The 56986-nt window shown below is 67.2% G+C and carries 52 protein-coding genes (2 of these 52 only partly in view); 29 read left to right on the top strand and 23 right to left on the bottom strand.

Annotation, left to right across the window (positions count from 1 at the left end; genetic code table 11):
* Together J2X01_RS10640 and J2X01_RS10635 are read left to right on the top strand one after the other, a co-directional pair.
* On the top strand, nt 1–503 hold the 3' portion of the coding sequence (locus tag J2X01_RS10640) for an IMPACT family protein (RefSeq protein ID WP_310056611.1). 199 nt of this gene lie to the left of the window's left edge; only the last 503 of its 702 coding nucleotides appear in the window; the start codon falls outside the window, past its left edge; the stop codon is at nt 501–503.
* Nucleotides 487–1011, top strand: coding sequence for a GNAT family N-acetyltransferase (locus J2X01_RS10635; RefSeq protein ID WP_310056608.1), 525 nt, complete (start codon nt 487–489; stop codon nt 1009–1011). Before J2X01_RS10640 ends, J2X01_RS10635 begins: the two co-directional genes overlap by 17 nt.
* A 798-nt stretch (nt 1012–1809) precedes the next feature.
* On the opposite strand, the gene rpsA is transcribed toward J2X01_RS10635, so the two are convergent.
* From rpsA to polA, 3 genes are all read right to left on the bottom strand, one after another.
* Nucleotides 1810–3291, bottom strand: coding sequence for a 30S ribosomal protein S1 (gene rpsA, locus J2X01_RS10630; RefSeq protein ID WP_024367487.1), 1482 nt, complete (start codon nt 3289–3291; stop codon nt 1810–1812).
* 199 nt (nt 3292–3490) lie between these two features.
* Complete coding sequence (locus J2X01_RS10625) at nt 3491–4780, bottom strand: GNAT family N-acetyltransferase (RefSeq protein WP_310056606.1); 1290 nt, start codon at nt 4778–4780, stop codon at nt 3491–3493.
* 48 nt (nt 4781–4828) lie between these two features.
* Entirely contained in the window at nt 4829–7693 is a 2865-nt protein-coding gene (gene polA / locus J2X01_RS10620; protein WP_374724955.1) for a DNA polymerase I, read from the bottom strand.
* Between polA and J2X01_RS10615 the strand changes: the two genes are divergently transcribed.
* Complete coding sequence (locus J2X01_RS10615) at nt 7692–8156, top strand: hotdog fold thioesterase (protein WP_310056602.1); 465 nt, start codon at nt 7692–7694, stop codon at nt 8154–8156. The two genes, polA and J2X01_RS10615, sit on opposite strands and share 2 nt — an antisense overlap.
* Before the next feature lie 28 nt (nt 8157–8184).
* On the opposite strand, the gene J2X01_RS10610 is transcribed toward J2X01_RS10615, so the two are convergent.
* The 5 genes from J2X01_RS10610 to J2X01_RS10590 all read right to left on the bottom strand — a co-directional run bounded on the left by J2X01_RS10610 (nt 8185) and on the right by J2X01_RS10590 (nt 13006).
* Nucleotides 8185–8742 (bottom strand): dihydrofolate reductase family protein, encoded by a 558-nt coding sequence (locus J2X01_RS10610; protein ID WP_310056600.1) that lies wholly within the window; start codon nt 8740–8742, stop codon nt 8185–8187.
* 53 nt (nt 8743–8795) lie between these two features.
* Nucleotides 8796–9017, bottom strand: coding sequence for a hypothetical protein (locus J2X01_RS10605; protein ID WP_310056599.1), 222 nt, complete (start codon nt 9015–9017; stop codon nt 8796–8798).
* Nucleotides 9014–10231, bottom strand: a complete 1218-nt coding sequence (locus J2X01_RS10600) for an inorganic phosphate transporter (RefSeq protein ID WP_310056598.1) — start codon at nt 10229–10231, stop codon at nt 9014–9016. The genes J2X01_RS10605 and J2X01_RS10600 overlap by 4 nt, the downstream gene beginning before the upstream one ends.
* A 218-nt stretch (nt 10232–10449) precedes the next feature.
* A complete protein-coding gene (locus J2X01_RS10595) occupies nt 10450–11700 on the bottom strand; it encodes an FAD-dependent oxidoreductase (protein ID WP_310056596.1) in 1251 nt (416 codons plus the stop codon).
* Entirely contained in the window at nt 11693–13006 is a 1314-nt protein-coding gene (locus tag J2X01_RS10590) for an MFS transporter (protein ID WP_374724954.1), read from the bottom strand. The genes J2X01_RS10595 and J2X01_RS10590 overlap by 8 nt, the downstream gene beginning before the upstream one ends.
* Nucleotides 13007–13078: 72 nt before the next feature.
* Between J2X01_RS10590 and J2X01_RS10585 the strand changes: the two genes are divergently transcribed.
* The 4 genes from J2X01_RS10585 (at nt 13079) to J2X01_RS10570 (ending at nt 16735) form a co-directional block, all read left to right on the top strand.
* Nucleotides 13079–13912: an IclR family transcriptional regulator gene (locus J2X01_RS10585; protein ID WP_310056592.1), complete on the top strand. Its 834-nt coding sequence runs from the start codon at nt 13079–13081 to the stop codon at nt 13910–13912.
* 119 nt (nt 13913–14031) lie between these two features.
* Nucleotides 14032–15165, top strand: a complete 1134-nt coding sequence (locus J2X01_RS10580) for a cupin domain-containing protein (protein ID WP_310056590.1) — start codon at nt 14032–14034, stop codon at nt 15163–15165.
* Complete coding sequence (locus tag J2X01_RS10575) at nt 15162–15983, top strand: fumarylacetoacetate hydrolase family protein (RefSeq protein ID WP_310056588.1); 822 nt, start codon at nt 15162–15164, stop codon at nt 15981–15983. The genes J2X01_RS10580 and J2X01_RS10575 overlap by 4 nt, the downstream gene beginning before the upstream one ends.
* Nucleotides 15983–16735, top strand: a complete 753-nt coding sequence (locus J2X01_RS10570; protein ID WP_310056586.1) for a maleylpyruvate isomerase family mycothiol-dependent enzyme — start codon at nt 15983–15985, stop codon at nt 16733–16735. Before J2X01_RS10575 ends, J2X01_RS10570 begins: the two co-directional genes overlap by 1 nt.
* A gap of 91 nt (nt 16736–16826) precedes the next feature.
* On the opposite strand, the gene J2X01_RS10565 is transcribed toward J2X01_RS10570, so the two are convergent.
* Together J2X01_RS10565 and J2X01_RS10560 are read right to left on the bottom strand one after the other, a co-directional pair.
* A complete protein-coding gene (locus J2X01_RS10565) occupies nt 16827–17510 on the bottom strand; it encodes a hypothetical protein (RefSeq protein ID WP_310056585.1) in 684 nt (227 codons plus the stop codon).
* 101 nt (nt 17511–17611) lie between these two features.
* Nucleotides 17612–18481: a universal stress protein gene (locus J2X01_RS10560; RefSeq protein WP_310056584.1), complete on the bottom strand. Its 870-nt coding sequence runs from the start codon at nt 18479–18481 to the stop codon at nt 17612–17614.
* 174 nt (nt 18482–18655) lie between these two features.
* Here J2X01_RS10560 and J2X01_RS10555 point away from each other — a divergent pair, with 174 nt between their 5' ends.
* Nucleotides 18656–19357 (top strand): hypothetical protein, encoded by a 702-nt coding sequence (locus J2X01_RS10555; RefSeq protein WP_310056582.1) that lies wholly within the window; start codon nt 18656–18658, stop codon nt 19355–19357.
* A gap of 11 nt (nt 19358–19368) precedes the next feature.
* Here the strand turns inward: J2X01_RS10555 and J2X01_RS10550 are convergent, their stop codons facing one another.
* Together J2X01_RS10550 and J2X01_RS10545 are read right to left on the bottom strand one after the other, a co-directional pair.
* Nucleotides 19369–20682, bottom strand: coding sequence for an erythromycin esterase family protein (locus J2X01_RS10550; protein WP_310056581.1), 1314 nt, complete (start codon nt 20680–20682; stop codon nt 19369–19371).
* Entirely contained in the window at nt 20679–21950 is a 1272-nt protein-coding gene (locus J2X01_RS10545) for an MBL fold metallo-hydrolase RNA specificity domain-containing protein (protein ID WP_310056579.1), read from the bottom strand. Before J2X01_RS10545 ends, J2X01_RS10550 begins: the two co-directional genes overlap by 4 nt.
* 282 nt (nt 21951–22232) lie before the next feature.
* On the opposite strand from J2X01_RS10545, the gene J2X01_RS10540 reads away from it, so the two are divergent.
* Both J2X01_RS10540 and J2X01_RS10535 read left to right on the top strand, forming a co-directional pair.
* Nucleotides 22233–24020 (top strand): long-chain-fatty-acid--CoA ligase, encoded by a 1788-nt coding sequence (locus J2X01_RS10540; protein WP_310056577.1) that lies wholly within the window; start codon nt 22233–22235, stop codon nt 24018–24020.
* A gap of 131 nt (nt 24021–24151) precedes the next feature.
* Entirely contained in the window at nt 24152–26503 is a 2352-nt protein-coding gene (locus tag J2X01_RS10535; RefSeq protein WP_310056575.1) for an FdhF/YdeP family oxidoreductase, read from the top strand.
* A gap of 402 nt (nt 26504–26905) precedes the next feature.
* Here the strand turns inward: J2X01_RS10535 and J2X01_RS10530 are convergent, their stop codons facing one another.
* Together J2X01_RS10530 and J2X01_RS10525 are read right to left on the bottom strand one after the other, a co-directional pair.
* Complete coding sequence (locus J2X01_RS10530) at nt 26906–27223, bottom strand: DUF6457 domain-containing protein (protein WP_310056574.1); 318 nt, start codon at nt 27221–27223, stop codon at nt 26906–26908.
* A 127-nt stretch (nt 27224–27350) separates the two neighbouring features.
* Nucleotides 27351–28325 carry a LysR family transcriptional regulator gene (locus J2X01_RS10525; RefSeq protein WP_310056712.1) on the bottom strand — a complete coding sequence of 325 codons (975 nt, stop codon included), beginning with the start codon at nt 28323–28325 and terminating at the stop codon, nt 27351–27353.
* Between the two features lie 119 nt (nt 28326–28444).
* Here J2X01_RS10525 and J2X01_RS10520 point away from each other — a divergent pair, with 119 nt between their 5' ends.
* Genes J2X01_RS10520 through J2X01_RS10480 form a run of 9 tightly spaced genes read left to right on the top strand, consistent with a single transcriptional unit; the run spans nt 28445 to nt 38049 of the window.
* On the top strand, nt 28445–29323 hold the full coding sequence (locus tag J2X01_RS10520; RefSeq protein ID WP_310056573.1) for an FAD binding domain-containing protein: 879 nt from the start codon (nt 28445–28447) through the stop codon (nt 29321–29323).
* A 5-nt stretch (nt 29324–29328) separates the two neighbouring features.
* Nucleotides 29329–29889: a (2Fe-2S)-binding protein gene (locus J2X01_RS10515; protein WP_310056571.1), complete on the top strand. Its 561-nt coding sequence runs from the start codon at nt 29329–29331 to the stop codon at nt 29887–29889.
* Complete coding sequence (locus J2X01_RS10510; RefSeq protein ID WP_310056570.1) at nt 29886–32279, top strand: aerobic carbon-monoxide dehydrogenase large subunit; 2394 nt, start codon at nt 29886–29888, stop codon at nt 32277–32279. The genes J2X01_RS10515 and J2X01_RS10510 overlap by 4 nt, the downstream gene beginning before the upstream one ends.
* 1 nt (nt 32280) lies before the next feature.
* Nucleotides 32281–33204 (top strand): XdhC family protein, encoded by a 924-nt coding sequence (locus J2X01_RS10505; RefSeq protein ID WP_310056568.1) that lies wholly within the window; start codon nt 32281–32283, stop codon nt 33202–33204.
* On the top strand, nt 33188–33835 hold the full coding sequence (locus tag J2X01_RS10500) for a nucleotidyltransferase family protein (RefSeq protein WP_310056566.1): 648 nt from the start codon (nt 33188–33190) through the stop codon (nt 33833–33835). The genes J2X01_RS10505 and J2X01_RS10500 overlap by 17 nt, the downstream gene beginning before the upstream one ends.
* A complete protein-coding gene (locus tag J2X01_RS10495) occupies nt 33832–34755 on the top strand; it encodes an AAA family ATPase (protein WP_310056565.1) in 924 nt (307 codons plus the stop codon). Before J2X01_RS10500 ends, J2X01_RS10495 begins: the two co-directional genes overlap by 4 nt.
* 27 nt (nt 34756–34782) lie before the next feature.
* Nucleotides 34783–36033 (top strand): vWA domain-containing protein, encoded by a 1251-nt coding sequence (locus J2X01_RS10490; protein ID WP_310056563.1) that lies wholly within the window; start codon nt 34783–34785, stop codon nt 36031–36033.
* Entirely contained in the window at nt 36033–36929 is an 897-nt protein-coding gene (locus J2X01_RS10485) for an SRPBCC family protein (RefSeq protein ID WP_310056561.1), read from the top strand. The genes J2X01_RS10490 and J2X01_RS10485 overlap by 1 nt, the downstream gene beginning before the upstream one ends.
* Entirely contained in the window at nt 36922–38049 is a 1128-nt protein-coding gene (locus J2X01_RS10480; protein WP_310056559.1) for an XdhC family protein, read from the top strand. The genes J2X01_RS10485 and J2X01_RS10480 overlap by 8 nt, the downstream gene beginning before the upstream one ends.
* Before the next feature lie 106 nt (nt 38050–38155).
* Here the strand turns inward: J2X01_RS10480 and J2X01_RS10475 are convergent, their stop codons facing one another.
* Nucleotides 38156–39148 carry an AraC-like ligand-binding domain-containing protein gene (locus J2X01_RS10475; protein WP_310056557.1) on the bottom strand — a complete coding sequence of 331 codons (993 nt, stop codon included), beginning with the start codon at nt 39146–39148 and terminating at the stop codon, nt 38156–38158.
* Nucleotides 39149–39300: 152 nt separating this feature from the next.
* On the opposite strand from J2X01_RS10475, the gene J2X01_RS10470 reads away from it, so the two are divergent.
* The 7 genes from J2X01_RS10470 (at nt 39301) to J2X01_RS10440 (ending at nt 46977) form a co-directional block, all read left to right on the top strand.
* On the top strand, nt 39301–40545 hold the full coding sequence (locus J2X01_RS10470; RefSeq protein ID WP_310056555.1) for an acyl-CoA dehydrogenase family protein: 1245 nt from the start codon (nt 39301–39303) through the stop codon (nt 40543–40545).
* Nucleotides 40542–41117, top strand: coding sequence for a flavin reductase family protein (locus tag J2X01_RS10465; RefSeq protein ID WP_310056554.1), 576 nt, complete (start codon nt 40542–40544; stop codon nt 41115–41117). The genes J2X01_RS10470 and J2X01_RS10465 overlap by 4 nt, the downstream gene beginning before the upstream one ends.
* 60 nt (nt 41118–41177) lie before the next feature.
* On the top strand, nt 41178–42137 hold the full coding sequence (locus J2X01_RS10460; RefSeq protein WP_310056552.1) for an alpha/beta hydrolase: 960 nt from the start codon (nt 41178–41180) through the stop codon (nt 42135–42137).
* Between the two features lie 257 nt (nt 42138–42394).
* Nucleotides 42395–44197 carry an FAD-dependent oxidoreductase gene (locus tag J2X01_RS10455; RefSeq protein WP_310056550.1) on the top strand — a complete coding sequence of 601 codons (1803 nt, stop codon included), beginning with the start codon at nt 42395–42397 and terminating at the stop codon, nt 44195–44197.
* Nucleotides 44194–45270 carry a maleylacetate reductase gene (locus J2X01_RS10450; protein WP_310056548.1) on the top strand — a complete coding sequence of 359 codons (1077 nt, stop codon included), beginning with the start codon at nt 44194–44196 and terminating at the stop codon, nt 45268–45270. The genes J2X01_RS10455 and J2X01_RS10450 overlap by 4 nt, the downstream gene beginning before the upstream one ends.
* 39 nt (nt 45271–45309) lie before the next feature.
* Nucleotides 45310–46260: a hydroxyquinol 1,2-dioxygenase gene (locus J2X01_RS10445; RefSeq protein WP_310056546.1), complete on the top strand. Its 951-nt coding sequence runs from the start codon at nt 45310–45312 to the stop codon at nt 46258–46260.
* A gap of 9 nt (nt 46261–46269) precedes the next feature.
* Nucleotides 46270–46977, top strand: a complete 708-nt coding sequence (locus J2X01_RS10440; protein WP_310056544.1) for a molybdate ABC transporter substrate-binding protein — start codon at nt 46270–46272, stop codon at nt 46975–46977.
* Here the strand turns inward: J2X01_RS10440 and J2X01_RS10435 are convergent.
* The 4 genes from J2X01_RS10435 to J2X01_RS10420 are packed head-to-tail and all read right to left on the bottom strand — an operon-like array spanning nt 46974 to nt 50792.
* Complete coding sequence (locus tag J2X01_RS10435) at nt 46974–48020, bottom strand: glycine betaine ABC transporter substrate-binding protein (protein WP_310056542.1); 1047 nt, start codon at nt 48018–48020, stop codon at nt 46974–46976. The two genes, J2X01_RS10440 and J2X01_RS10435, sit on opposite strands and share 4 nt — an antisense overlap.
* Nucleotides 48021–48878, bottom strand: coding sequence for an ABC transporter permease (locus tag J2X01_RS10430; RefSeq protein WP_310056541.1), 858 nt, complete (start codon nt 48876–48878; stop codon nt 48021–48023).
* Nucleotides 48875–50158 (bottom strand): ATP-binding cassette domain-containing protein, encoded by a 1284-nt coding sequence (locus tag J2X01_RS10425; protein ID WP_310056539.1) that lies wholly within the window; start codon nt 50156–50158, stop codon nt 48875–48877. Before J2X01_RS10425 ends, J2X01_RS10430 begins: the two co-directional genes overlap by 4 nt.
* Complete coding sequence (locus J2X01_RS10420; protein WP_310056709.1) at nt 50151–50792, bottom strand: ABC transporter permease; 642 nt, start codon at nt 50790–50792, stop codon at nt 50151–50153. Before J2X01_RS10420 ends, J2X01_RS10425 begins: the two co-directional genes overlap by 8 nt.
* 362 nt (nt 50793–51154) lie before the next feature.
* Between J2X01_RS10420 and J2X01_RS10415 the strand changes: the two genes are divergently transcribed.
* Entirely contained in the window at nt 51155–51775 is a 621-nt protein-coding gene (locus J2X01_RS10415; protein ID WP_310056537.1) for an L-threonylcarbamoyladenylate synthase, read from the top strand.
* A 15-nt stretch (nt 51776–51790) separates the two neighbouring features.
* Here the strand turns inward: J2X01_RS10415 and J2X01_RS10410 are convergent, their stop codons facing one another.
* Together J2X01_RS10410 and J2X01_RS10405 are read right to left on the bottom strand one after the other, a co-directional pair.
* The gene (locus J2X01_RS10410) at nt 51791–52072 is read right to left on the bottom strand and encodes a hypothetical protein (RefSeq protein ID WP_310056535.1); all 282 of its coding nucleotides are present in this window, start codon (nt 52070–52072) and stop codon (nt 51791–51793) included.
* 41 nt (nt 52073–52113) lie between these two features.
* Nucleotides 52114–52326 (bottom strand): dihydrofolate reductase family protein, encoded by a 213-nt coding sequence (locus J2X01_RS10405; RefSeq protein WP_310056534.1) that lies wholly within the window; start codon nt 52324–52326, stop codon nt 52114–52116.
* Between the two features lie 440 nt (nt 52327–52766).
* Here J2X01_RS10405 and J2X01_RS10400 point away from each other — a divergent pair, with 440 nt between their 5' ends.
* Nucleotides 52767–53312 (top strand): dihydrofolate reductase family protein, encoded by a 546-nt coding sequence (locus tag J2X01_RS10400; RefSeq protein ID WP_310056532.1) that lies wholly within the window; start codon nt 52767–52769, stop codon nt 53310–53312.
* Nucleotides 53313–53649: 337 nt separating this feature from the next.
* Entirely contained in the window at nt 53650–55011 is a 1362-nt protein-coding gene (locus tag J2X01_RS10395) for a lipocalin-like domain-containing protein (RefSeq protein WP_310056531.1), read from the top strand.
* A gap of 243 nt (nt 55012–55254) precedes the next feature.
* Here the strand turns inward: J2X01_RS10395 and J2X01_RS10390 are convergent, their stop codons facing one another.
* Nucleotides 55255–56097, bottom strand: a complete 843-nt coding sequence (locus tag J2X01_RS10390; protein ID WP_310056707.1) for an AfsR/SARP family transcriptional regulator — start codon at nt 56095–56097, stop codon at nt 55255–55257.
* A gap of 474 nt (nt 56098–56571) precedes the next feature.
* Nucleotides 56572–56986, bottom strand: partial view of a S1C family serine protease gene (locus tag J2X01_RS10385; protein WP_310056529.1) — the final stretch only. The gene runs 566 nt beyond the window's last position; 415 of the gene's 981 nt are visible here — the last part of the coding sequence; its start codon lies off the right edge, out of view; it ends in the stop codon at nt 56572–56574.

The following is a 56986-nucleotide window of genomic DNA, read 5'->3' as shown; positions in this document are numbered from 1 at the left end:
CCGCCTTCGTGCTTGGCCCGGACCGCGATGTGCAGCGTTCCAATGACGACGGCGAGCCGTCCGGCACGGCGGGGCTCCCGATGCTCGATGCGCTGTTGAAACGCGAAACCGCGCCCGGCCTGACGGACCTGAGCGATGTGACCGCCGTCGTGGTCCGCTACTTCGGCGGGATCCTGCTTGGGGCCGGCGGTCTGGTCCGGGCGTACTCCGAGTCCGTGTCCGCCGCCTTGGACCGGGCCCCGCTGGTGCACCGCCGCCGGCTGCGGATCTGCGCCGTGCCCGTCCCGCACACCGCGGCCGGGCGGCTGGAGAACGAGTTGCGCGCCGCGGGATACGTGATGGCGGAAACCAGTTACGAGGCGCAGACAACTGTTCTGCGCCTGGCCCTGCCGGATGACCCCGCGGGCCTGGCCCGGGCGGCTGAACGGCTCGCTGCCCTGTCGGCCGGAACAGCGGAACTGCTGCCGGAAGAATCGGAGTGGATCGATGTCCCCTTCGGCTGAGCAGTCCCCTGCCGCTATCCGGCTCCTCGACGTCTCCGGCGCGGTGCTGGAGCAGCTCCTGACCTTGGCGATCCAGGACGCCGACGCAGACGAGGTGACCCCTCCGCTGGGCAGCGCCGCCGGCTGGAATTCGGAACGGATCAGCTGGTTCCGCGAATTCCACCACGCCGCGGCGGGGCTCGACGGGCCGGCACAGCAGAAGAGCTGGGCGATCAGCTCCGACGGGAAGCTGGCGGGATCCATCAGGCTCAAGCGCACCGGGCCGGACTCGCTGGAAACGGGGATCTGGCTGGGCCGCAGCTTCCGTGGCCACGGAATCGCCCGGGAGGCCCTTCGTCTGGTGATCGACCGGGCGGCTGCGTCCGGGTCCGCCGTGCTGGAGGCCGACACGACAGCCGGGAATACCGCGGCGCTGGTCCTCCTCCGCTCCGCCGGGGCCCGGCTTGAGGAGGGCGAAGCCATCGGGGCCGCCACGGTTCCGGTCAAGGCCCGGATCCCGCTGCACTGAGGGCCCCCGCGGACATGCCCAACGCTCAGCTCCCCGCCACGGGACATGCCCCACCCTGGCCGCAACCGCTGGACATAATCCCATTGTGCCCATCCGCAGCCGCCACAACTGGACATGTCCCATCTTCACCACCACGGCAACCACCGGACATGCCCCACCCTGGCCGCCGCCGCTGGACATAATCCCATTGTGCCCATCCGCCGCCGCCACAACTGGACATGTCCCATCTTCACCACCACGGCAACCACCGGACATGCCCCACCCTGGCCGCCGCCGCTGGACATAATCCCATTGTGCCCATCCGCAGCCGCCACAACTGGACATGTCCCATCTTCACCACCACGGCAACCACCGGACATGCCCCACCCGGTCCATGCTGTCGCCGCCGCAGCTCTGGGACGTGAGTGCGTTGCTCGCGGAACGGGCCAGACGGCGCGGCGCGGGGTTCCCATCTAGGCAAAATATACGACCCCACGGATATGCATGAGCCAACTCGAACCCTAGGCATCCACTGGGGTCGCGGGAATGATCGGGGGCGTGGTGGACTGCGGCTACCACGGTGACAGCGGGCGCCTCAGGGCATGACCAGCGGCCGGGCCCAGGACCGGACATAGTGCCACTATGTCCGGTGGTCGCGCTGAGGACTGGGCATGTCCCCAAGGCCACGCGCCAAGGACTGGGCGTGTCCCAAAACGAAAAGTGGCCGCCCCCGCAGGGACGGCCACCTTCATGGTGCTACTTCAAGCTACGAACTGCCAAACCCCCCCGGGGAGCGGACTCCCCGGGGACCAGGGGCAATTAGTTGCCGGTCAGCTTCTCGCGCAGTGCTGCCAGAGCCTCGTCGGATGCGAGCGTGCCGCCACCGGTGTTGGACTCGGCTGCAGCCGGCTCGGAGGAGTAGCTGGTGGTGCCGGAGTCGCTCTCGCCGGACGTTGCAGCTGCAGCGTCGTCGGCAGCGTGCTGGGCAACCTGCTTCTTGTGGGCTTCCCAGCGGGTCTGGGCGTCAGCGTACTGCTGCTCCCAGGCGGCGCGCTGCGTCTCGTAGCCTTCAAGCCACTCGTTGGACTCCGGATCGAAGCCCTCCGGGTACTTGTAGTTGCCCTCTTCGTCGTACTCAGCGGCCATGCCGTAGAGAGCCGGATCGAATTCGGTGGACTCGGCGTCGACACCCTCGTTGGCCTGCTTGAGGGACAGCGAGATGCGGCGGCGCTCGAGGTCGATGTCGATGACCTTGACGAACAGCTCGTCACCAACGGAGACAACCTGCTCGGCCAGCTCAACGTGGCGCACGGCGAGCTCGGAGATGTGGACCAGGCCTTCGATGCCGTCTTCAACGCGAACGAACGCGCCGAACGGAACCAGCTTGGTGACCTTACCCGGTACAACCTGCCCGAGGGCGTGGGTGCGGGCGAAGGTCTGCCACGGATCTTCCTGCGTTGCCTTGAGCGACAGGGACACACGCTCGCGGTCCAGGTCGACCTCGAGAACCTCGACGGTGACTTCCTGGCCAACTTCGACAACCTCGGACGGGTGGTCGATGTGCTTCCAGGACAGCTCGGATACGTGAACCAGGCCGTCTACGCCGCCCAGGTCCACGAAGGCACCGAAGTTGACGATGGAGGAAACGACGCCGGGACGAACCTGGCCCTTTTCCAGCTTGTTGAGGAACGTGGAGCGGACCTCGGACTGGGTCTGCTCGAGCCAGGCACGGCGGGACAGCACAACGTTGTTGCGGTTCTTGTCCAGCTCGATGATCTTGGCTTCGATCTTCTGACCGATGTACGGAGCAAGGTCGCGCACACGGCGCATCTCGACGAGCGATGCGGGCAGGAAGCCGCGCAGGCCGATGTCGAGGATAAGACCACCCTTGACAACCTCGATGACGGTACCGGTGACGACACCGTCCTCTTCCTTGACCTTCTCGATGTCGCCCCAGGCACGCTCGTACTGAGCGCGCTTCTTGGAGAGGATCAGGCGGCCTTCTTTGTCTTCCTTGGTGAGCACCAGGGCTTCGACGAGATCGCCTACGGAGACGACGTCTCCGGGATCAACATCGTGCTTGATGGACAGCTCGCGGGAGGGAATGACACCTTCGGTCTTGTAACCGATGTCGAGCAGGACTTCGTCGCGGTCGACCTTGACGACGGTACCTTCGACGAGGTCTCCGTCGTTGAAGTACTTGATGGTGGCGTCGACTGCTGCGAGGAAGTCCTCAGCGGTACCGATGTCGTTAATCGCGACTACGGGGGTACCGGGCTTCTCGGTGGAGGTGATGGTCATGTAGTAGGGGCTCCGTTGTGGATAGTTAGTCGGTCAGGCAAACCGCTGCGCCCGCGTCGGCGACACGGGCACAGAACACGGCATGTCGCCGGGTCATCCTGATTTGTGGATTGTAGATGCGCGCACGTAGTACGCGCCCGTTTAGTCTAGTCGTATACGGGAACGCCGGTCAAAGCGCAACGGGTGAGTTCGGACCGGCCTAGAAATGCGTCAGGCAGTGCGGTGCGCGCTCGACGGCGAACATCAGTCGCGCCGTCAGCGCCGCCCCGGGTGCGTGTTCCGAAATCCGCCCGGCGGCCGCCAGGGTCACCGGGCAGACAGCGCCGAGATAGATGGATCCAAGTTCCGCGACGTCGAGGGAAAGCTCCGGTGCGGCGCTGTCCGAAGCAACCGCAACCCGTGCCTCGCCGCCGGTGACGGTCAGCGTGAACGTTCCGCCGGCGAGGCCCAAGGTGTCGGTGACGCGCAGGACCAGGGCGCCGTCGGAGGAGTAGCGCCTCGCGCCAAGGGCCTGGGCGGTGTCGAGAATCCGGAGCCACAGCATGTCGCGGTTCACCGAGGACTCAATGCAGCGCGGGTCCTCCAGGGCCCACGTCAGCGGATCGTCCGCCGGCGCTTCGGCCCAGGTGACCCGCTGGATCAGGTCGAGGCTGCCAAGGAACTGCCACAGCTCCAGGTAGCCGGAATCGGTGGCCGCCACAAGGTCGATGACTTCCATGGTGTGGGGCTTGGTGTCCCAGCCGGCGAACTTGTAGGCGACATAGCCGTCCACGGCCCCGTCGGCGTCGTAGTGCAGGGCACACCGGATCGAGTCGTCCTCCGCACCGTCCTGGCCGAGGGTTCCGGAGCTGCGCTGCCGGTACGCATCCTGCCGCACGATCGAGCCCGGGGTGTGGCGGTGGACGCGGTCGAACACCCGTGGAGCCAGGTCCAGCAGGACTTTCCGGTCGGCGATTTCCACGGTGCCGGCCGGCGTGTGCCTCAGCCGGAACCGCGGCCCGGTGTCCACCTTGATGCTGCGTTCGAAGGTTGCGACGCCGAAGCCGAACCGGCCGTAGATGGAGGCTTCCGAGGCCGTCAGCGCAGCGATGGCCAGGCCATCAGCCTTGGACGCGGCGAGGTCTTCGGTCATCATCCGGCGCAGCAGCCCCTGCCGGCGGTGGGTTCCGCGGACGGTCACTGCGGTGATCAGTTGCGCGGGCAGCTGCCGGCCGTAGCCGATGTTGAGGTCCTTGCGCAGCGTTGCGAAGGTGGCGACCGGGATCTCCGCCGCCAGGGAACGGGCGGCCACGGTGCCGGTCTGGTAGACCCCCGTCAGCTCGCGGTTGTCCACGCGGTACATGGCCATGACCTTGTCGACGAACTCTTCTTTGTGCCGCTCGTCGTAGAACCCGACGCCGACGCCGCGCAGCCAGTCAGCCCCCGGCAGGTAGCCAGGTTCGCCCTTTTCGGCCGCGCGGAACCGCCGGATTTCGTATTTGTCTGCCACGTGGTTCTCCCCCTAGGAATCCTGCCGAATGCTCACACGAAGCAGGCGTCAGTGCCCCGCCTCGTACCAGCTGGAGCCGACGCCGATCTGCACGTCGAGCGGAACGGTCAGCTTGGCTGCGGAGCCCATCTGCTCCGTCACGAGCTGCTCCACGGCCTCCAGCTCGCCGTGGGCCACTTCGAGGACCAGTTCATCATGGACCTGCAGCAGCATGCGCGATTTCAGGCCCTGTTCCGCCAGCGCCCCGGAGACGCCCAGCATGGCGCGTTTGATGATGTCGGCCGCCGATCCCTGGATCGGTGAGTTCAGTGCAATGCGCTCAGCGTTTTCGCGCAGCTGGCGGTCCGTGCTGGTCAGGTCCGGCAGGTAACGGCGGCGCCCTTCGATGGTGGCGGTGTACCCGTCGATCCTGGCCTGGTCCACCACGCCGCGGAGGTAGTCGCGGACGGCGCCGAACCGGTCGAAGTAGTCCTTCATCAGCGTCCGCGCCTCGTCGACGGAAATCTCGAGCTGCTTGGAGAGCCCGAACGAGGTCAGGCCGTAGGCGAGGCCATAGGACATCGCCTTGACCTTTGAACGCATCGCACTGGTCACCTGGTCTGTGGGCACATGGAAGATGTTGGAGCCCACGAAGCGGTGGAGGTCTTCGCCGTCCCTGTACGCCTGGATCAGTCCGGCGTCCCCCGAGAGGTGGGCCATGATGCGCATTTCGATCTGCGAGTAGTCTGCGGACAGCAGGCAATCATAGCCCTCGCTGACCACAAAGATGCCGCGGACGCGACGGCCTTCCTCGCTGCGGATCGGGATGTTCTGCAGGTTCGGATTGTTGGAGGAAATCCGACCCGTGGCTGCGACGTTCTGCGCGTAGGTGGTGTGGATCCGGCCGTCGTCGGTAACGGACTTCTTCAGTGACTCCAGCATCTGGCGCAGCTTCGAGGACTCGCGGTGCGCCATCAGCTGGACCAGGAATTCGTGCCCGGTCTTTTCCAGCAGGTTCTTGAGCGACGCGGCGTCCGTGGTGTAGCCGGACTTGATTTTCTTGGTCTTCGGCAGCCCCAGTTCCTCGAACAACACCGTCTGCAGCTGCTTCGGCGAACCAAGGTTCACTTCGTGGCCGATCGCGGCGAACGCCAGTTCCTGGGCGTTGTCGATCACCTTGGCGAGATCCGCCAGCTGCTCGTCCATGCGCGCCATGTCGATGGCGATTCCCGCGAGTTCCATGTCGGCAAGAACCCGGCTGACGGGCAGCTCGAGCGTGGTCAGCAGGTCCTGGGCTTTGCGTTCCTTCAGTTCCGTTGCGAAGTAGCGGCTCAGGGCCTGGACGACGGCGGCCACGTGGACGAGCGCGCCGGCAGCGGCGGCGTCGTCGCCGTCGAAGGCCAGCTCCAGCTGGCCTTCCTTGGCGGCCTCGGTCGAGACGCTGATGTTGAGGTGGTGCTGGGCCAGTTCGGCAAGTTCATAGCTGCGGCGGTCCGGCTGGATGAGGTATCCGGAGATGGAGGTGTCGTCCACGACGCCTTCCAGTCCCAGCCCCCGGTTGGTGAGGGCCTTGAGGGCCGCCTTGTAGCCATGCATGATTTTGGGCGCGTCGGCATCCCGGAGCCAGCCGGCCAGGACGTTTTCGGCAGCGGCGTCCTGGCTGGCGAGGTCGACGTAGGCGGCCGCGCCGTCGTGGACAATGGCCAGGGCGGCGGCATCCTCGCCGATCCGGCCGGGTACGAGGTCGACGGCCACGGCTGAGCGCTTGCCCGCCCCCGATGCGAGGAAGGCGGCCAGCTCGGCAGCGTCCGAGGGGATCACGAAGTCAGGGGTGTCGAGGCTTTCCCGCTCGGCTTCAGTAACTTCACTGCCATAGAGGGCAAAGAGCCGGGTGCGGATGGTCTTGAATTCGAGGGCGTCGAACAGCTCCTCGAGGGCGGCCTGGTCCGGCCGCGGGTCGGCGAGTTCGTCCAGCGTCACCGGGAGCTCGAGGTCGGTGTGGAGCCGGTTCAGCCGCCGGTTGCGCTTGACGTCCTCCACGTTTTCGCGGAGTGAGTCCCCCACCTTCCCGCCGATCGCGTCGAGGTTCTCCAGAACCCCCTCCAGCCCGCCGTACAGGTTGATCCATTTGGCCGCCGTTTTGGGACCGACGCCGGGAACGCCGGGGAGGTTGTCCGCGGTCTCCCCCACCAGGGCGGCGAGGTCCGAATACTGGGCCGGGCTGACAAAGTACTTTTCCTGGATCGCCGGGGCATCCATCCGGGGAATGTCGCTGACGCCCTTCCTGGGGTACAGCACAAAAACGTTGTCCGTGATCAGCTGGAAGGCGTCACGGTCTCCCGATACGAGCAGCACCTCGAAGCCTGCCTTTTCACCCATGGCTGCGAGAGTGGCCAGGATATCGTCGGCTTCATAACCGGGCATCTTGATGGTCTTGATGCCCCACGCGCCCATAACCTTGTCGATGAGGTCGATCTGGCCGCTCATCTCCCGGGGGGTCTCGTTGCGGCCGCCCTTGTACTCGCTGTACTCGGCCTTGCGGTGGGTGGTGTCGTCGGAAACGTCAAAGGCCACGGCAACGTGGGTGGGTTTTTGCTCCTTGATCAGGTTGATGAGCATGGAGGTAAACCCATGGATCGCGTTGGTGTGCTGCCCCGTGGCGGTGGAGAACTTGTCCGCGGGCAGGGCGAAGAAGGCCCGGAATGCCATGGAGTGCCCGTCCAGGACCAGGAGGCGAGGCTGGTCCGTGATGGGAATCACGGGGGCCTCGGTGGCGGATACCGACGCCGCGGCCCGGCTGGCTTTCCGGGCAGGCCTGGCCGGAATCCCTGGTTCGGCCTCAATGGCCGGGAGGATGGCTGCTGCAGTGTCTGCCGGAAGGGGGGCAAGGGCCGGTTTGGTAGTTTCGCTCACAGGTGCCAGCCTAGTTCCCATGATGGACAATTTCACGCCGGGCCCGTACGCGGCCGAACTGGCGGCTGCCGGGGTTCCCGAAGAAATGCACGAATGGCTTGGGCAATACGGCGTCGGCGCCCTGGTGGTGAAGATGGGGATCCATTTCCTGGAGATGAGCCCCGAGCGCACGGTGGGCACCATGCCGGTGGAAGGTAACACCCAGGTGGCGGGGATCCTGCACGGCGGCGCCCATGTGGTGCTCGCCGAGACGCTCGGTTCCTTTGCCGCCGGACTGCACGCCGGGCCGAACCGTCAGGCGCTCGGGATCGACGTCAGCGCGACGCACCACCGCGCCATCACGAAGGGCACCGTGACCGGAACGTGCACTGCCATCCACCTCGGACGGACCCTCACCACCCACGAGGTCGTTATGACGGACGAGCAGGGCAGGCGGTTGTCCTCTGCCCGCATCACCAACCTGATCCGCGACATCGCCGGGTAGGCACATCGCCGGGTAGGGCCGCGCCAGGTCAGGGCCCCGCCGGCTTGCGTCCCCACCGGTACCGGAGTTCCAGGATGCCGCGCCCCATGGTGCGCGAGGCAACCAACTCCAGCGGCGCCGTCGGGCCCGCCATGGGAAGCACGGCTTTGCCGTTGCCGAGCACCACGGGAATGATCGAGATGATGATCTCGTCGAGCGCACCGGCGTCCGCGAACTGGGCCGCGAGGACCCCGCCGCCGACAATCCAGACGTTCTTGCCGGCTGCGGCGGCACTGAGGTCCTCGACGAACTCGGCCACGGGGCCGCGGACGAAGGTCACGTCCGCGCCGGCGGGGGCCAAATGCTCGTGGTGCGTGAACACCCAGCAGGGCGTACCGGGGTAGGGCCAGTTGCCCGGTTCGTGCTTCCTCAGCCAGGCGTAGGTCTCACCGCCCATCACGATGCAGCCGACGTCCGCCATGAAAGCGTCATAGCTTTCCTTCCCGCCGTCGAAACCGTCGAACTGGAGCAGCCAGTCCAGCTGGTCATCGGCGGTGGCAATGAATCCGTCCAGCGAGGATGCGACAAAATACTGGAAAGTAGGCATGTCCCCAGCCTAGCCATTCCGGGCCGCGGTGCCCATTCCCCGTGCCGTGTGTGCTACTTGCTGAAGTACGGAATGATCAAATACAGCCCGAACAGCACCGCGAGGCCGCACAGGCCGAAGCACACGAAGGCAAGCGGCCGCACCCAGGCCGGTTTCCTTTCGCTGACGTCACCGGCGATGGCCGTGAGGCGTACGCCGAGGGAGTACAGGACCACAACGGTCACTGCCGCGACGAGGGTGGCGCCAGCCACTTGAACCAGTTCCAGCCATTTCATGACAGCCCGTCCTTCGGCGCGTTATGGGAGCGACTGACGGCAACCGCCTTTTTCTTCTTGCGGAACCGCACTGCCTGGCCGGCTTCCTCGACCTCGACGGCGTTTTGGTGACCGACGTGCGACTTCTTGGAGTGCAGGAACATGTAGATCACGGCGGCGGTGCCGGCCACGGCGGCGATGACAACGCCGACGACGCCGGTCAACACCAGCATGGCGGTGAGTGCCCCCACGATTCCGGCGGCCGGGAGGGTGAAGAGCCAGCCGAGGGCGATCTTTCCGGCGGTTCCCCACCGGACGGTGGTGCCCCGGCGGCCCAGGCCCGAACCGATGACGGAGCCGGAGGCCACCTGGGTGGTGGACAGGGCAAAGCCCAGGTGCGACGAGGCAAGGATGGCCGAGGCCGTGCTGCTTTCAGCGGCGAAGCCCTGGGCCGGCTTGACCTCGGTGAGTCCGGAGCCCATGGTGCGGATGATCCTCCAGCCGCCGGAGTAGGTGCCGATTGCGATCGCAAGGGCGCAGGTGGTGATGACCCAGAGCGGCGGTCCGGAACCGGGCTGCAGGGCGCCGGCGGAGATCAGCACGAGGGTGATGATGCCCATGGTCTTCTGTGCGTCGTTGGTGCCGTGGGCGAGGGCCACGAGGCTGGACGTGAAGACCTGACCGGTGCGGAAGCCTCCGCGCTTCTGCGTGAGCTTGCTGCCGGAGTCCGGGTCATGGCGTGAGGTCAGTGCGTACGCCAGCCTCGTGCAAAGGTATGCCACGCCGCCGGCGATGATTGGTGCGAAGATCGCGGGGAGAATCACCTTCTGCATGAGGCTCTCAAAATTTATCGAGTGGATTCCGATGCCCGCGATGGCGGCGCCGATCAGGCCGCCGAAGAGCGCGTGCGAGGAACTCGACGGCAGGCCCTTGAGCCAGGTGATCATATTCCAGAGGATGGCGCCCATCAGCCCCGCGAAGATGATCTCCGGGGTGATTTGGATGCCGTCGGATCCTTCCTTGATGATGCCGCCGGAGACAGTCTTGGCCACTTCCGTGGACAGGAACGCCCCCACCAGGTTCAGCACCGCCGCCAGGGCGACTGCCGTTTTCGGTTTGATGGCACCGGTGGCAATGGGGGTGGCCATCGCGTTGGCGGTGTCATGAAATCCGTTGGTGAAGTCAAAAAAAAGCGCCAGCAATATTACCAGCGCCACCATGATGGTGATTTCCACCTGTTGCCCAATCTGAAGAGTCGAGGGTCAGCAGTTTCATTCCCCGTTACCGCAACATTGCTCCAGGCTTCACCGGGAGAACGTGCGGCGTTCAGCAACGTAGCCTGACGTATTAAAGCGTACGGCGGAAAGGGAGCAGGGCAAAACAGGCGCCGGAGACGGCGAACGCCGGACACCCCAGGGGTGTCCGGCGTTCGTCGTCAGGGCAGAGCGGATTCTTAGGCCGGAAGCTTCGCCCGAACGGCCGGGCGCTCCGTTGCGGGGACGCCCTCGCCGGCCTGGCCGTACAGCCAGTCGTTGTACTGGAAGTCGTTGTCCTTCCGGCTCTTGAAGAGCAGGTTGCGCAGGGTCCGGGCCAGTCCGGCGACGTGCCAGGACTCGCCCCAGACGCGGGCGGTGCGCTGCACCCGGGCCGTGCGGCCGGCGCGGAGGTTGTTGAATTCCTTGATCGCACCGTCCCAGGCCTCCGGGTGAACGCCGTCGGCGGTGAAGACGGTTCCGGCGCTGACGTCCTGCAGCACGGCGGCGTCCTCGAGGGCCTGGCAGGCGCCCTGGGCGAGGTACTGGAGCATCGGGTGCGCGGCGTCGCCCATCAGCACCATCCGGCCGGCGACCCAGTTTTCGATCGGGTCACGGTCGTACATGGGCCAGCGGATGCCGGTGGCCAGGTTCTTCAGTGCTTCCTGAACGGCCGGGACGCAGTCCTTGTAGGCTGCTTCGAGCTCGTCGACGCCGCCGTACTGCTCTTCGCCGCGTTCGAAGGAAGCGGACTTGAAAACAGCCACGGTGTTCAGCAGCTCGCCCTTCCGCAGCGGGTACTGCACGAGGTGGCAGTCCGGGCCGAGGTAGACGATGACGTCCTCGAGGTCGGCCTTGGGGGTGTTTTCGGTGATCGGCACGGTGCCGCGGTAGGCGACGTAGGCCGAGGGAACCGGCTCGTCGGTGGCGACGAGCGGACGCAGGGTGGACTTGAGACCGTCGGCGCCGATGACGACGTCGGCCTCGTAGTCCACACCGGCCGCGGTGTGCGCCACGCCGCGGCCGTTCACGGTCTCAACGCTTTCGACCATCACGTCGTTGACGAGCTTGACGCCGGCAGCCTCACAACCTTCGAGGAGGACCCGGTGCAGGTCGCTGCGGTGGATCACGACGTAGGGTGCACCGTAGCGCTCCTCGAATTCCTCGCCGAGCGTCTGGCGGGTGAGTTCCTCGCCGGTGACGGCGTCGCGGAAGACCAGGTGCTTGGGCTGGACACCGATTTCCAGTGCCTTTTCCAGCAGTCCCCAGCGCCGGAGGACGCGGGAGGCGTTGGGGGCCATCTGCAGGCCAGCGCCGACCTCACCGAATTCAGGAGCGCGTTCCACGAGGGTGACGTTGGCGCCGTTTTCACGCAGCGCGAGGGCTCCGGCCAGTCCGGCCATTCCCCCTCCGATGACGAGGACATCGGTGGACGTGGCGTGCTCAGACATTGCTTGCTCCTTGAGTGATTGAGAGTTTCGACTTGAGTTTGAGGCCGACGGCGGCCAGCAGGACCGCGGCAATCGCGGCTGCACCGGCGAAGGCCAGGAAATTGGAATTGACGCCCAGTCCGGCGGCCAGCAGGAGGCCACCTACCTGGGGTGCCGCGACGGCGCCGATGCGGCCCGTCCCCAGCGCCCAGCCCAGCGCGGTTCCGCGCAGGTGACCGGGATAGTGGCTCGCCACGGCGGCGATGATGAGGCACTGCGTGCCGTGGGTTCCGACGCCGGCGAGGACCAGCATGAGGTAGACGACGGTGACCGACGGTCCGGTCACCAGCACCACCAGAGCGCCGGCGGCGACGGCGGCCGCCGCGACGGCGGTCGGCACCGGGCCGAACCGGGTCCCGGCCCAGGCCGTGATGACCGAGCCGGCCACCGCACCCAGGTTCAGGGCGAGGGCGAAGGTCAGGGCGGAACCCAGGTTGTAGCCGGCCAGCTGCATCAGGTTGGGCAGCCAGGTGCCCAGTCCGTACCAGGCGAACAGGGTGGCAATCGTCGCCAGGGCGAACAGCACACTGACCCCCAGGTACGGGGCGCGGAGCAGCGAGGAGAAGCCGGCAGGCTCCTTGATCGTGCCCGTCTTCCCGGCTGCCTTGCGGGCGGCCTTGTCGGTGGCACTGACCGGCACCAGCGTCTCCGGGAGGTACTTCAGCCCGAGCGGCACCACGACCACCAGGGCCAGCCCGGCCACGAGGAACATCGACTGCCAGCCGTAGGCGGGGATCAGCTGGATGCCGACGAGGGCGGCGATGGATCCGCCGATCGGGACACCGGACATCATCAGGGTGGCGATGGTGGACCGCCATTTGGTGGGGACCAGTTCGGCAACGAGGGCGTTGGCCGAGGGCACCAGGCCGCCGAGACCGATGCCGGCGAGGAGCCGCAGGGAGCCGAACACGGCGGCGTTGGGGGCGAAGGCGCAGAGGACGGTGAAGATCGAGAAGACGATGGCGCAGCCGAGGATGGTGCGGCGGCGGCCCCAGGAGTCAGCCATCCGGCCGGCGAAGATCGCTCCGATCATCATGCCGACGAAGGCCATGGACCCGATGGTACCGGCGGTGGCCTTGGTCAGGCCCCAGCCGGTCTCGGAGATCAGGGAGGACTGGACGGTGCCGTAGACGATGAGGTCGTAGCCATCGAAGACCACCAGAAGCCAGCAAACGAAGACGGCGACTGCAGAGCCTTTGGAGAACCCTGTGACAGGCCCCCCGGCAGAAGTGGGGACGGGAGCCCCCGACGTAGACCGTTGCGGCATTGCAGCGGGAGATTTGTGATTCATCCCACTACCGTCGCCGCCATTGCAGGTGAACCACAATATAATTCTGATGTGCAGAAAGAGCCCACCGCCAAACCCGCCTCCAAATCATCCCGGAAGCCCGTCCAGAAACGGCCGAGCTACTCCATCGAGGCGGTCGACAACGCCCTGCAGCTCCTCCAGCTGTTGCGCGACGTCGGGGCGCTGCGGCTCAAGGACGCCGCCGCGGAATTGGGGGTGGCCCCGTCCACCGCCCACCGGCTGTTGGCAATGCTCGTCTACCGGGGTTTCGCCGTGCAGGATGAAACCCGCCGCTATCTGCCCGGTCCGGCTATGGGCGTCGGGCCGGCCGGTTTGAGCTGGTCCAGGCGGCTCCGCTCCCTTGCCCAGCCCCACATGGAGCTGCTCTCCGCACAGCTCGATGAAACCGTGAATCTTATGGTGCGGGTGGGCACGAAAGTCCGCTTTCTGGCCACGGCGGAAGGAAACAACGTATTGCGGGTCGGTGACCGGCAGGGGACGGTCATGCCCGCCAACAAGACCTCGGGGGGCAAAGCCATGCTGGCCGAACTTGAACCCCGGATGATCGAGCAGCTCTTCCGCAGCAACAACGCCGAGATCGGTGGCGACACCATTCCGGCCGCGGAATACCCGGCGTTCCAGCGCGAGTTGGAGTCCATTCGCAGCAACGGCTTCGCGGCCAATTTCGAGGGCACGGAGGAAGGGGTCAGCGCCCTCGGGATCGCCCTGCACAACAGGCGCGGCCAGGTCGTCGGGGCGCTCAGCGTCGCCGCCCCCGCGACCCGCTTCCGCAGGGTCTTCGACGCCGGACTTGTCCCCCGGCTGCGGGAAAGCTGCCGGCAGCTGGAGGTTGATATTGCGGCCAATCCGGTCGAGCCGGACTGATGCCCCGGGCGGCCCCGGAAAAACAATTCTGACTAGCAGAATATGTTGGGGATCACAGGGCCCCATCCGTAGAGTCGAGCTACGCAAAATATCTGTTCTGCACTACCGAGGAGGCCCACGTGTCCATCAGCGCCGAGAACACGACTCATGAGTCAGTTGCCGCAGGGCACACTGCCCCGGAGCCGACGCCCGAAGAGGCTGCCCAGCTGAAAGAGCTGTACCGCGATTTCGACCGCGAAAACCTGATCCCGCTGTGGACCGAGATCGCGGACCTGATGCCCATGGTCCCGACCCCGAAGGCGGTGCCGCACGTCTGGCGGTGGAGCGACCTGTACCCGCTGGCCGCCCGTGCCGGAGACCTGGTCCCCGTGGGCCGCGGCGGCGAACGCCGCGCGATTGCCCTCGCCAACCCGGGCCTGGGCAACACGCCCTACGCCACGCCCACGCTGTGGGCAGCGATCCAGTACCTCGGTGCCCGCGAGACTGCACCGGAACACCGCCACTCCCAGAACGCCTTCCGCTTCGTTGTCGAGGGCGAAGGCGTCTGGACCGTCGTGAACGGGGACCCGGTCCGGATGTCCCGCGGCGACTTCCTGCTGACCCCGGGCTGGAACTTCCACGGCCACCACAACGACACCGATGAGCCGATGGCCTGGATCGACGGCCTGGACATCCCGTTCGTGCACTACGCCGACGCCGGATTCTTCGAGTTCGGCACCGAGCGCGTCACCGACGAGGCCACCCCGGACATCTCCCGCTCCGAGCGGCTCTGGGCCCACCCGGGCCTGCGCCCGCTGTCCGGCCTGGACGACACCACCAGCTCCCCCATCGCCGCCTACCGCTGGGAGTACACCGACCGCGCCCTGCGCGAACAGCTGCTGCTGGAGGACGAGGGCCACCCGGCCACCGTGTCCCAGGGCCACGCCGCCGTCCGCTACACGAACCCCACCACCGGCGGCGACGTTATGCCGACCATCCGCGCCGAATTCCACCGGCTCCGTGCCGGGGCCTCCACCGAGACCGTCCACGAGGTGGGCTCCAGCGTGTGGCAGGTCTTCGAAGGCCGCGGCTCCGTGGTCCTCAACGGCGAAACCAGGAACCTCGAGAAGGGCGACCTGTTCGTCGTCCCGTCCTGGGCCGCATGGTCGCTGCAGGCGGAGACCGATTTCGACCTCTTCCACTTCAGTGACGCCCCCATTTTCGAACGGCTGAACTTTAACCGCACCTACATCGAAGGACGCAACAACAAATGAGACTCCTCACCCTCCGCACCGCTAACGGCACCCGGGCTGTCCGCCAGGACGGCGACACCCTGACGGAGATCGACGGTTTCACCGACGTCGGAGAGCTGCTGCGCTCCGCGGACTGGGAAGCCACCGCGAAGGCCGCTAACGGCGCCAAGCACCCGCTCAAGGGCGCTGACCTGGACGCCGTCGTGCCCTCCCCCGGAAAAATCATCTGCGTGGGCCACAACTACCGCAACCACATCAAGGAAATGGGCCGGGAAGTCCCCGAGTTCCCCACCCTGTTCGCCAAGTACCAGGAATCCCTGATCGGCCCGAACGATGACCTCGCCCTGCCGCAGGAATCGTCCACGGTCGACTGGGAATCCGAACTCGCCGTCGTGATCGGCAAGAAGGGCCGCCGGATCGCCGAAGCCGACGCCGCAGACCACATTGCCGGCTACGCCGTCCTGAACGACGTCAGCATGCGCGATTACCAGTTCCGCACCATCCAGTGGCTGCAGGGCAAGACCTGGGAGAAGTCCACCCCGTTCGGCCCCGCCCTGGTCACCAAGGACGAGTTCAGCGGCGGCCTCATGACCACCGCGGTCGACGGCGAGATCCAGCAGTCAACGCCGACCAACGACGTGGTCTTCACGCCGGAGTTCCTGGTCTCCTACATCTCCACCATCATCACGCTGAACCCCGGCGATGTGATCGCCACCGGCACCCCCGGCGGCGTCGGCCACGCGCAGGATCCGAAGCGTTACCTGCAGGAGGGCCAGATCCTGGTCACCACCATCGAGGGCCTCGGAGAGCTGAAGAACCGCGTAGTCAAGGAAGCCTGATGGTCGCCCGCCACGACCAGACGACGGATCCGGAGCTGCGCGCGGCCTTGCTGCAGGCGCGCCGGGGTACGGCGTTCTTCGCCCGCAAGCTCAACGAACTCAGTGACGCTGAGCTCGACGGGGATACACTGCTGCCGGGCTGGACCCGCCGCCACATCACGGCACACATCGGCTACAACGCGCGGGCGATCGCCCGGCTGGTCGAGTGGGCGGCCACCGGGGTGGAAACCCCGATGTACGCTTCCACCGAGGTCCGCGACCACGAGATCAACTTCGGCGCCACGCTGAGCCCGATCGCGCTGCGGCACTTGTTCGACCACTCCGCGGTGCACCTCAACGTGGAATGGCGCGACCTGCCCGAGGATGCCTGGCACCATAAAGTCAGGACCATCCAGGGCCGCGAAGTCCCCGCAAGCGAAACCGTCTGGATGCGCACCCGCGAAGTCTGGATGCACGCCGTCGATCTCGACAATGGCGCCCGCTTCCAGGACATCCCGGTTCCCGTGCTGGAACGGCTGCTCAAGGACATCACCGGCGCCTGGAAGACCCGCGGCACCGATGCGGGCCTTCTCGTCAAGGTGACGGACCGCGACCTCACGTTCGGGGACACCGCCGCAGCGTCGGCAACGGTCGTTTCAGGCCCCTTGGCATCCGTTGTCGAATGGGCGGCCGGCCGCGGCAGCGACGGCGTGACCGCCGTCGACCCTGCGGCGTCGCCCTCGGCGGTTCCGGCCGCCCCGAAGTGGATCTGAGCCGTAGCTCCTGACCCGGCATTAACAAGGAAAGCCCCCTCAACTTGAGGGGGCTTTCCTCGTGGCCGGGTGGTCCCCGCGGCGACTTCGGTTAGCCCTGGTGGAGGTCGGGAGTTCTCCCGGCGTCGAGCATCCCGGCGATCTTCTCTTCCAGCGCTGCCAGCGTCGCGTCCGGCAGCACAATCAATCCGTCCAGTTCGCGCCGGGCACGCTTGTACGCCGTCTGCCGCTCCGCCGGTGTGGCGGCGGCATCGGAGGCGATCCGCAGCAGCTTCCGCGCCGTGGCGAGGCGCTCCCGTTCGGGGCCGGTGAAATTGCTGTCCTTGATCCGCCGGGCTTCCCGCTCGGCGACGTCGAACGCCAGTTCGAAACTCTGCACGGCTTCCCGGTACTCTGCGAGCCGCGCCGCCGTTGTGATCTCCTCGGGAGCTCCCGGGCGCAAACCGTCGGCGAGCCGCTTCGCTCGCAGGAACGCCACGGTCAACGGTTCGCGCACATCGGTCATGACCGGAAAGTCGATGAGTTTTCCCACGTCAAGTTCGTAGTCGAGCCAGCGCCGGTTGACGTCGTCGTGGCTCTGCATAAGCTGCCGGACCTGGGACCGGCTGGCCTGCTCCACGTCCGCCGCCCGGTTGCGGAGCTGATACAGCTCCACCCGGCGCCGGTGCCGGCGTTCGCTGGCCCTGGACCACGAACGCGCCCAGCCACCAAACAGTCCGCTCAGCGGAAAGATGAGCCACCAGAAGTGCCCGACGAAATCGTAGAACTGCTCCACTGCATCATCCTCCCATCCGCTTCCGGCAGGCTCAAGGGCCCCGACAAAGGCAGTGCCCCCTCGTACGGGGAGGCACTGTCTGGGAGTCCGCCGATCAGCGGTCAGTCCTCGTGCTTGACCTTGTGCACGCGGGTCACGATGGTCGGGCACGGCACATTGAGAAGAACGGCGTGTGCCGTGGAACCCAGCACCATCCGGGAGAAACCACCACGGCCGTGGCTGCCGATCACGAGGAGGCGGGCCTCCGCTCCGGCTTCGACCAGTGCTTTGGCCGGTTCAGTGTTGGTGTCAAGCTGCTTATGGACGACGAGGTCGGGGTACTTGTCAGCCAGTCCGGCAATCGATTCAGCCAGGACAATCCGGTCCTCCTCGAGGATCGATTCGGCGAGCCCGCTGTTCGGCATCTGGTTTTCTACCCAGCGGGCCGGCCTGCGGAAGGCGAGCACCACGGTTAACTCCTCGCCGGTCCGGTCTGCTTCCGCGGCGGCGAATTCCACCGCCTGCAGTGACTCTTCCGAGCCGTCCACGCCAACCACGACGCCGCGGCCCGCGGAGCCGCGTTTCAGCGGAATCACGGCCGCGGGGACTTCCGAGGCGGAGACGATCTGCAGGGCCCGGTCCGTCAGTGGACCGCCGTCCATCCAGTGCTTGTCATGCCCGCCGACCACCACCAGGGATGCTTCCTTGGAGACCTCCCGCAGCACCGAGCCGGCGCTGCCATGACGAAGTTCGATGTCCACCGTAACATCGGGGGTCTGCTCCCTGGCGCTGGCCTGCGCGTTTTGGAGCAGTTCCATGCCCGCCTGCCTGATGAGTTCGTGGTACTGGAAATCCGGCGTCATCCAGCGGTCATCCACTGCGTGGATGGCGGTCACCGGAAGCTTGTCACGCGACGCCCGCTCCACAGCCCAGGTCAGGGCGGCCTCACTTCCGGCTGATCCGTTGATACCGACGACGATTGGCTTGTTCATTCTGGTTCCTGCTCTTTTCCGTGGCGGTCAATTCTGCCGCGCATGACCCGGGCGGCCGCCCCAGGAGTCCGCCGGCACTTCAGTGTGCGCGCCGGGTTGGCCTCCGGTTAGGGCCTTAAGCCCCTCACCGGCCCTGGCCCCCGCGCGTAGCGTCAAGCCACTGACAGGAGCCTCATGCAGAATTCCCGCAGGCAGCAGGCCCCGCCCGACGCCGGACAGTTCGTTCGGACCGGTGCACTCAGCGGCCTGCTCGCAGCCGCGCTCGGCGTGGCCGGCGGACTGCTGGAAGGGTCCCTGACCGGCCCGTGGCCGGACGCCGCGGACCCCGGCTACGCGGACTATCTGGCGGCGAACCGGGCCCCGGTCCTGGCGCAGAGCATGCTCTTCGTCTTCAGCTCCGCGGCGCTGCTCTGGTTCCTTGGCTTCGTCCGGGCTCGGCTTTTGCGGGTCGAACCGGCGCCGGGCACGGTGGCCGGAATCGCCTTCGCCGCCGGTGCGCTGGCCGTGGGCCTCAACATCCTGGGCCAGGCTGCCCAGATCACCCTGACGCTTCCGTCACAGGCCGGGGTTCCCCCGAACGTGGCTGCCGCCGTCGCGGATCTGTGTCTCGTCACGCTGGGCCTGGCCAACCTGCCGGCGGGGATGATGTTCCTGGCCATCGCGCTGCTGTCCGTGCGGCAGCTGGCCTATCCCCGCTGGCTGGGATGGATTTCCGCGGCGGCTGCCGCGGCGTCGTTCGTTTCCACGTTCTCGCTGGTTCCGGCGGACGGGCCGCTGTCCCCGACCGGCGTCGTGACCACGGCACTGCGGCTGGTGCCGCTGCTCTGGTACGTCCCGGCCGCCGTCGTTATGCTGCGGCGGCCCGGCGGCCCATAGCGGCCAACGGATCAGTAGCCGGTCGGTTCGGTCTCGAATTCCGGTTCCCGGGGCGGCCCTTCGTGGTGCACCGGACGCAGCGCGACGGTGTGCTCCAACCAGATCAGCGCATCGTAGCGCTCGCCAATCCGGGTCGGAACGTAGTTCCCAAGCTCCCGCTCGGGATGATAGACCACACCGATCGCGCGGTGGCCGAGCCAGGTGGACAACCACGGACCGGACCTGTCCTCACCGAAGTCCAGCACCGACGGCACCCCCAAGGCCTCGTGCAGGAAGTCCTCGTGGCTTCCGGGGCGCGCCGGTGGCACCGGCAGGATGCGCTCGGGGCTTCCCCAGGCGTCCGCGGCGATCACCTCGCCCCGGTGGGAGGCCAGGCCGACCAGCATCACGCCGTCCGCGGCGTGACGTTCGCGCAGCAGTTGCCCCACGTTGACGAGTCCGTCCTGGGCCATGTCGGTCGCCCGGGCGTCGCCCACGTGGGTGTTGTGCTCCCAGATGAGGCCCTTGGATGCGGGTCCCAAGTGCCGGCTGAGCCGGTCAATGGTGTCGGCCATGTGATGGTCCCGGACGTTCCACGACCGGCGGTCGCCGCGGACCATAATGCGGTAGTAGTGCTCGGCGTTCGCGGCAACCTCGGCGTTCTGCACTGCGTCGAACGCTCCCTCGCCGTGGTCTCCCTGGCCCGACACCCGGTTCCTGACCTCGGTGAGGAGGGCGATGACGTCCGCCTCGCAGGACTCCGGAACCAGCCGTGTGCTCCAGGCGTACTTGTGCGGGTCTTCGTGGTGCGGGACGAAGCACTGCCAGGCGCGCATGGCGGCGGGGACGGCGTCGGGGACGTTGTCCTCGAGCCAGCCGATGATCTCGCGGAGTGAATCCCAAAGCGAGTACACGTCCAGCCCGTAGAAGCCGACGCGTCGGCTCATCGGGCGTGCCAGATTCCAGCCGCGGAGCCAGTCCAGGAAGGCGGCGACTTCCTCGTTGGCCCACATCCACGTGGGCCAGCGTTCAAAACCGCCCAGCAGTGCGTGGACGCCGTGGTCCTGCCCCGCCTCGCCCCGCACCCAGCGGTTGATCCGCCAGCAGTCGGGCCAGTCGCCCTCCACCCCGATCCAGTTGTAGCCTTCCTCTTCGATCAGCCGCCTGCTGAGCGTGTCACGCCAGGTGTAGAACTCGTGCGTGCCGTGGGAGGCCTCGCCGATCGCGACGAAACGGCAGTCCGCCGCGCGCCGGACCAGGCCGTCGAGGTCCCGGTCGGACTTTAGCGGCCGGGCCAGCGAGTGGATTTCAGCCAGGACAGCGGATTTGGCGACGCCGGAAGTCATTGGGGCTCCTCGATGGAGATCTGTTCAAGGTGTTCGGGAACCCGGGCACGCCAGCCGAGCTCGTGCTTGATCCGGATGCGCAGCGCATCAGAGGCGTCCGGTTCGCCGTGGGTGATGTACGTCATCCGGGGTTCTCCCGCCGCAGCCTTTAGCCAGGAGATGATCCCGTCCGAATCGGCATGCGCCGAGAGGCTTTCCAGCTGGACCACCTCGGCCCGAATCTTGACGTCTTCGCCGTAGATGCGGAGTTCGCGTTCGCCGGCCGCCAGGGACGCGCCGCGGGTGCCGGCGGCCTGGTAGCCGCTGAGAATTACGGCGTTCTTCGGGTCCGGCCCGTAGGCGGCCAGGTGGTGCAGGATCCTCCCGCCGGTGAGCATTCCGCTGGCGGAGATAATGATCATCGGGCCGCCGCGGAGATTCAGCAGCTTGGATTCATCCACCGAGCGGGTGAGCTTCGCAACTTTGTACATGTCCAGGTATTCCTGCTCCTTGAGCCGGTGCTCCTCGCGGTGCCGCTGGTACATCCCGGACGCATCAATGGCCATCGGGCTGTTGAGATACACCGGGACATCCGGTATCAGGTTCTTGGCACGAAGGCGGGACAAGTGCAACATGAGTGTTTCGGCGCGGCCGACGGCGAACGCGGCGAACAGCACGACGCCGCCGCGCTTCGCGACCCGGTTAATGATGTCGCCCAACTGTTTTTCGGGTTCGCCGGCGGAGTGTTTCCGGTTCCCGTACGTGGACTCCGTGACCAGCACCCCGGTCTCCCCGAGGGGGCGGGGCGGGTACATCAGCGGGTCGTCCGTCCGACCCAGGTCCCCGGTGAAGTGCACGGACTGTGCGCCGATCCGCACGTGCACCTGGGCGGCGCCCAGGATGTGACCGGCCGGCAGGAACGTCATTTCCATTCCGCCGCCAAGGTCCAGTGGATCGTCAAAAGCGTGGATCTTGAAACTGTTCAGGGATTTGACCGCATCGGCCGCGGTATACACCGGCAACGCCGGACTGTGCCGGGACGATCCCCGGTGCACCAGGGCGGGAACGTACCCGGTGTGGCCCAAGTGCGCGTGGCTCAGGACCACGGCGTCGATCGAGGACGGCGGAACCGGGAAAGGCATCCGGTTGCGCTCGCGGCTGCGTTTATAGCCCTGGAAGAGGCCGCATTCCACCAGAACGCGTGAGCCGCCGGCCTCCAGCAGGTACCGCGAGCCGGTGACCGTGTCGGTAGCTCCGAGAAAACGGAGGGTGGGCTGCTGGTGCTTCATGGTGCTCCCGTTCCCGCGTGGCATGACCCGCATCGGCACGAAGGTGCACGGCGGGGCCCGCGCAGGCGATGTACCCCCAGCTTCCGCCCGCGCCGGACCTGCCCCTAGGGCCAAAGGTCACCATGGTCGGCGTCCGCGCGGGCCGGCATCCGGCCGGCACCCGGCTCTGCACCGTCGCGTGCCCGGCACCGGACCGTCGCGCGGCCCCGGCGCCGGTAGGATTTTCCGGGCGGGCTCTTTGGCACGCGGACACCCGGCGGCTCCCAGGCGCAAGGACTGATCATGAAGAAGAAATCCACTCGGACGGCATCGAGCGGCGCCGCTTCCAACGGCCCTGCACGGGAGCCTGGGCTGCCCTGGCGTGACCGGCCGTGGACCAAGTCCTACGGTCCGGGTGTTCCGGCGGACCTGGTGCTCCCCAAGGGTTCCCTGGTCGACCTCATGGACAAATCCGTTCGGCGCTACGGGTCGAAGACGGCCCTGGAGTTCTTCGGTGCCCGCACGAGTTACCGCGAGCTCGGTACGCTGATCAGCCGGGCCGCCGCCGGCCTGGACAAACTGGGCGTCAAGGCCGGCGACCGGGTCGCCCTGGTGATGCCGAACTGCCCGCAGCACATCGTTGCGTTCCACGCCGTCCTGCGGCTTGGCGCCGTAGTCGTCGAGCACAATCCGCTCTACACGGACCGGGAACTGCGCCACCAGTTCGAGGACCACGGGGCCGCCGTCGCGATCGTCTGGGATCAGGCGGTGGAGCGGGTCCGCCAGCTGCCGGCCGACGTCGGGCTCCGCAGCATCGTCTCGGTCGAACTGATCCCGGCGATGCCGCTCCTGCAACGGCTGGCCCTCCGGCTTCCGGTGGCCGCAGCCCGCAAGGCACGCGCTGCCCTGACGGTAGGCAAGGGTCAGCTTAAGGGCCGGCCCGCGCCCGCCCTTCGGCCCGTGCTGCCGTGGCGGGAGCTGCTCGACGCCGGAGAATTGAGGAAGAAGCATCCGCGCCCCGCTGCCCGGGACCTCGCCGTCCTGCAGTACACCTCCGGCACCACGGGTCTGCCCAAGGCCGCGATGCTCAGCCACGCCAATCTGCAGGCCAACGCCGCGCAGGGCCGGGCCTGGGTGCCGGGGCTCAAGGAGGGCCGGGAGACCGTGTACGCCGTGCTGCCGATGTTCCATGCCTACGGACTGACCCTCTGCATGACCTTCGCGCTGAGCATCGGGGCGAAGCTGGTCCTGTTCCCCAAGTTCGACGTCGAGCTGGTCCTGAAGGCGCTCAGGAAGTCGCCGGCGACCTTCCTGCCGGCCGTGCCGCCGATCTACGACCGGATCGCCGCCGCCGCGGCCGAACGCGGCGTCGGGCTGGAAAGCATCCGCTTCTCCATCTCCGGCGCCATGAACCTGCCGACGGCGACGGTGGACACCTGGGAGAAAGCGACCGGTGGTCACCTGATTGAGGGCTACGGGCTCACCGAAACCTCCCCGATCGCAATCGGAAACCCCTTCGGTCCCAGCCGCAAGCCGGGTACTGTGGGAGTCCCGTTCCCGCTGACCGACATCCGGGTGGTGGATCCCCGGGACGTCGCGCTGGACCGTGCACCGGGCGAGGAAGGGGAACTCCTGATCCGCGGACCCCAGGTGTTCGCCGGCTACTGGAACCGGCCGGAGGAGACCGAGGAGGCCCTGCTCGAGGGCGGCTGGTTCCGGACCGGCGACATCGTCTCGGTGGACGACGACTACTTCGTGACCATTCGGGACCGGATCAAGGAGCTGATCATCACGGGCGGCTTCAACGTCTCGCCCAGCGAGGTGGAGGACGTTATCGCCACGTTCCCGGGCGTTGCGGAAGTCTCCGTCGTCGGACTGCCCCGACCCGGAGGAGGCGAAGAAGTAGTCGCCGCCGTCGTGCCGGTCCCGGGCGTCACGATCGTTCCCGACGCACTGCTGTCCTTTGCGCGGGAACACCTCACCGCCTACAAAGTGCCACGCCAGGTGGTGGTGCTCGACTCGCTCCCCCGCTCGCTCATCGGCAAGGTCCTCCGCCGCGAGATCCGGGACACCCTCGTGGCGCGTGGCTGAACGGGAGGTCCGCGGCAGATCCCTTGCGGCTCTCCGGGACACCTGATAGGCCTGTAATAGGCCCGAAGGTAGTGTGCGAAGTAAGAGAACCGCCAGCCTGAACAGGCCGAGCCAGCCGAAGGGAAGTAGACGTGACCCGCAAGAATCCCCAGGTCGAGGAATACGGCGATAAGGACCTCGTGGTCGGAGACGGTCCCAAGGACTGGGTTGCCGGCATCCCCGGAGTGCTGCACTCGATGAAGCCGGCGATCGAACAGATGGGGGTGAACCGGACACGCAAGACCGTGCTGGCGATGAACCAGAAGGACGGCTTCGACTGCCCAAGCTGCGCATGGCCGGACCCGAACCACCGCAAAGCCTTCGAATTCTGCGAAAACGGCGCCAAAGCGGTGACCTGGGAGGCCACCCCGGTCGTCATCGGCCCGGAGTTCTGGGCGGAGCATTCCGTGAGCGAACTGCGGAGCCGGTCCGAGTACTGGCTGGGCCTGCAGGGGCGGCTGACCGAACCGGTCCACAAGCCGGCCGGCGAGGACCACTACAAGCCGGTGGCCTGGCCCGAGGCGATCCGGATCATCACGGACAAGCTCAAGGGCCTGGACTCCCCGGACCAGGCCGCCTTCTACACCAGCGGCCGCACGTCTAACGAGGCTGCCTTCCTCTACCAGTTGATGGTCCGGGGTTATGGCACCAACAACCTGCCGGACTGCTCCAACATGTGCCACGAATCCTCGGGCTGGGCGATGGGCCAGACCATCGGCATCGGCAAGGCGACCGTGAGTTTCGACGACTACGCCAAAGCGGACCTGATCATCGTTATGGGCCAGAACCCGGGCACCAACCACCCGCGGATGCTGACCGAGCTGGAAGCCTGTAAGGACAACGGCGGCGAAATCGTGGCCATCAATCCCCTGCCGGAGGCCGGCCTGCGGCGCTACAAGAACCCGCAGAAGATCAAGGGCATCGTCGGGCACGGCACGCAGATCGCGGACCAGTTCCTGCATATCCGCATCGGCGGCGACATGGCACTGATGCAGGCAATCTCCAAACGCGTGCTCGACGCCGAGTCGCGCAACCCGGGCACCGTCCTGGACCATGCCTTCCTCGCCGAGCACTGCGAGGGGCTGGAGGATCTCCGCGAACACCTCAGCCTGCTGGACGAGCAGGCGGTCCTCGCGGCGACGGGACTGCGCGCCGCGGAAATCGATGAACTCGCAGCCCGGTATTTGAAGGCCGAGAAAGTCATCATCACCTGGGCCATGGGCATCACGCAGCAGAAGAAGGGTGTGGCCACCATCAAGGAGATCATCAACCTGCTCCTGCTGCGCGGCAACATCGGCAAGCCCGGCGCCGGCGCCTCTCCCATCCGGGGCCACAGCAACGTCCAGGGCGACCGCACCATGGGCATCTGGGAGCAGATGCCGCAGTCCTTCATGGATGCCCTCGGCGACGAGTTCGGCTTTGAGCCTCCCCGCGAGCACGGCGTGGACTCCGTGGAAACCATCAACAAGATGCGCGACGGCCGGATCAAGGCTTTTGTCGCGCTCGGCGGCAACTTCGTTGGCGCCATTTCCGATACGAACGCGGCGGTGGCGGCCATGCAGAACACCGAGCTGTCGGTGCAGATCTCCACGAAACTCAACCGGTCCCACACCGTGACCGGCGCGGAAGCCCTGATCCTGCCCACCATGGGCCGGACCGAGATCGATATCCAGGAGTCGGGACCGCAGTTCGTGTCCGTCGAGGACACCGTTTGCGCCGTGCACGCCTCCCGGGGCAGTGTGGAACCGGTCTCGCACCAGCTGCTCTCCGAGCCCGCGATCGTCAGCCGGCTGGGCAAGGCCCTGGTCGGGGACAGGATCAGGGCCGACTGGGACGGTTTTGAGAAGAACTACGACCTGATCCGGGACCACATCTCACGGGTCGTCGGCGGCTGCGAGAACTACAACGAGCGGATCCGGCACGAAGGCGGCTTCATCCTGGCGAACGGGCCGCGGGATTCCCGCACCTTCCCGACGCCGACCGGCAAGGCCGTGCTCACGGTCAACGAACTGGAGCATGTGGAGAAGCCGGACGGCACACTGATCCTGCAGAGCATGCGCTCCCACGACCAGTTCAACACCACGATCTACGGCCACAACGACCGCTACCGGGGCATCAAGAAGGGCCGCCATGTGGTGTTCGTGAACCCGGACGACATCGCGGAGCTGGGCCTGGCCGACGGGATGTTCGTGGACATCCGGGGCGAGTACCAGGACGGCGAGGAACGCATGGTCCGCAAGTTCCGTGTGGTCTCCTACCCGACCGCGCGCGGCTGCGCCGCCGCCTACTACCCGGAAGCCAACGTCCTCGTGCCGCTGAACAACACCGCCGAAGGCAGCAACACCCCGGTGTCCAAGGCCGTGATCGTGCGGCTCGAACCCAGTGCGGACCAGACCCCGGACGGCTCCACGGCCCTGGCATCCGGCGCGGCCAGCACGAGGTAGGCCGGCCCATTCCCGGGACATTCGGCGCGAGCTGCCACGGGACATGCCCAGCCCTGCCCGCAGCCACCGGACATTCGGCGCGACCTGCCACGGACATGCCCAGCCCTGCCCGCCCCCCGGTAGATACCGCGCGAGCTGCCACTGGACATGCCCAGCCCTCGCCGCAGCCACTGGACATAATGCCTATATGTCCATTCCAGGGCCCAAAGGGAGGGCATGTCCCGCGGAGCCTGATTGCCACACCGCGGGACATGTCCGGTGTTGGCAACAGGCACCGGACACAGTGCCTATATGTCCATCCCTGTGCCCACGGGGAGGGCATGCCCCCCGGAGAGCATGTGCCCACGGAGAGCATGCGCCCATGGGGAGGGCATGTCCCCCGGGGGAGCGGCTGGCCGCGGGCTATTGAGCCCGCTTGGCCCAGCCCTCTTCGTCCGGGCCGCCGGACTCGCCGTGCTCGCAGAGCTCGAGCACTTTGTTGGACGCAGCGTGGACGGCGTCCTGGGTGCTCTTCCGGCCGGCGGTCGACGCGGTTCCCGCTGCGTAGCCCACGATGAAGGCGCTGATGGCATCCGCGTGCGGCCCCACGGCCTTCAGCGACTCGTCCGCGACTTGCACGATCTTCTCGTGGTCCACTTCCAGGTCAAGGATCTGCAGTGCCTGGATCAGTCGGGCGCTCCAGTGCCGCAGCGAGCTGTCTTCATCCCGGGGCAAAGTCATTGTCGTGCTCCTCTTTCGTTGGGGTGTCAGCGGACCGTCTTCCCCACAAGGGTTAGCACCGCGACCTGCGTTCCGCAATGCCGCACAGCCAGACCCGGGCCGTAAATCGCCTCCCGCCGGGCGGGCGTCAGCTCCACAACGCGACATGGAACTTCGATCCGCGGCGTTCCAGTCCCCGGGAGCCGCCGGGGGCAACCATCGCGGCGGTCGCGTCGGCGGTGCCGGCAAAGCGCTGCAGGGTCTGCGCCAGCGTGGTGGTCCGGCGGCGGTCCAAGGTGCTCGCCCACCACAGGCCGGCGACCGGTGTCCCGACGACCGGCAGCCGGACGAGGACACCGCTCTGGAGTTCGGCCCGGACGATGTGGCCGAGAGCCAGCATGATGCCCTCCCCCGCCCGCACCGCGGCCAGGGCTTCCGTCTCGCTGCTGAGCCGGATGATCTCCGGCGCCACCCCCGTCGACGCCAGCCAACGGCCCTCCTCCGAACCGTCCTGGATCCCCGCCGGTCCTGCGAACCACGGCCGGTCCAGCAACCGGGCCACCGGGACCGGTCCGTGCAGCCGCGCCAGCGGATGCCCCGGCGCCGCGACCAGGGCGCGCTGGTAGCGCAGGAACGGAACGCATTCCAGGCGCGGACCGGTCACGGCGGTCCCAGCCGTCGGCCGGGCGCCCAGGGCAATGTCGTACGCCCGTTCCTGCAGGAGCGACGCCAGGTCCTCGGCGGATTCGACGACCACGTCCACCGAAGCTCCCGGTGCGCGCTTGGTGAAGAGGTCCAGCAGCCGGCCGGCCGCATGTTCGGCGAACGGCGCCGTGGAAGCGATCTTCAGCCGTCCGGCGTCGTTCTTGGCGTTGGAAACTTCCCAGCGGGCCTGGTCCGCCAGCCCGACGATATCCTGGGCATATTCGGCCAGCGCCCGGCCTCCCGGGGTCAGCGCGATGCCTCCCCCGGCGCGTACGAACAGCGGATCGCCGAGGTCGTGCCGGAGGGCCGTCAGGGCCGAGGACACGGCCGGTTCGCTCACCCCAAGGGTTTCCGCGGCAGCGCGCAGCGAGCCCAGCCGCGCGACGAGGGCGAACGTGCGGAGCTGGCCCAATGTCATCGGCACGGCGTCATAACCTTTCGCTTATGACGATATTGACACTCCGTATCAGGCAGGGCAAGACTGGCCTGAAATCGGTGCCGTGCGACGTTGCGGGCGCCTTGGTGTGAGGTGGGACTATGCAGATTCCGGCGCCTTTCGACTATGTGCGGGCCACGTCCGTGGACAACGCCCTGGAACTCCTCGCGCGGCACGGCGCGGAGTCACGTGTCATCGCCGGGGGCCACAGCCTCCTGCCGATGATGAAGCTCCGGCTCTCCCGGCCCGAGTGGCTGATCGACATCAACGACCTCTACGAACTCGACTTCGTCCTGCGCGACGGCGACAAACTGCGGATTGGTGCGCTGACGCGGCACACGACACTTCTCGAGTCCGACGAAATCGCAGCGCTCTTCCCCATCGTCCGGGACGCCGAAGCCGTGATCGCCGATCCGATCGTCCGGAACCGCGGAACGATCGGCGGATCGCTCTGCCAGGCGGACCCGGCGGAGGACCTGTCCACGGTCTGCGATGTGCTGGGTGCGCAGGCCGTGATCCGGGGACCGGCCGGCGAGCGCAGCCTGGCGATGGCCGACTTCCACCGCGGACCCTACGAAACGGCGGTGGGCCAGGACGAGCTGCTGTGTGAGCTCCGCTTCCCGGTCCGCCCCAGGTCCGGCAGCGCCTACGAGAAGGTCGAGCGCCGGGTGGGAGACTGGGCCGTCGGCGCCGCCGGCGCGTCCGTGACCCTCGCAGCGGACGGCACCATCACGGACGCGGCCGTCGGACTCACGGCCCTGGGCCTCGACCACACCGTCGCCGGGGTGGCAGGGCTGCTCCGCGGCCAGCAGCCCCGGGAGGAGCTTTTCGTCGAGGCCGGGCGCCTCGCCGCGGCAGCCTGCGACCCGGTCGCCGACCAGCGCGGCCCGGTCGACTACAAGCGGCATCTCGCCGACGAACTCACCCGGCGGGTGCTGCGACAAGCCTGCGCCCGCGCCGCACGGACCCAGGAAGGCTGAAGCCGATGCAGATCAGCATGACCGTCAACGACAACGAAGTAACCAGCGACATCGAGCCCCGTGTGCTCCTGGTCCACTACATCCGCGAGGTCCTGGGCCTGACCGGGACCCACTGGGGATGCGATACCAGCAACTGCGGGACCTGCGTGGTCCTGATGGACGGCCAGCCGGTGAAATCCTGCACCGTGCTCGCGGCAATGGCCGCCGGACACGACATCCGCACTGTCGAGGGACTCTCCAGCGGGGCAACCCTGGACCCGGTCCAGCAGGGCTTCATGGAGGAACACGGGCTGCAGTGCGGTTTCTGCACTCCCGGGATGATGCTGACCGCCCGCGCCCTGCTCGACAAGAACCCGCACCCGGACAGCACCGAGATCCGGCAGGCGATTTCAGGGCAGATTTGCCGGTGCACCGGCTACGCCACGATCGTCCGTTCGGTCCAGTGGGCCGCCGCGCACCCGGCCGGCGGCGAAAGCGACGAGACAGCGGACGAGGTCCTCGACGGCACGGACACCGTCATCGAGGACATCGCGGCGGAGACCGAAGAGTCAGAGGTGAAGGCATGACCGTCCTGCACGAACGGCCTAGCAACCCGGCGGCCGGCGACGAGGACCGCCCGATCGGCTACGGCAGGATCCAGCGCAAGGAAGATCCGCGCTTTGTCCGCGGCAAAGGCAACTACCTGGACGACATTGTCCTGCCCGGCATGCTGCACGGCGCCATCCTGCGCGCCCCCGTGGCCCACGCCCGGCTGGTCTCGATCGACACCACCAACGCCCTGGCCCAACCCAAGGTCCTCGCCGTCATCACCGGAAAGGACCTGCTGGGCCTCAAGCTCGCCTGGGCCCCCACGCTCTCCGCCGATGTCCAGGCTGTCCTCGTGACGGACAAAGTCCGCTTCCAGGGCCAGGAGGTCGCGTTCGTGGTGGCGGAGGACCGCTACGCCGCCCGCGACGCGCTGGAACTGATCGACGTCGAATACGATGTCCTGCCGCCGGTCATCGACGCCCGGAAGGCCCTCGACGCCGACGCCCCCGTGATCCGCGACGAGATCGAGGGCCGGACGGACAACCATATTTTCGACTGGGAAATAGGCGACAAAGCCGAAACCGAGGCGGTCTTCGCGAGCGCCGACGTCGTCGTCTCCCAGGAGATCGTCTACCCGCGCGTGCATCCGGCCCCGATGGAGACCTGCGGCGCGATCGCCGACTTCGATGCCGTCAACGGCAAACTGACACTGTACGAAACCACCCAGGCCCCGCACGCGCACCGCACCCTGTTCGCGATCGTCGCCGGCATCCCGGAGCACAAGATCCGCGTGGTGTCCCCGGACATCGGCGGCGGCTTCGGCAACAAGGTCGGCATCTACCCCGGCTATATCCTGGCCGTCGTCGGGTCCATCGTCACCGGCCGGCCGGTGAAGTGGGTGGAGGACCGCTCGGAGAACCTGATGTCCACCTCCTTCGCCCGCGACTACATCATGCAGGGCGAGATCGCGGCCACCAGGGACGGCAAGATCCTTGCGGTGCGCACCAACGTCCTGGCCGACCACGGCGCGTTCAACGCCACGGCCCAGCCCACCAAGAACCCGGCCGGCTTCTTCTCCATCTTCACCGGAAGCTACGACTTGAAGGCCGCCTACTGCAGCGTCACGGGCGTCTACACGAACAAAGCACCCGGCGGCGTCGCCTATGCCTGTTCCTTCCGCGTCACCGAGGCCGTCTACCTCGTCGAGCGCATGGTGGACATCCTGGCGCGAAAGCTGGAGATGGACCCGGCAGAACTGCGGCTGAAGAACTTCATCAGGCCTGAGCAGTTCCCGTACGCCAATAAGACCGGCTGGGTCTACGACTCCGGAAACTACGAACCGGCCATGCGGCTGTCCATGCAGCTGGCCGGCTACGACGAGCTCCGCCGCGAGCAGCAGGAAAAGCGGGGGCGTGGCGAGCTGATGGGGATCGGTGTCTCCTTCTTCACCGAGACCGTGGGCGCCGGGCCGCGCAAGCACTTCGACATCGTGGGCCTCGGCATGGCCGACGGCGCCGAACTGCGGGTCCACCCCACCGGCAAGGCGGTCGTTCGGCTCTCGGTGCAAAGCCAGGGCCAAGGCCACGAGACCACCTTCGCGCAGATCGTCGCCGAGGAACTCGGTATCCCGCCGGAGGACATCGACGTGGTCCACGGAGACACCGACCAGACGCCGTTCGGCCTCGGCACCTACGGGAGCCGTTCGACGCCGGTGAGCGGCGGCGCCGTCGCCCTCGTCGCCCGCAAGGTCCGCGACAAGGCGAGGCTGATCGCCGCGGCCATGCTGGAGACCCGGCCGGAAGACCTTGAGTGGGAGAAAGGCCGCTGGTTCGTGAAGGGCGATCCCGGCGCCGGGAAGACCATCTCGGAAATCGCGATGGCGGCCCATGGCACGTTGACGCTGCCCGAGGGGGTCGACGGCAACCTGGACGCCGAGGTCACCTATGACCCGCCGAATCTGACCTTCCCCTTCGGGGCGTACATCTGTGTGGTCGACGTCGATCCGGGCACCGGGCACGTCAAGGTGCGACGCTTCATCGCGGTGGATGACTGCGGCACCCGGATCAACCCGATGATCATCGAGGGCCAGGTGCACGGCGGACTGACCGACGGCGTCGGGATGGCACTGATGGAGATCATCGAGTTCGACGCCGACGGCAACTGCCTGGGCGGGTCCTTTATGGACTACCTGATTCCCACCGCGATGGAAGTGCCGGACTGGGAAACCGGCTTCACTGTCACCCCGTCACCGCACCACCCCATTGGCGCGAAAGGCATCGGCGAGTCCGCCACCGTCGGATCGCCGCCGGCGATCGTGAACGCCGTCGTCGACGCACTGGCCCCCTACGGGGTGGTTCACATGGACATGCCCTGCACGCCGGCCCGGGTCTGGGCCGCCATGCAGGGCCGGGCAAGGCCGCCGATCTAAGATGACCCCGTCAGCAGACTCCCTCACGGCCCGGGCGAATGACCTTGCCGCCCGCCGCGAGCCCTTTGTGCACGCCACGGTGGTCCGCGCCCAGCATCCCACCAGCGCCCACGCCGGGGACACTGCCCTGGTCCTGACGAGCGGTGAGATCCAGGGTTTCGTGGGTGGAAACTGCGTCGAGTCCTCGGTGCGGGAGTACAGCCTGCAGGTCCTCGCCTCGCAGGAACCCCTGCTGCTGCGCGTGGTCCCCGGCGAGCCGTCCCGCACTGCCGGGGAAGGCGCTGTTGAGGTCTCCAACCCCTGCCTGAGCGGCGGTGCGATCGAGATTTTCCTCCAGCCGAACATTCCGGCGCCCCGGGTTGTGGTGGTCGGCACCACGCCAGTGGCGCAGGCCCTGGAGTCGCTCGGCGCCGGCGTCGGCCTCGCCGTGGAACTCACCGACGGGGAATCGGCCGCACCGCGGGCCGACGACGCGGCGCTGATCGTGGCCTCGCACGGCAAAGCGGAGGAGATCGCGCTCGAGGCGGCCCTGCGCGCCGGCGTGCCGTATGTCGCGCTCGTGGCCAGCGGCACGCGGGGCGCCGCCGTGCTGGAGTCCCTCGACGTCGACCCGGCGCAGCGTTCCCGCGTCTTCACGCCCGCCGGCCTGCAGCTGGGCGCCCGCACGCCCGGCGAGATCGCGCTTTCGATCCTGGCCCAGCTCATCCAGGAACGGTCGAAGTCCCGGCACGCCGCCCCGGCAACAGCGCCTGTGCCGGCGGCAGCGGCCCCGCCGACGGCGATCGACCCGGTCTGCGGCATGACGGTCGCCGCCGCAGACTCCTCGCTGCAGCTCGAGCACAACGGCGTCACGGTGTACTTCTGCTCGCCCGGCTGCCGTGCGGCCTTCCGCAAAGATCCGGAGCGCTATGCCCTCACCCTCTGAACACCCACCCACGAAGCACCGGACCGCGGGGCTGATCCTGGCGGCCGGGGCGTCGCGGCGCCTGGGCCGGCCCAAGCAGCTGCTCCCCTATGGCCCCGGCGTTCTCCTGGACGCCGTACTGGCGGCCGCACGCGGCTGCGGCTTCGACCAGACCGTACTGGTCCTGGGCGGCTCAGCCGCAGGGGTGCAGAGCATGGTCGACACGACGGGCTGCGAGGTCGTGCTCAACCCGGCCTTCGGCGGGGGCTGCTCCTCCTCGATCGCCGCCGGCGCCGCCGCGCTCCACCCGGACACGGATACCGTGGTGCTGCTCCTCGGGGACCAGCCGGGCGTCCGGGCCGAAAACGCGCGGGCGCTGCTGGAGCTCTTGGTCAATGGCGGGGCCGGCAGCCGGCCGGCCCCCGGCATCGCCGTCTGCCGTTACGACGACGGCGCGGGCCACCCGCTGGCGTTCACCCGGCGGATGCTCCCGGAGCTGGCTGCCCTGCACGGCGACAAGGCCGTCTGGAAACTGCTGGAGCAGCGCCCGGACGACGTCGTGGAACTCCGGGTTCCGGGACCTGTGCCACCCGACGTCGACACGGAGGAGGACTACCGCCGGGTCCTGGCCGGACGGGAGGCCTCGCTGTGAGCGCGGCGGCCCGCACCGGGGCGGAGGAAGATGTCCAGCGGCGGATTCCCGACGTCGCCTCGCTGATCTCGGCGCTGGACACCAACGACTATCTGGCCGACGTCGGACTGGCCACGGCCCTGTTCCTCGCCGTCCGGCTGCCGCAGCCCATCCTGCTGGAGGGCGAAGCGGGCGTCGGCAAGACCGAGGCGGCGAAGGCCCTGGCCGAGCTGCTGGACACGCCCCTGTACCGGCTGCAGTGCTACGAGGGTATCGACGCCGGCGAGGCCCTCTACGAATGGAACCACCAGCGCCAGCTGCTCGGGATACGGCTGGCGGAAGTCCGGGACGCCGCCGTCACGGAAACGGACCTCTTCGGCCCGGACTACCTGCTGCGCCGGCCGCTGCTGCAGGCGATCGAACACCCCGGTCCGCGGCCCGCCGTCCTCCTGCTGGATGAGATCGACCGCGCCGATGCCGAATTCGAGGCCTTCACCTTCGAACTCCTTGCCGAGGCCGCGGTCACCATCCCGGAACTGGGCACCATCCGGGCCACGCACCCGCCGATCGTTATCCTGACCTCCAACCGGACACGGGACCTGCACGACGCCCTGACCCGGCGTTGCCTCTATCACTGGATCGACTACCCCGGCCCCGGGCGGATCGCGGAAATCGTGCGTCGCCGGGTGCCGGCCAGCAGCGGCCCGCTGGCCCTGCAGGCCGCCGCCGTGATCACGAAGCTGCGCTCCCTGGACCTCGCCAAACCGCCGGGAATCTCCGAGGCCATCGACTGGGTCTCCGCCCTCGCCGTGCTGGGCATCGACCGGATCGACGCCACCACGGCGGAACAGACCATCGGCTCGATCGTCAAGAACCGCGACGACCTGGAACTGGTCGGCGCACGCGGGGCCGACTGGCTCGTGGCCGGCACGGACGGGTGAGCTGCGCTGATGGCTGGAACTGCGCACATGACGGCCGCAGCACCCCCCGGTGTGGAGGCGGCCAGCCTGGCGGCGGCGTTCGTCACCGCGCTGCGCCGGGCCGGGCTCTCCTGCTCGCCGGACCGCGCGGTACGGCTCGCCGAAGCCCTCCGCCTGGTCCCGCCCAGCGACGCGGACCGGCTTTACTGGGTGTGCCGGGTGGTGTTGGTGTCCAGCCGTGAGCAGCTGCCCGTATTCGACGCCGTTTTCGCCGCAGTGTTCCGTGACGGCTTTAGTCCCGCCGCGCGGCACGGCCGTGCCGCGGCCCAGGCGTCGCCGCCCGGAGGTCCCGGGGAATCACGTACCCGGCCGTCCCCGGCCGAGGACCGCGCCCCGGCACACACGTTGCCGCCACCTCGACCGTGGCCGGTGCCGGCGGTGGCGGCTGCGGGCCCGGACAGCGGGGACCGCACCAGCCCGGAGCGCGAGGCCGTCCTGGCCATGGCCTCCGCCGAGGAACGGCTCCATGGGATGTCTTTCGCGAAGCTCTCCGACGAGGAAGTCCTGGAGATCAGGCGGCTGGCGTCCCGGCTGCTGCTCGCCACCCCACGCCGGCTGAGCCGCCGCACCCGCAAATCAGCCCACAGCAGCGCCCGGCTGGACGTCCGGGCCACGGTCCGCGCAGCCCGGCGCTCGGGCAGCGACACCACCCGGCTGTTGTATGCACGCCGCCGCCGGCAACGCCGCAAGCTGGTAATGCTGTGCGATGTCTCCGGCTCGATGGAACCATATGCGCGGATCTTCGTTTCGCTGCTGCAGGGAGCCGTGGCAAGCGCCGGTGCCGAGGCCTTCGTGTTCTCCACCCGGCTGACACGCTTGACCCGGCAGCTGACGCACCGCGATCCGGACGAGGCCCTGGCCCGTGCTGCCGTGACCGCCCCGGACTGGGCCGGCGGCACCCGGATCGCCGAGAGCATCCGGCACTTCATCGACGAACACGGCCGCCGCGGCCTCGCCCGCGGGGCGGTGGTGGTGATCTTCTCCGACGGCTGGGCACAGGAGGACCCGGGACAGGTGGCGGACCAGATGGCGCGGCTGCGCCGCCTGGCGCACCGGATAATCTGGGTCAACCCACGCAAGGGCGCACCGGAATACGAGCCGCTGGTGGGCGGCATGGCGGCAGCACTGCCATACTGCGATGCTTTCGTCAGCGGACACAGCTACACGGCTTTGGCAGAGGTGGCAGCCGCAATCCGCGGCGAGGTCCGGCCGCCACGTACGGGAAGAAGGAACAGCTAATGCAAATAGACAGCACTTTCTCGGTGGTCGCACCGATCGACACGGTCTGGGAGACCCTCATGGACTTCGAACGGGTGGCCGGCTGCGTCCCCGGCGCGCAGATCCTGAACAAGCTCTCCGACGACGCCTACCAGGTCGGCATGACGGTGAAGCTGGGCCCGGTCAACATGCAGTACAAGGGCCTGCTGAACGTCGTGGAGCGCAACGCCGCCGAGCACCGGGCGGTGCTCGGCGGCAAGGCCCAGGAAGCCCGCGGCCAGGGAACCGCCGACGCGACAGTGACCCTGCTCCTGACCGAAGCGGCCGGCGGCACAACCCACGGCACCGTCAACGCCGAGCTGTCCCTGTCCGGCAAGGCCGCCGCGATGGGCAAGGGTGTGATTGGCAGCGTCACCGAACAGATGATGGCCCTGTTCGCCGACAACCTGCAGGCGATGGTCACCGCGGCGGGCGCCCCCGGAACCGCGGCGGCAGTCGGGGTTCCCCAGCCTGAGCCTGCGCCTGTCCCCAGGCTCGACGCCGACGCCGAGGCGGAGGCTGCCGCGGCGAAGGTCTCCGCGGCGACGGCCCCGGCGCCATCGTCGGAACTTCCGGGCCTGCCGCCGGACGCGGTGCCCGCAGCGGCGGCGTCCGCCCGTGCAGCCGTCCGGGGTTCGGCCGCCGGCCCCTCTGCTGCAGGTCCCTCGGCTGCCACCGCCGCTTCCCCGGCAACTGCCCCGGCCGGCAGCCTGGACGCCCTCAGCCTCGCGAAGGGGATCGCCGCAGGGCAGCTGTCCAGCCCCGCGAAGGTCCTCGCGCTCATGGCCGTCGTGGCGTGTGTCTCGTACTGGGCCGGCCGTCTCTCCGCGTTCCGGACGGTCCGGGCGATCGGAAGGCTGAAGTTTAACCGTGCGTGACGTCCTGGCGGCCATGATGCCGGGCTGGCACAAAGGTGACACCGCCGGCCTGGCCACCGTTGTGAGCACCTTCAAGTCGGCACCGCGGCTTCCGGGCGCGTCGATGCTTGTCACCGCCGAGGGGGCGGCCGTCGGCTCGGTTTCCGGCGGCTGCGTCGAGGGTGCCGTGTACGAACTGGCCACACAGGTCAAGGAGGACGGCACTCCCGTTCTCGTGCGCTATGGGATCAGCGACGACGATGCGTTCGCCGTCGGCCTGACCTGCGGCGGGATCATCGACATCTTCGTCGAGCCGGTTTCCCGGCGAACGTTCGCCGAACTCGACGCCGTCAGGCAGGACATCGCCGGGGAGCGGCGCGTCGGGCTCGCCACGGTCATCGAACACCCGGACAGCGGCTGGCTGGGCCGGCACCTGATTGTGCGGCCGCACGGCTTCGAGGGGGACCTCGGGTCCGAGCGGGCCAACCAGGCCGTGGGCGATGACACCCAGGGCCTGCTCGCCGCTGGCCGCTCCGGGATCCTAAGCTACGGTCCCGACGGGGAGCGGCTGGATGCCGGCATGCGCGTCTTCTTCGCGAGCTACGCCCCGCCGCCACGGATGCTGGTCTTCGGCGCGATCGATTTCGCCTCGGCGCTGGCCCGGATGGGAACCTTCCTGGGCTACCGCGTCACAGTGTGCGACGCCCGGGCCGTGTTCGCGACACCCGCACGCTTCCCCGACGCGGCGGAGGTGGTCCACGCCTGGCCGCACCGCTACCTCGCCGAACAGCTGGAGAAGGGCCTGGTCGATGAACGCACGGTCATGTGCGTCCTCACGCACGATCCGAAGTTCGACATCCCACTGCTGGACGTTGCACTGCGCGCCCCACCGATCGCTTTCGTCGGGGCCATGGGTTCGCGCCGAACCCACGCGGACCGGATCGCAAAGCTGCGCGAGGCTGGCCTCAGCGAGGAAGCCCTGGCGCGGTTGCACAGCCCGGTAGGCCTTGACCTGGGCGCCCGGACCCCCGAGGAGACGGCAGTGTCCATCGCCGCGGAGTTCATCGCCAAGCAGTGGAAGGGCAGCGGGGAACCACTCCGGCAGCTCGGGGAGCGCATCCACCACGACGAGCAGCATTGACCGCGCGACGGCGATGGCCGGGAACGATATCCTGCGCGGGGGGATGACGGCGCGGGCCATGCCGGCGAGTCGTTCCAGGTACTCGCGGGCGCAGCAGCGATGGCCGTTATGTTCGCGGCGCTCGCGGCGCAGCACCGGCCAAGGCCGCCCGGTACTCCGCGGGCGCCTGGCCCGTGTACTCCTTGAACAGCTGGCTGAAGTAGGACTGGTTCTTGAATCCATTGCGATGGCTCAGCACGCTCACCGGGACGTCGGCCAGCCGCGGGTCGCGCAGCTCGCGGGCGCAGCGGTCCAGACGCCGGGTGCGGATCCAGGAGCCGACGGTCTCCCCGGTTTCGGAAAAGATGGCGTGCAGATAGCGGACAGAGATAAAGTTTGCCGCGGCAATGCGGCCGGGCGTCAAGTCCGGATCCTGAAGGTGGGCATCAATGTACGCGGCGATGCTTTCGAACCGTACGCGTTTCTGTCCGGCGGGTTCGGCTACGGTGGCGGCCAGCTCGTGGCGAATCATGGCTGCCGTCAGGTCCACGGCGTTGTGGAGGGTGAGCATCTGCAGTTCGGGCGACAGCGTGTCCACGACTGAGTTCAGGCCGCCCAGCAGCCCCGCCACCGCCGGAGCCAGGCCGGAACGGCTGTCCAGCCGCTCGGCCACGAGGTCCGCGATCTGCAGGCTCGAGAGCGTGACCAGGGACTGGGGAAACTTCAGGAACAGGATGCTAAAGCCGGTGGGAACGATGATCTCGACTGGCCTCCCGGTCTGGTAAAAGCCGAAGTCCCCCGGTCCCAGCTGCGCCTGCCGCCCGTCCTGGACAATAAAGCCCTCACCGCTGAGCACATGGCAGAGGACCAACGACCCGCCATCCGCGGCCACCCGTTCCGCTCCGCGCCGCGCCGCATGGCCTGAGGCTTCGATTTCCGCCAGATGGATTCCGCCCTGGGTGCGGTTCCGCATCCGGGCCGTGAATGATTCAGGATGGTCGGTTTCCATGTCCAGCGCCAGGAGCGCGGACGAGACCATTGCACCCCAAGAGCCCGGATCCTTCGCCTGCTCGGCGAAAATCCGCGGCACCACCGCCTGGTCATTCAAGAATTGGCTCAACTTCCCTACTGGGCACTGGGCGCCGGAACGGAGAAACAGCACTCTTCGCTGTGTTCGCTGTCACAACATCGCTGTGCACTCCATCGTATCCAGGGTGAGACGGATCACGCATAAATTGCAATGACAGCAACGTAACAAGCGAGGAGCACTTAATGTCCCAGACACTCTTGGAAACAACATCTTTGGAATCGACCGGCCGCCTGCACGTCAGCGACGACGTCCCGGCCCTGCTCGCCCGAATCGACGAAATCACCCCGCTGCTGACGTCGCAGGCGGATCAGAACGAGGAACTCGGGCGCCTCACGGACAAAGCCGTCCAGGCCCTCCACGACTGCGGCGTCTTCCGCCTGGGCATCCCCCGCGAGCTTGGCGGCTACGAGGCCTCTCCCCGCCAGGTTATCGAAGTCATCGAAAAGCTGTCCTATGCCGATGCCTCCACCGGCTGGGCGGTGATGGCCCTGCAGATGATCACCGGCACCACGGCCGCCTACCAGGGCAAGGACGCCACCGATGAGCTGTTCGCCGACGGCGGCTACCACCTGATGGCCGGCCAGGGCACCCGGATGGGCACGGCAAGAAAGGTCGACGGCGGCTACCGCCTCACCGGGTCGTGGAGCTTTGCCTCCGGGCTGCCGCACGCCAGCCACATCCACACGGCCGCTGTTGTCGTGGAGACCGGCCAGCCGCTGGTCTTCACGCTGCCCAAGGAACAAGCCACCATCGTGGATAACTGGGACGTGATGGGCCTGAAGGCCTCCGGCAGCATCGACTACAGCTGCGAAGACCTCTTCGTGCCCGAGTCCTACACCTACGACGTCACCACCAAGGAAAGCGTCTATGGCGGCGCCCTCTACCGCACGGGCCTGGCCAACATGTCCGGTATCAACCACGCCGGCTGGGCCCTCGGCGTCGGACGCCGGATGCTCGACGAGATGAAGGCACTCGCCCAAAAGAAATCCGGTGCCCCGGGCACCAGCGTCGACACCGACCAGTTCGCCGCCGAGTATGCCACCGCCGAAGCCAAACTGCGTTCGGCCCGGGCCTTCGTGTTCGATGTCTGGCGAGACAACGAGGCAACCCTGGACAGCGGCGAGCTCCTGTCCGCCGACCAGGAAACGCTGACCCGACTCGCGCTGAACAACGCCACCTGGTCAGCCCACGAGGTCTGCATGACTGTCTACAAGTGGGCAGCGACGGCGGCCCTCCGGCACGGTGACCTGCAGCGCTTCTTCCGCGACATGCACGCCGGCACGCAGCACATGACTTCCGGTCCGGTGGTGCTGCAGGCCTGCGGCCGGATGCTCTCCGGGCTGGCCAAGAACGCCGAATGGGTCTTTTTCTCCCTCGTTGAAAAGGCGCCGGCCGAAAAATCAACGGTCACGGAGGCCGGGAAATGAGCGCCGCAAGGGCTGCTGTCGCCGCACCGTCCACCACCCGGGTCGCCAGTGTCGGCACAGGGGACATGCTCTCTGCCGACGATTTCAAGGCCGCGTTCCGCAATCACCCGGCCGGCGTCGCTGTTGTCACCGCGGATGCCGGCGACGGTCCAGTCGGCCTGACAGCGACTTCCGTCATTTCCGTGTCTGCGAACCCGGCACTGCTTGTCTTTTCCCTCTCGGCCTTCTCATCCACAGCCCCCGCCCTGGCCCGGGCCGAAACGTTGGTGGTCCATTTACTGGGCGCAGACCAAATGGCCCTGGCCAAGACATTCTCGACCAGCGGCATTGACCGTTTCGCCGACACTTCCAGTTGGTCCCGGCTGGTGACCGGCGAACCTGTCCTGAACGGCGCCCCGACCTGGCTGCGCGGCCGGATTGTGGACCGCATGCAGGCCGGCGACTCGACCGTGGTGGCGGTCCAGGTGCTGCAGGCCTCGGTCATGGAACCGGCGCCCGACGCCGACGCCAGCCCGCTGATTTACCACAACCGTTCATGGCACCGGCTGAGCGAACTTTCCGCGATCAGCTGACGCTACGCCGGACCAAACCGCCCTCCAACACACCGCCAACATCTCAACGAGGAGAAACCGATGGCACTTGACGAAGCAACTACCGCCTTCCTGACCGGCATGGCGCAGGCCGCCGGCCCCGATGCCAAGCCCCTGTGGGAGCTGACCGCGGCCGAAGCACGTGTCGTCAGTGGCGGGCTGAAGGACCTCTACGGCCCCGGCCCCGAGGTCCACCGCACTGAAGACCACACCCTCACCGCTTACGACGGCGGGCGCATCCAGGTCAAAGTCCTCGTCCCCCGCGAGAAGCCGAACGCCGTGCTCGTTTACCTGCACGGCGGCGGCTGGGTCCTGGAGACCATCGAGGGCTACGAAACCCTGGGCCGCCAGCTTGCCACGAAGTCCGGCGCCGCCGTCGTCCTCGTAAACTACCGCAAGGCCCCCGAACACCCGTTCCCGACACCCGTCGAGGACGCCTGGACTGCCCTGCAGTGGGCTGAAGAGAATCTGGACCGGATCGCCGGAGCACGTGTACCGCTGTTCGTCGGTGGCGACAGCGCCGGTGGAAACCTCGCGGCCGTTACCGCCATCCGAGCCCGGAACAATGGCGGACCTGAACTCGCCGGCCAGGTCCTGCTCTACCCCGCAACGGACGCGGACTTTTCCCGGGCGTCCTACCTTGAACCGGAAAACCAGTCCTTCCTCACCACCGAATTCATGCAGTGGTTCTGGAACCACTACGTGCCCGAACCGGACCTCCGGGTCCACCCGGAGGCATCCCCGCTGCGGACCGAATCCCTGGCGGACCTGGCTCCGGCGCTGGTGATCACCGCCGAGCACGACATTCTCCGCGACGAAGGAGAAGCCTACGCGGCGCGCCTCAAAGAGTCCGGCGTCGGCGTCGAACACCACCGGTGGCCTGGCCAGATGCACGCATTCTTCTCCATGGTCAACGTCCTGCCAGCCAGTGCCGACGTGATGGACCTCGTCGCCGACTCGATCCGGACCCGGGCCGCCGCCACTGACAGCGTTCAGAGCTGACCATGCTTGCCAGCATCAGGCTCAGAACATGTGCAGCGGCTGGAAACGCTGTTTGCGCCAACACCGGCTCGAAGGACACGGCGTCGGGCAATGCCGTGCCGCGAAGCACCTGGCCGCCGCGGCCGGAAGCCATCTCCACCTCCCCGTGGGAAGGACTCTACGACAACGGTAGTCCGGAAATCCCAGCCCCCGAATAGGGCACCCGACTCAATCAGCTCCAAATTTCCGGCCCGCGGGCCGCAGCGAAGGAAGACAAAATGGTTATTTTCAATGACGGGGTCGCCGAAACGGCTCTCCCGGACTCCAGCGTGGTTTACACCGACGTGCTGATCGTGGGGTCAGGTCCGGCCGGGTCGTCGGCGGCGCTGTTCCTGTCCGAACTGGGCGTGCCGAACATCATGATCACCAAGTACCGGTGGACGGCGAACACGCCGCGGGCGCATATCACGAACCAGCGCACGATGGAGATTTTCCGGGATATGGGGATCGAGGAGCAGGTCCTGGCCGACGCGACGCCGCACGCGATGATCGGCGACACGGTGTTCTGCACCTCGATCGCCGGGGAGGAGATCGGGCGGATCCTGAGCTGGGGCACGCACCCGGCGCGGCATGCCGACTACGAGCTGGCGTCCCCGTCCTTGAACTGCGACATCCCGCAGACCTACCTCGAGCCGATCCTGGTGAAGAACGCCACGGTGCGGGGCACGCAGACGCAGTTCTCCACCGAGTACCTCTCGCACCGCCAGGACCCTGAGGGGGTGTCCGTGCGGGTGCTGAACCGGCTCACCGGGACCGAATACACGATCCGGGCGAAGTACCTGATCGGCGCGGACGGTGCCCGCTCCAAGGTCGCCGCGGACATCGGGCTGCCGTATGAGGGGCAGATGGACATCGCCGGGTCGATGAACATCACCTTCAAGGCCGACATCGCCGCGCTCGTGGGGCACCGGCCCTCGGTGCTGTACTGGGTGCTCCAGCCCGGTTCGAACATCGGCGGGATCGGCGCGGGCCTGGTGCGGATGGTCCGGCCGTGGAACGAATGGCTGATCGTGTGGGGATTCGACATCAACGACGAACCGCCCGCCGTGACCGATGAAGCGGCGGCGCAGATTGTCCGGAACCTGATCGGCGTCCCGGACCTCGAGGTGGAGATCACCGGGACCTCGCTGTGGGGCAACAATGAGCAGTACGCCACACGGCTGCAGTCCGGGCGGGTATTCTGCGCCGGGGACGCCGTGCACAAGCACCCGCCGAGCAACGGCCTGGGTTCCAACACCTCGATCCAGGACTCCTACAACCTGGCCTGGAAGATCGCCGCGGTCCTCACCGGCCAGGCCGGCGAGGCACTGCTGGAAACCTACACCGCCGAACGCGCCCCGGTCGCGAAGCAGATCGTCACCCGGGCCAACCAGTCCGGACGGGAATTCGGCCAGCTCTTCGCAGCCCTCGGGATCGACAAGGCCGAGTCCGCCGAGCAGATGCATGCCCTGATCGAGTCCCGCAAGGACACCACCGCCGAAGGCGCCGCTAAGCGGCAGGCGATCCAGGCGGCGATGGAGATCAAGAACTACGAATTCAACGCCCACGGGGTGGAACTCGGCCAGCACTACAACTCCTCCGCGATCGTCGGTGACGGGACCACCAGGCCCGTACCGGCCCGCGACCCGGAACTGTATTACGAGGCCTCGACACATCCGGGCGGCCGGCTCCCGCACGCCTGGGTCGGTGACAGCAGCCGCAAGCTCTCCACCCACGACCTCGCCCCCTACGGCCAGTTCACGCTGATCACCGGAACCACCGGCCAGGACTGGACGACGGCGGCGCACAAAGTCAGCGACCGGCTCGGCGTCACCGTAGGCGCAGTCGTGATCGGTCCCGGCCAGGATGTTACGGACCTGTACTTCGACTGGGCGAAACTGCGCGGCGTCACCGAAGATGGTGCCATACTCGTCCGGCCGGACAAACACGTCGGCTGGCGCGCAGACCGCTTGCCTGCCGATCCGGAAGGCGCCCTGTACCAGGCCGTCGCCACGATCCTTAACCGGGAGAACCACCAATGAGCCTGACTTTTGACCATGTGACGCTGGGCCAGCGGGTCCTTTTCGGCACCGGTGCGGCCGCTGCGAACCTCGCCGCGGAGGTCGCCCGGCTGGGCGCGGAGCGGGTGATGGTGATCGCCTCGGACTTCGAGACCGGGATGGCCCGCACCGTCGCGGCCGGCATCGAGGTGGCGCTCTGGCACCACGACGTGGTGATGCACGTGCCCCTCGAAACGGCGGAGAAGGCCCGCGCCGCCGCGGCCGGCGCCGGGGTTGACCTGCTCGTCTGCGTCGGCGGCGGGTCCACCACCGGGCTCGCGAAGGCGGTCGCGATGACTTCTCGCCTGCCGATCATCGCCGTGCCGACCACCTACGCCGGGTCCGAAGCGACCAACGTGTGGGGCCTGACCGAAGCGGCCCGGAAAACCACCGGCGTCGATGACGCCGTCCTGCCGGTCACGGTGATCTACGACGCGGCCCTGACCCTGTCCCTGCCCGTGGCCCTGTCCGTCGCGTCCGGCCTGAACGGCATGGCGCACTGCATCGACTCGATGTGGGCGCCCCGGGCCGACCCGATCAACGCCGCCCTCGGCGCCGAAGGCATCCGCGCCCTCGCCGCCGGCCTGCCGCTGATCACCGCCGACCCGGCCGGCACCGCCGGGCGGGAGCAGGCCCTCTACGGCGCGTACCTGTCCGCGGTCGCGTTCGCGTCCGCCGGGTCCGGGCTGCACCACAAGATCTGCCACGTCCTGGGCGGCACCTTCAACCTGCCCCACGCCCAGACCCACGCGACCGTGCTGCCCTACGCCCTGGCCTTCAACGCCCCCCACGCCCCGGAAGCCCAGGCCCGCATCGCCGCCGCGTTCGGCACCACTGATGCCCTCACCGGACTCCAGGACCTCCGCAAACGCCTCGACGCCCCGCAGGCCCTCGCCGACTACGGCTTCACCGCGGACGGGATCGCCGAAGCCGCCGCCATCATCCTCCCGGCCGTGCCCGTCTCCAACCCCCGCCCGGCCACCACGGAGAACCTCACCCGGCTCCTGCAGGCCGCCCTCACCGGCGAAGACCCCGCCCTCCTGCTCGACCTCTGACCCGGGCCCCCACCACACACAGCATCCGAGGAGTACAGCATGCCCGACACCACCCAGACCGGAACCACCCAGACCGGGACCACCGGCGCGGCAGCCACCGTCAGCCCCGAACAGGCCGCCGTCGAACAACAGCTCGTCGACACCGTGGTCGCGTCCTTCGACCACGCCGAAGACCCGCGCCTGAAGCAGCTCATGCAGGCCCTGACCCGGCACCTGCACAACTTCGTCCGCGAAGTCCGGCTCACCGGGGACGAGTGGAACACCGGGATCGAATTCCTCACCGCCTCCGGCCACATCACCGATGACAAACGCCAGGAATTCATCCTGCTCTCGGACGTCCTGGGCCTGTCCATGCAGACCATCGCCATCAACAACCCGGCCCGCACCGGCACCGCCGCCGCCACCGAAGCCACCGTCTTCGGGCCGTTCTTCGTCGACGACGCCCCCGAAATCCCGCTCGGCGGCGACATCGCCGGCGGCGCCGCCGGCCAGCCCTGCTGGGTCGAAGGCACCATCACCGACACCGACGGCCGCCCGGTCCCCGGCGCCCGGATCGAAGTCTGGGAAGCCGACGAAGACGGCTTCTACGACGTCCAATACACCGACCAGCGCGTCGCCGGCCGCGCCCACCTCTTCGCCGACGACCACGGCAAGTACTCCTTCTGGGGACTCACCCCCACCCCCTACCCCATCCCGCACGACGGACCGGTCGGCAAAATGCTCGCATCCGTCGGCCGCTCCCCCGTCCGCGCCTCCCACCTGCACTTCATGGTCACCGCCGCAGACCACCGCACCCTCGTGACCCACATCTTCGTCCAAGGCGACCCCCAGATCGAGATCGGCGACTCCGTCTTCGGCGTCAAAGACTCCCTGATCAAAAAATTCGAACCCCAACCCGCCGGCACCCCCACCCCCGACGGCCGCGACCTCACCAACCAGGAATGGGCCCGCACCCGCTTCGACATCGTCCTCGCCCCCGCAGAAAGCTGAACCGACACCATGACCGACCGCCCCGCCCTGTCCGTGTTCTGCGCCGTCGCCCTTCGGGGCGCCGTCCAGGAGACCCTCCTGCCAGAGTTCACGCGTGCCACCGGGATCGCCGTGGACGCGCATTACGCCACGACCAGCGCCCTGGTCCAGGAGGTCGATGAGGGGGCACGGCCCGACGTCGTCATCGGCATCACAGCCGCGCTGGAGAAGCTGGCCGCCGCGGGCGTCCTCGACGCCGCATCGCTCGCGACCGTCGCTAAGGCAGGCATCGGCATTGCGGTTGCACCCGGAGTTCCGGTCCCGGACCTTTCCACGGTCGAGGACCTCATCAGGGCTCTCACAGCAGCCCGCTCAGTGGCCTACTCCCGGACCGGACCAAGCGGCGTTTACCTTGCGGCACTGTTGCCCAAGCTGGGTATTGCCGACCAGGTCAATGAACGGGCCACGGTCGTCGACACCGGTTTCACCGCGCTGGCACTGGTGGACGGGCGGGCGGACCTTGCGGTCCAGCAGCTGAGCGAACTCAAGTACGTGCCGGAGGCGACGATCGCCGGGCCTTTCCCGGCCGCTGTCCAGCACTACACGGAATTCTCCGCCGCGATCGCCGTCTCCGCCCGGGACAGGTCCGGCGCCGCGGCGCTGCTGGCGCACCTGACCGCCTCCCCGGCCCAGTCGGCCTACACCGCGGCAGGGCTGGAGACGGCCGAGGTGGCCTAGGGTGCTCCGGTGAGGAACCCCTGCTCCTTCATCCACTCGAAGGCGACATCGGCCGGCTCCTGGCCATCGACGTCGACCTTCAGGTTGAGGCCCCGCATGGTGGTGTCGTCCAGCAGCGGCGAAATCTGCGCAAAGATCCCTTCAAGCTCCGGGTGCGCGGCCAGGGTCTTGGAATAGAACACCGGCGCCACGTTATAGGCAGGGAAGAACTTCTTGTCATCGGTGAGCACTGTCAGGCCCAGCGCATCAATCCGGCCGTCCGTGGCGAACACCTCGCCGAGGGTGCACACACCGTTGTCCGTGGCACTGTAGACCGCGCCGACGTCATACAGGCCGATGTTGCCCTCCGGCACTCCGGTAGCGGAGCCCCGGTCCAGGCCGTAGTGCTTGAGCATTGGTCCGAAGCCGTCGGGCCGGGAGTTGAACTCCGGCTCAACGCAAAACGTCCGCTGGTCAACCGGCAGCTTGGCGATGTCCGACAACGTGCTCAACCCGTATTTGGCCGCGGTTTCATTCGTCACGGCGAGCGCATAGGTGTTGTTCAACGGAGCCTTGGCGCCCCAGCTCAGGCCGTTGGCCAGGTCCTCGTCATGCACCGCCTGCCATTGGGCGTCCTGCTCCGGGATGCCTGACGGGTGCCCCATGAACGACAGCCACGCGGTGCCCGTGTACTCCCAGATGATGTCCGCCTTCCCGGCAAGCATGAGCGAGCGGGTGGGCTGGCTGCCGGGGACATTCGTCATGTCCGAGACCTCGAAACCGGCGGCCTTGGCAGCGAGCACCGCCATTTTGCCCAGGATGAGTCCCTCGGTGTTGTTCCGTCCGGTGACCGTCAGCTGAGACCCGGATGCACCCTCAACTGGCCTGATGGTGCCCGGGCCCGCCTCGGGAACGTACGACGCGGCCGGCGCCAGCCCGCAGCCGGACAGGAGTGAAAGCGCCGCCACGGCGATGGCCAGTGCACCTGAACGGCGCAGCCGGGCGGGGTTCCGCCCGTTCGTCCGCCCGGCTCCGGCCGGCTCGTTCGATTCAAAAGCATGCATCTAGAGTCCCTTCGGATGGGCCAGGTGTTCAACGACCCGTCCAACCCAGTCGATAAACAGTGCCAGTAGGGCAACAAGCAAGGATCCGACCACGAGGACCGCGGGCAGATTGAGCTGGACGCCCGTGGTGATCAGAATCCCCAGCCCGCCCCCGTTGATGAACGTCGCCAGGGCGGCGGTCCCCACCAGCAGCACCAACGCCGTACGGATCCCGGCGAGCATGATCGGGACAGCCATCGGAAGTTCCACCTTGAACAGGACCGCGGCTGCAGTCATGCCCATGCCGCGGCCTGCTTCCACAAGCCGCTGGTCCACGTGCTGGAGCCCCACCATGGTGTTCCGCAGTACCGGCAGGACTCCATAGAGGACAAGTGAAATGACGGCGGCCCAGAACCCGAATCCGAGCCAGAAGGCCAAGAGAACGACAAGCCCGATAGAGGGTGCGGCCTGGCCGATATTGGCGACCACCAGCACCGGACCGCTCAGGAAGCGCAGGTTCTTGCGGGTCAAGGCAATTCCCAGGGGAATGGCCACGACCAGCACGATCGCGGCCGCCAACAGCGCCAGCTGAAGATGCTCAAGGGTGTAGGCCCACAGGGCTCCGGGAGCCAGCGTGGTCAGTTCCGCGGGCGACAGGTCCGCAAAGCTCAACCACGCAACCAGACCGAGGAGGACGGCGATGATGCCCAGGAGTTGATAGCCCAGGGCCCGCCAGGAGCGCTGGCCGGTCCCGGCGTCGATGACAGCGTCGGCCCCGACGGTGGATTCGGCGTCGAGCGCCTCAGTATCCAGCGGCGTCGTCTCCGGCACGGCGGCGTTCTCGCCCGCGGTCGCGGTGCGCTCCCCGGCACGCCTCATTGTCCGGTCCGTCCTTCGCCGGCGGCCAGTGGCTCGGCAGGTTCCGCCGCCGCGGGGATGGCGCCGGTGTTTGTACCCACCGGGGCATCCATCGAGTCCATCGCGGCGGCCTCGTGCGCCTTGGTGATGGCCGCCATGACGGTCTGGACGTCGATGACGCCCTCGAAGGCGTCGCGGCGGCCGGTTACGAGGGCCGCACCGGCACTGGAAACCAGCATGGTGTCCAGCGCATCGTTGAGCGTCGCCCGGCTGCCCACGACGGGCAGCTTCGGATCGAGGACGGGGCTGATCGTCTGCAGGCGGCTGAGCTGGCGGCGCGACAGCCACTGAAGGGGCCGTTGGCGGGCATCCACGATGACGGCGTGTCCGTGGCCTGCCGTCTTGACGCGTTCCAGGACGTCGGCTGCGGCCTCACCGGGCCGGCCCGTGACCGCGGCGGCGAGCGGCGCGTCGCCGACCCGGGTCAGCGTCAGCTGTTTGAGCCCCGCGCCCGAGCCGATGAAATTCTCGACAAATTCGTTGGCCGGGTCCCCGAGGATCCGTTCCGGTGTGTCGTACTGGACCAGCCGGGCGCCCTCGTCAAAGATTGCGATCCAGTCACCGAGCTTCACCGCCTCGTCGAAGTCATGCGTCACGCAGACAATCGTTTTCTGCAGGTCGGCCTGGATCTGCAGCAATTCGTCCTGCAGCCGCTGCCGGGTGATCGGATCCACCGCGCCGAACGGTTCGTCCATCAGGAGCACGGGCGGGTCGGCGGCGAGCGCGCGGGCCACTCCGACGCGTTGCTGCTGACCGCCTGACAGCTCTTTCGGGAAACGATTCCGGTAGACGCCCGGGTCCAGCGAAACGAGCTCCAGGAGCTCGTCGACGCGGGCGGCGATGCGTTCCTTGTCCCACCCCAGCATCTTGGGCACAATGGCGATGTTTGCCGCCACCGTCATATGGGGGAAAAGGCCGCCCGCCTGGATGACGTATCCGATTTTCCGCCGGAGCTGGTCACCGTCCTTTTTCGTGACGTCCTCACCGTTGAGCACGATCCGACCTTCGGTGGGCTCGATGAGCCGGTTGATCATTTTCAGCGTTGTGGTTTTTCCGCAGCCGGACGGGCCAACGAACATCACCATTTTCCCCGCCGGAATTTCCAGCGTCAGGCCGTCCACGGCAGGCTTGGCCTGGCCGGGGTAGCGCTTGGTGACCTTGTCCAGCAGGATGCTGGCCCCGGTGATTCCTTCAGCGTGCCGTAGCTGTTCGGGAGTGGATGTTGGGGCAGATTCAGACACGGATACCTCGCGGAGTTGTCAGCCGGCCGAGACCGACGAGAAGGAGATCAAGGATGACGGCCAGAATGACGACGCCGACGACGCCCGTCACAACCGACTCGAAGGAATTGGCGCCACCCAGACGGGAGAGACCGGAGAAGATGAAGCCGCCCAGGCCGGGACCGAGAGCGTAGGCGGTGATGGCTGCCACTCCCATCACCATCTGGGCGGACACCCGCACACCGGTGAGGATGACTGGCCATGCCATCGGCAGTTCCACGCGCAGCAGCGTGCGGAACCGGCTCATGCCAATTCCACGGGCGGCCTCGACGACGGCCGGGCTGATCCCCGACAGGCCGACGACGGCATTGCGGAGGATGGGAAGGGTGGCATAAAACGCCACTACAATTACCGCCGGGACGACACCGAATCCGAACGGCGCGACCAGAAGCCCGATCAGGGCGAAGGAAGGGATGGTCAGTCCGACCGCGGAGACTGAGTTTGCAACAGAAACCATCTTCTTATTCCGGTAAACCAGAACGGAGATGGCCACGGCCAGGACGGTAGCCAGGATCAAGCACTGCGCCACGAGACTGAAATGCTGCCAGCCGGCGAACAGGATCTGGTTGAGCCGGCCGGAAATGAAATCCACCACAAATAAGCTCTCTTTCATTGATTGCGTGTCAATTCCGGGTGGGCGGCAAGAGACACGCATTGTGCGCCGGCTGTCCATGGCGGGATTCCTCGTGGTGCGCTCAAACGCGTCGCCCAAGAATCCACTTTTTCGTCGGCATTGGGGCCGGCCATCATGACGGATAACGGTTTCAAATATCGTGGAGTCCGCTGCTGCCAAGGCTGCCTCGGAGGAATATCAGCGGAGCCCGTCGCCGGGCTGCCGCGGACGAGGGCCAGATCCATTTTACCTCCTCAGGGCGCCGAGCAACCACAAAGCATGCCGGATTGGCGCCGTCAGGGCCGTTTGGGCGCCCGGACCGCCGTCGGGCGTAAGCTCGTGCCATGGCGAGATACTTCGATGTTCACCCCGAAAACCCGCAGGCGCGCTCCATCAGCCAGGCCGTGGAAATCGTCCGTTCCGGCGGGCTGATCGCCTACCCCACGGACTCCTGCTACGCACTCGGGGCGCAACTCGGGAACAAGGAGGCACTGGACCGGATCAGGACCATCCGGCATCTCGATTCCAAGCACCACTTCACCCTGGTCTGCAAGGACTTTGCCCAGTTGGGGCAGTTTGTGCAGATCGACAACGATGTGTTCCGCAGCATCAAGGCCGTCACCCCCGGGAGCTACACGTTCATCCTGCCGGCGACCAAGGATGTGCCGAAGCGGCTGCTGCATCCGAAGAAAAAGACCGTGGGCGTGCGCATCCCGGACAGCGTGGTGGTCCAGGCATTGCTGGCCGAACTGGGCGAGCCGCTGCTCTCCAGCACGCTGCTGCTGCCGGACGAGGAGGAACCGCTGACCCAGGGCTGGGAAATCAAGGAACGGCTCGAGCACGTCGTCGACGCCGTGATTGACTCCGGCGACTGCGGCGCGGAGCCGACCACCGTGATCGACTACTCCAGCGGAGTCGCGGAAGTCGTCCGGCGAGGCATGGGCGACCCGTCCCGGTTCGAATAAGGCCGCACGGCGCCCCTACGCGGTCCCGGTTGAGCGGCCGACGCCGGACGCCCGGTTCCGCAGCCAGCGGCGCGACAGGTCCACCACTGCCAGCAGTCCCGCGAGTGGAGTGAGTACGGCTGCCGCGTAGACGAACAGCAACCAGCTGAGTGTGGTCAGCAGCGACTGGTGGTTGCTCAGCAGGGACAGTCCGCCGAAGATCCCGAGGCCCCAGAACAGGACGACTCCGGCCAGCACCGCGGCAGCGGGAAAGTACTCGTTGGCGACAGTGCTTTTCACAAAATTCAAGGTTTTCATGGACCCTCCTCATGCCAGGCGGTGGGGGAAGTCCGCCGGGGTCATTCCAAGTATGGGGCCCGCCGCGCCCGGATTTTCGACGAAAACCCGCCGCGTGATGAAGCTAACTTTGCGCCGTCCGCGATATCGATGGCGCCGTCGCTTGAGTAGTGGAGGAATACCACGCCGTTGCCGAACGTCCGCGTCCCCTCGCCCCTGAGGTCCATCCGGACACCAGGGGCCTCGAACAGCGGTCGGCCCTGCCCCAGAACCACGGGATGGACGAGAATTCGAAATTCGTCGATCGGCCGTGCCGCATGAAAGTGGCGGCCAAATTGGCGCCGCTAAGGGCGAAGTCGCCCCCGGGCTGCGCCCTCAGTTCCGCGATTTGTTCAGGCACGACGTCGTGAATCACCGTCCAGCTGTCTCGAAGAATCCGTCCAAAGACACCGACATCATGAGGATGATCTTGCGCATTCGGGTACCTTCGGCTGCGGCGAAAGGCGGCGTGGCCGCCGTCGTACCTTCCAGTGAAGCACTCCCGGGTCCCGGTGGAACAAGAGCTACCCCTCCCCCGGCCCAGGACTATGCCGTCAGGGTGTCCGGCCACTCCATTGAGGGCGCGGGGATCAGCGGAGGCGACGAGCTGGACCACCCATTCACTCTCGACTGTTGAGGGGCGCGTTGACGGCGCCAGCGGTCTACAGTTGGCGCCATGCGAAAACTCATAGTCCAGCAGTGGGTTACCGTCGACAACATCGCCGCGGAGGAGGACGGCGGGCTCAGCTTCGTGTCAGCGGAGCCCTTTTCCGAGACCACCAACAATGCGTTCAAGGCACGCGTGATGGGGTTCATCGACTCGGTCGACACGATGATTCTCGGCGCGAATACCTATGCCCAGTCCAAGGGCTACTGGCCGTACGCTGACGACCAGGGCGAGTACGGCGAGAAGCTCAACAACCTCACCAAATTCGTCGCATCGTCGAAGCTGGATGACGCCCCCTGGGGCGACTTTCCCGCCGCGACCGTGACGCGCGACCCGGCCGCCACCATCCGGGAGCTCAAGGGGCAGAGCGGCAAGGATCTCTGGCTGTGGGGGAGCTTGAAACTCATGCACTCCCTGCAGGCTGGATGGGGGATCCGAGCATACTTCGAGCTGACGGTTTCCCGGGAGGTTGCCATGTGGAAACGTGGCGTAGCCGAGGTCGACGTGAATCGCGAAGCACCGGCCCGCGCGCCGCCGCAGGTGGCACTGGATTGATGGTGGTCGGGGCGAACCCTTACGTGCCGGTTCCGAACGTGGCCGTACCGGTCCCGGCCGCAGCAGGCAGGATTGAGACTTGGATTCGTAAGTGCTCATCCGGACGTTGACCACAATCGCAAGCAGGTGCGGAATGGTGAACGGCGGCCACCCTTCAGTGGCCGCACCAAGTTTCGCGGGAAATGCTCGAACCGGATGGCCTGAGCCGCGTTCTCTCGTATGGAGAGCTTGAAGTGCGGCGTTCGGACCGGCCAGCCAGTGCCGCGGACCCGCGACGGATCCGCGGTTAGTCGACCGCGGACAACGAAGGCAAGGGGGGCCACTAGGAGGTTTAGTCATGTATGAGAGTAAAGAGCAGAAACATCGCCCGGTGACCGAGGGCGATGATGCAGGTGCGGATGTCGTCCGCGCGTCAGGACCAGGAATCGACCGTCGTATGGTCTTGGGATCGGGTCTGGCTATGGCCGCCACGGCGGGTCTGTTGGCGGGTGTCGCTCCTCGGGCAAGCGCGGCCGCTCCCAGCCAGTCCGGCGCGCTCCAGGAAACCTCCGGCCATGCCCTGTACCTCTTGCCGCAGGACCACAAATGGCACACCGGCGGAATCTTCGACAGCGGCCTGGTCCAGGAGTGGCACTACTGGACCGGCTTCTTCACCGATGACGGCACCGGAGAAGAGTTCGGCATTTTCTACAACATCACGAACAACCCGAGTGCTCCCGGGGGGCCCTCGGTGTGGGAGCAAGGCGTCAGCTTCTCGTTCGGGGACTTCGCCAGGCAGGAGTTGGTCTGGTCGCACCAGCTGACTGCTGTTGGCTCATTGCAGGCGACACGGCCGCCGGACTCGACCTCGCCGGACGACTTCCAGTACAACGCCAAGGGCGAGAACGTGGAATTCACCACGGTGTACCGTGCCGAGCCGGACACGTGGCGCTTCCAATTCACGGGTGTTGCCGCAAACAACAACAACTCACCCCTCGCCATGGACATCGAGAACACGGCCCAGTCACCGTACGGCTACATGCCGGTCGGGCTTGGCGGCTTTGAGAATCAGAACATCCCCTGGAACGGGCAGAACCTGGATCCCGCCAACCTGTACGCACTGTCCTACTATTACACCGGCCCGATTTCGAAGAGCACGGGCACCGTCACCATAGGCGATAAGACCCGCCATCTCACAGGCACGATCTGGTTTGAGCACCAATGGGGGAACTACAACTCCGGGCAGGAGCCGTGGACGACTGCGTATACCTGGGGGGCGCTGACGTTCAACGATGGCAACGTCTTCACCTGGCGCCAATGGTACGGCGAGCCAGACGGATCGGCTCCCCTCCAGCCGATTCTGGAGATCGGCCGCAACTCGTTTGGGACGCCCAATGGCACACCGGACGGCAGCCTTACCTTCCATATGGGGAACAACGCGGAGTGGAAAGCGTTGAAGACCTGGAAATCACCGGTGAGCGGGCGCAACATCGCCACTCAGGTGCAACTGACGAGCACCTTCGGGACCTGGTACCTCACGAACGTCTTCGACAACTACGAGATGCCCTGGGGCTACCCGCCCTACGGGAACAATCCATACAGCTTTGTCGAAGCCGCGATGTGGATCCGCACCGGCTCGGTCGACGGGCCGATTGTCGGCCACGCCTTCGCGGAGCAGGGCAACCAGATAACCCTGTACCAGGCGGCAGTTCCCGGGTAGCGACTGCGGCCGCACCGTTCGTCGCGGCGTCCTTGCCGGGCCGGATTTCACGGCGTCGACCAGCGCTTGGTAGTCGCGTTCGTTCTGATCGGCGTAGGCGGTGGCGGTCTACAGTATCGGCTCTTATCCTTCGGTGTGCGACATGCTTTCCCCCGCTACACGACTGGGCCGAGCCGCCCGTTGTGCGCCGCGTGACTGAGCACGGGCAGCCACGCGCGGAGCGGGTTGCTGCCCTTCCCGGCGTCAGACGGCGGCCAGGGCCTGCTGCAGGAAGGAATCGAGGACGCGGCCGGCGTTCTCCTGCATGCGTCGTGCCTCCTCCGCGGCAAGCTGCGTGCGCTTGGGGCCATGCAGCCGCTCGCCCAAGTAGAGCAGCGCCGCCAGGACTTCGGAGAGTTCGGTGTTTCCCTCGGCGCGCTGCCGCAGGAGCCTCAGGTGGGCGGCCTGCAGGGCCGGCCCCGGCGCGCAGCCCAGGTCGCGGTCGAACAGGCGGCGGCAGCGCTCATACGCGGACAGCCCCTGGACCGGAAGGCTGGCCTGCTCGTATCCGGTGACAAGAATGGTCCACGCACGTTCGTTCAGCGGCTCGGACTGGAGGGCAGTCTGTGCCAGCGAGATGGTTAGCTCGGGATTGTCGAGAAGGGCCGCAGTCTCGGCCGCCAGAATCTGGGCGGCGACCTTCTCGGCAGCATGCCGGGCCCGCGCTTCTTCAGCCCAGTCGGCCACGAGTTCAAAGCCCAGCAGCGGCTCAGCCGACAGTTCCAGGGCTTGCATGGCGAGCATGTGGGCCTCAGCCGGCGGGGCCTGCCGGGCTGCGCGGACCAGCTGGTGGAACACCGAGAGATCCAGCTCTACGAGTTGCGGGTCCAGGACGTAGCCGCCGTTCGCGGTGCGAAGCGGACCCTTCTTTGTGTTGCCGGGCTGGATCGCCCTGCGAATGCCGCTGACGTAGCTCTCCAGTGTGGCGATCGCGCCATCGCTGGCATGGGATCCCCACAACATCTCCACGAGGCGCGTCTTGGACACGGGGGTCCCCAGATTCAACAGGAGTATTTCCAGAATGTGGCGGGGCTTGCGGCCGCCCATGTCCGCCGCCGTGAGCACTGCGCCATTTCGCCGGATCTCAAATGTTCCGAATAGTCGGACCGATATTCCCGATGTGAGCCCGCCAAATTTGTCCATGTTGATCTCCGATTTCCCCATTAATGCTTAATTGCTCTTTCGGAGAGCCGGAAAGAATTACAGGAACGTGCCGAGACCCACTTCCATCCGACTTTCTATGGAAACCGTGACACGCAAAACAGGGGGCAACAAGGAATGAAGCTACCCGATCCTTTACCGTGCGGAAAGTCGGGTACACCCGCGAGCGCTACCAAGTAACCTCCGGAAGCAATGTGCGTACTCGCCCCAATGGGCAAGTATCACCACTCCCGGGCGGCGGCGCCGCGTCGAGTAATGGATTTTTCTACCGGCTGGAATTACCGATCGGCCCCCATGTGAATGAAGGCTTTGGCTATTCCCGCCTCCCCGCCGCACGCTTTGGGCGGAGCCGCGAGGCCGTCACTTTTCGTTCATCTCCTCGGGGACGGCGAGTACGCGGATTTCCGCCCCGTCCCGGAGCACCGCCAATTCCAGAGGCACGCCAATGGCCTCGGCAAACAGCAGCTTTTGGAGACTCTCGGCGTTGGACACGGTTTTTTCGCCCACGCTGAGGAGCACGTCGCCAGCCCGAAGTCCGGCCCGCTGGGCGGGCGAGTCGGCCAGGACCTCGACTACGAGGAGCCCTTCGCGGTGGCCGGTCCTGACCACAGCGCTTGGCTGCAGCTGGACGGGCGTGTTGACGAGCCCCAGATAGGCCCGCCGGACGCGGCCGTCTTTCAGCAGCGCGGCGATGATCCGCCGGGACGTGGCGTTGACCGGAACCGCCAGGCCGAGCCCTGCCCCGGCCACTGCCGTGTTGATGCCAACGATCCTG

Origin of the sequence: Arthrobacter ginsengisoli (assembly GCF_031456935.1) — a bacterium.
Classification (GTDB): Bacteria; Actinomycetota; Actinomycetes; order Actinomycetales; family Micrococcaceae; genus Arthrobacter; species Arthrobacter ginsengisoli.
This window is presented reverse-complemented; position numbering and strand designations above follow the sequence as displayed.

What these genes read in the sequence shown, in the direction of transcription:
- J2X01_RS10455 (WP_310056550.1), top strand. Translation starts at nt 42,395, where the DNA reads ATGGTTATTTTCAATGACGGGGTCGCCGAAACGGCTCTCCCGGACTCC.
- J2X01_RS10445 (WP_310056546.1), top strand. Translation starts at nt 45,310, where the DNA reads ATGCCCGACACCACCCAGACCGGAACCACCCAGACCGGGACCACCGGC.
- J2X01_RS10510 (WP_310056570.1), top strand. Translation starts at nt 29,886, where the DNA reads ATGACCGTCCTGCACGAACGGCCTAGCAACCCGGCGGCCGGCGACGAG.
- J2X01_RS10430 (WP_310056541.1), bottom strand. Translation starts at nt 48,878, where the DNA reads ATGAGGCGTGCCGGGGAGCGCACCGCGACCGCGGGCGAGAACGCCGCC.
- J2X01_RS10410 (WP_310056535.1), bottom strand. Translation starts at nt 52,072, where the DNA reads ATGAAAACCTTGAATTTTGTGAAAAGCACTGTCGCCAACGAGTACTTT.
- J2X01_RS10570 (WP_310056586.1), top strand. Translation starts at nt 15,983, where the DNA reads ATGGTCGCCCGCCACGACCAGACGACGGATCCGGAGCTGCGCGCGGCC.
- J2X01_RS10395 (WP_310056531.1), top strand. Translation starts at nt 53,650, where the DNA reads ATGTATGAGAGTAAAGAGCAGAAACATCGCCCGGTGACCGAGGGCGAT.
- J2X01_RS10485 (WP_310056561.1), top strand. Translation starts at nt 36,033, where the DNA reads ATGCAAATAGACAGCACTTTCTCGGTGGTCGCACCGATCGACACGGTC.
- J2X01_RS10545 (WP_310056579.1), bottom strand. Translation starts at nt 21,950, where the DNA reads ATGAAGCACCAGCAGCCCACCCTCCGTTTTCTCGGAGCTACCGACACG.
- J2X01_RS10525 (WP_310056712.1), bottom strand. Translation starts at nt 28,325, where the DNA reads ATGACATTGGGCCAGCTCCGCACGTTCGCCCTCGTCGCGCGGCTGGGC.
- J2X01_RS10560 (WP_310056584.1), bottom strand. Translation starts at nt 18,481, where the DNA reads ATGAACAAGCCAATCGTCGTCGGTATCAACGGATCAGCCGGAAGTGAG.
- J2X01_RS10470 (WP_310056555.1), top strand. Translation starts at nt 39,301, where the DNA reads ATGTCCCAGACACTCTTGGAAACAACATCTTTGGAATCGACCGGCCGC.
- J2X01_RS10615 (WP_310056602.1), top strand. Translation starts at nt 7,692, where the DNA reads ATGATGGACAATTTCACGCCGGGCCCGTACGCGGCCGAACTGGCGGCT.
- J2X01_RS10635 (WP_310056608.1), top strand. Translation starts at nt 487, where the DNA reads ATGTCCCCTTCGGCTGAGCAGTCCCCTGCCGCTATCCGGCTCCTCGAC.
- polA (WP_374724955.1), bottom strand. Translation starts at nt 7,693, where the DNA reads ATGGGAACTAGGCTGGCACCTGTGAGCGAAACTACCAAACCGGCCCTT.
- J2X01_RS10450 (WP_310056548.1), top strand. Translation starts at nt 44,194, where the DNA reads ATGAGCCTGACTTTTGACCATGTGACGCTGGGCCAGCGGGTCCTTTTC.
- J2X01_RS10555 (WP_310056582.1), top strand. Translation starts at nt 18,656, where the DNA reads ATGCAGAATTCCCGCAGGCAGCAGGCCCCGCCCGACGCCGGACAGTTC.
- J2X01_RS10590 (WP_374724954.1), bottom strand. Translation starts at nt 13,006, where the DNA reads ATGCCGCAACGGTCTACGTCGGGGGCTCCCGTCCCCACTTCTGCCGGG.
- J2X01_RS10505 (WP_310056568.1), top strand. Translation starts at nt 32,281, where the DNA reads ATGACCCCGTCAGCAGACTCCCTCACGGCCCGGGCGAATGACCTTGCC.
- rpsA (WP_024367487.1), bottom strand. Translation starts at nt 3,291, where the DNA reads ATGACCATCACCTCCACCGAGAAGCCCGGTACCCCCGTAGTCGCGATT.
- J2X01_RS10490 (WP_310056563.1), top strand. Translation starts at nt 34,783, where the DNA reads ATGACGGCCGCAGCACCCCCCGGTGTGGAGGCGGCCAGCCTGGCGGCG.
- J2X01_RS10515 (WP_310056571.1), top strand. Translation starts at nt 29,329, where the DNA reads ATGCAGATCAGCATGACCGTCAACGACAACGAAGTAACCAGCGACATC.
- J2X01_RS10540 (WP_310056577.1), top strand. Translation starts at nt 22,233, where the DNA reads ATGAAGAAGAAATCCACTCGGACGGCATCGAGCGGCGCCGCTTCCAAC.
- J2X01_RS10550 (WP_310056581.1), bottom strand. Translation starts at nt 20,682, where the DNA reads ATGACTTCCGGCGTCGCCAAATCCGCTGTCCTGGCTGAAATCCACTCG.
- J2X01_RS10435 (WP_310056542.1), bottom strand. Translation starts at nt 48,020, where the DNA reads ATGCATGCTTTTGAATCGAACGAGCCGGCCGGAGCCGGGCGGACGAAC.
- J2X01_RS10400 (WP_310056532.1), top strand. Translation starts at nt 52,767, where the DNA reads ATGCGAAAACTCATAGTCCAGCAGTGGGTTACCGTCGACAACATCGCC.
- J2X01_RS10440 (WP_310056544.1), top strand. Translation starts at nt 46,270, where the DNA reads ATGACCGACCGCCCCGCCCTGTCCGTGTTCTGCGCCGTCGCCCTTCGG.
- J2X01_RS10390 (WP_310056707.1), bottom strand. Translation starts at nt 56,097, where the DNA reads ATGGGCGGCCGCAAGCCCCGCCACATTCTGGAAATACTCCTGTTGAAT.
- J2X01_RS10465 (WP_310056554.1), top strand. Translation starts at nt 40,542, where the DNA reads ATGAGCGCCGCAAGGGCTGCTGTCGCCGCACCGTCCACCACCCGGGTC.
- J2X01_RS10460 (WP_310056552.1), top strand. Translation starts at nt 41,178, where the DNA reads ATGGCACTTGACGAAGCAACTACCGCCTTCCTGACCGGCATGGCGCAG.
- J2X01_RS10530 (WP_310056574.1), bottom strand. Translation starts at nt 27,223, where the DNA reads ATGACTTTGCCCCGGGATGAAGACAGCTCGCTGCGGCACTGGAGCGCC.
- J2X01_RS10595 (WP_310056596.1), bottom strand. Translation starts at nt 11,700, where the DNA reads ATGTCTGAGCACGCCACGTCCACCGATGTCCTCGTCATCGGAGGGGGA.
- J2X01_RS10605 (WP_310056599.1), bottom strand. Translation starts at nt 9,017, where the DNA reads ATGAAATGGCTGGAACTGGTTCAAGTGGCTGGCGCCACCCTCGTCGCG.
- J2X01_RS10575 (WP_310056588.1), top strand. Translation starts at nt 15,162, where the DNA reads ATGAGACTCCTCACCCTCCGCACCGCTAACGGCACCCGGGCTGTCCGC.
- J2X01_RS10415 (WP_310056537.1), top strand. Translation starts at nt 51,155, where the DNA reads ATGGCGAGATACTTCGATGTTCACCCCGAAAACCCGCAGGCGCGCTCC.
- J2X01_RS10610 (WP_310056600.1), bottom strand. Translation starts at nt 8,742, where the DNA reads ATGCCTACTTTCCAGTATTTTGTCGCATCCTCGCTGGACGGATTCATT.
- J2X01_RS10520 (WP_310056573.1), top strand. Translation starts at nt 28,445, where the DNA reads ATGCAGATTCCGGCGCCTTTCGACTATGTGCGGGCCACGTCCGTGGAC.
- J2X01_RS10500 (WP_310056566.1), top strand. Translation starts at nt 33,188, where the DNA reads ATGCCCTCACCCTCTGAACACCCACCCACGAAGCACCGGACCGCGGGG.